A 45,794-nucleotide genomic window follows, 5' to 3' on the forward strand; every position below is an offset into this window, starting at 1 on the left:
TGACCAGCCACAACGGCAGGGTGCGTTCGTGGCCGGCGGTGAAGGTGGTGACGATGATCTCGTCGAATGACAGCGCGAACGCCAGCATGCCGCCGGCCAGCAACGCCGAGCCTAAGTTCGGCAGGATGATGTAGCGGAAGGTCTGCCAGCCATCGGCGCCGAGGTCCATCGAGGCTTCGATCAAGCTATGGGAGGTGCGGCGCAAGCGGGCGATGACGTTGTTGTAGACGATCACCACGCAGAAGGTCGCGTGGCCGACGATGATGGTGAACATCCCCGGTTCGATGCCCAGTGTCTTGAAGGTCGCCAGCAGCGCGATCCCGGTGATGATCCCCGGCAGGGCGATCGGCAGGATCAGCATCAGCGAGATGCCTTGCTTGCCGAAGAAATCCCGTCGGTACAACGCCGCCGACGCCAGTGTGCCAAGCACCATGGCGATCAGCGTGGCAATCGAGGCGATCTGCAGCGACAGCTTGATCGCTTCCAGCACGTCGGGCCGCGAGAACGCCACGCCGATCCACTTCAGGGTGAATCCCTTGGGCGGGAAGCTGAACGCCGCGTCTTCGGTGTTGAAGGCGTACAGGAAGATGATCAGGATCGGGAAGTGCAGAAACACCAGTCCGCCCCAGGCTGCTATGCGCAGGCCTAATGAAGCCTTTTCAGAGTGCATCGAAGGCCCCCAGTCGTTTGACGATGGACAGGTAGATGGCGATCAGCACGATCGGCACCAGGGTGAAGGCTGCAGCCATCGGCATGTTCCCGATCGCACCTTGTTGGGCATACACCATGCTGCCGACGAAGTACCCCGGCGGGCCGACCAGTTGCGGCACGATGAAATCGCCCAGGGTCAGCGAGAAGGTGAAGATGGAGCCTGCGGCAATCCCCGGAATCGACAGCGGCAAAATCACCTGCATGAAGGTCTGGCGTGGCTTGGCACCGAGGTCGGCGGAGGCTTGCAGCAGCGACGGCGGCAAGCGCTCCAGCGACGCCTGGATCGGCAGGATCATGAAGGGCAGCCAGATGTAGACGAATACCATGAAGCGCCCCAGGTGCGAGGTCGACAAGGTACTGCCGCCGACCCCCGGAATGCCCAGTACGAACTGCAACAAGGGTTCCAGCCCCAGGTTCTGCACGAACCACTGCGCCACGCCGCCCTTGGCCAGCAGCAGGGTCCAGGCGTACGCCTTGACGATGTAGCTGGCCCACATCGGCATCATCACCGCGATGTAGAAAAATGCCTTGGTTTTACCCGTGGTGTAACGCGCCATGTAGTAGGCAATCGGGAACGCGACGATGGCGCTGGCGATGGACACCACGATGGCCATGCTCAGGGTGCGCAGGATGATGTCGAAGTTCGATGGCTGGAACAGCGCGGCGAAGTTCGCCAGGGTCAGGTCGGGAGTGACCGCCATGGTGAAGTCGTCGAAGGTGTAGAAGCCCTGCCACAGCAACGTCAGCAACGAGCCCAGGTAGATCGCGCCGAACCACAGCAGCGGCGGTACCAGCAGCATCGACAGGTACAGGTTCGGCCGGCGATACAGCAGGTTGGAAAACCTGCGCAACGCCGAGCCTCCCGACGAGGTTTGGGAAACAGCCAGGGTGCTCATGTCACATCCCGCCTGTCAGGGTGTCGTGCAGCGGGATCATCGCTTCGCGGGCCCAGCGGGCGCTGAGGCGTTGGCCGGTCTGGTGCTGGGCGCTGGTATCGAGCCATTGATTGTTGGCCTGGCTGATGTTCAGGGTCTGGCCGTTTTCCAGCTTCAGTTCGTAGCGGGTGGCGCTGCCCTGGTACTGGATGTCGTGCAGCAGGCCGCTGACTTCGATCTCGTGGCTGGCCAGTGGACCTTCGGCGAAACGCACGTGTTCCGGGCGAATCGAAAAGGGCTGCGGATTGCCGCTCAACTGCCGCGCCAGGTCGCCGCGGATCACGTTGGAGGTGCCGACGAATTCGGCGACGAAGGTGGTCGCCGGTTTCATGTACAGGTTGCGCGGCGAGTCGACCTGTTCGATGCGACCCTTGTTGAACACGGCGACGCGGTCGGACATCGACAGCGCTTCGGTCTGGTCGTGGGTGACGAAGATGAAGGTGATGCCGAGCTGGCGTTGCAGCTTCTTCAGTTCGCCCTGCATTTGCTCGCGCAGCTTCAAATCCAGCGCACCCAGCGGTTCGTCGAGCAACAGCACCCGTGGGCGATTGACCAGGGCGCGGGCCAGGGCCACACGCTGGCGCTGGCCGCCGGAGAGCTGCACCGGCTTGCGCTCGCCGTAGCCGCCGAGGGCGACCATGTCGAGGGCTTCCTCGGCACGCTTGAGACGTTCGGCCTTGGCGACGCCTTTGACTTTCAAGCCGTAGGCGACGTTGTCGCGAACGTTCATGTGCGGGAACAGCGCGTAATCCTGGAACACGGTGTTCACGTCACGCTGGTACGGCGGCAGGCCGGCGGCCTCCTCGCCATGAATACGAATGGAACCCGTGCTCGGTTGTTCAAAACCGGCGATCAGGCGCAGGCAGGTGGTTTTGCCCGAGCCGGAAGGCCCCAGCATGGAGAAAAACTCGCCGTCCTGGATGTCGATGGAAACCCGGTCAACGGCTTTCACTTCGCCGAACTGACGGGAAACGTTGGTGAACTGGACTGCAAGCGTCATGGTGCGGTGCTCCAAAAAGACGAAGGCCGTCGCAGCGGCCCTGCCTGGACTTCTGAAAAAACGGGTAACGATCAACTACAGCCGGATGCCTTGCTCGGCAGTGGCAACAGATGTGATCAACTGTGGGAGCTGGCTTGCCAGCGATGGCGTCAGCACAGTCAATATTGTGTCGCCTGACACTCCGCCATCGCGGGCAAGCCCGCTCCCACAGGGATCTACTTCACTTCAAGGATCAGCGACCGCCCATGATCGCGATGTAGTCCTGGGTCCAGCGGCTGTACGGCACGAACTTGCCGCCTTCGGCCTGCGGGGTTTTCCAGAAGGCGATCTTGTCGAAGTTGTCGAAACCGTTGGTCTTGCAGCCCTTGGCACCCAGCAGTTCACTTTCCTTGCACGCTGCCGGTACCGCTGGCAACGAACCGAACCACGCCGCCACGTCACCCTGGACTTTCGGTTGCAGCGACCAGTCCATCCACTTGTACGCACAGTTCGGGTGCTTGGCCTCGGTGTGCAGCATGGTGGTGTCGGCCCACCCGGTGGCGCCTTCTTTCGGGATGGTCGAGGCGATTGGCTGTTTCTCGTTGACCAGGCCGTTGACCTGATACGGCCAGGCCCCGGACGCCACCACGCCTTCGTTCTTGAAATCACTCATTTGTACGGTGGTGTCGTGCCAGTAGCGGTGGATCAACGGCTGTTGCGCGCGCAACAGATCGAGCACGGCCTTGTACTGCGCTTCGGTCAGTTCGTAGGGGTTCTGGATGCCCAGTTCCGGCTTGGCGGATTTCAGGTACAGCGCCGCGTCGGCGATGTAGATCGGGCCGTCATAGGCCTGCACGCGACCCTTGTTCGGCTTGCCGTCCGGCAGGTTCTCCGCGTTGAACAGCACGCCCCAGCTGTCGGGCGCGGTCTTGAATACGTTGGTGTTGTACATCAACACGTTTGGCCCCCACTGGTACGGAGTGCCGTAGGTCTGCTTGTTGACCACGTACCACGGCGCATCCTTGAGGCGCGGGTCGAGGTTCTTCCAGTTCGGGATCAACGCCGTATTGATCGGCTGCACGCGCTTGCCGACAATCAGCCGCAGGGAGGCGTCGCCGGACGCCGTCACCAGGTCATAACCACCCTTGGCCATCAGGCTGACCATCTCATCGGAGGTCGCAGCGGTTTTCACGTTGACCTTGCAGCCGGTTTCCTTCTCGAAACCGGTCACCCAGTCGTAGGCCTTGTCGCTTTCACCACGTTCGATGTAGCCGGGCCACGCCACGATATCCAGCTGGCCTTCGCCGGCACCGACAGCCTTCAACGGCTCGGCGGCGTGGACACTGACACTGGCCAGCAGCGCGGTGGTGATTGCACTGAGCAGTGCGGTCTTGTGCACGAACATGGGATTTCCCTCTTCTTCAAATTATGGTCGGGGCAGTAGTGAACGTGGTGAAGCATGCCGTTGGCGGCTTGTTATTAGCGTAGTCAGAGATGCTGCCCGTGGCGGGCCATGATGTGCCGCACCACGCTGTAGTCCTGGAGCGAGTCGCTGGACAGGTCCTTGCCGTAACCCGAACGCTTGAGCCCGCCGTGGGGCATCTCGCTGACCAGCATGAAATGGCTGTTGATCCAGGTGCAGCCATACTGCAACCGCGCGGCAACCTGCATCGCCTTGTCGAGGTTCTGCGTCCAGACCGACGAGGCCAGGCCGTATTCCGAGTCGTTGGCCCAATCCACCGCCTGTTCCAGTTGATCGAATCGGGTCACGGTGACCACCGGCCCGAACACTTCGCGTTGGACGATTTCATCGCCTTGCTTGCAACCGGCGAGCAACGTCGGCTGGTAATAGAAGCCGGCTCCGGAATGCACCGCCGCACCGGTCACCCGTTCGATATGTGGCTGGCCGAGGGCGCGCTCGACAAAACTGGCCACGCGGTCGCGCTGGCGGGTGCTGATCAGCGGGCCAATCTCGTTGTCGGCATCGCGTTTACCGGCGAAACGCAGGCTGCTGACCGCCGCGCCGAGTTCGGCCACCAGGCGGTCGTGAATGCCGGCCTGGGCATACACCCGGCACGCGGCGGTGCAGTCCTGGCCGGCGTTGTAATAGCCGTAGGTGCGCACGCCTTCGACCACCGCTTGAATGTCGGCATCGTTGCAGACGATCACCGGCGCCTTGCCGCCCAGTTCGAGGTGCGTGCGCTTGAGGGTCTTGGCCGCGGCCTGGAGGATTTTCTGCCCGGTGACGATATCGCCGGTCAGCGACACCATGCGCACCTTGGGATGGCTGACCAGATGACTGCCGACGCCTTCACCGCCACCGCAAACAATGTTGATCACGCCGGGCGGCAGGATTTCCGCCAGCGCCGGGGCCAACGCCAGGATCGACAGGGGCGTGTGCTCCGAGGGCTTGAACACCAGGGTGTTGCCGGCGGCCAGGGCCGGGGCGATTTTCCACGCCGCCATCATGATCGGGTAATTCCACGGTGCAATCGATGCGACCACGCCAATCGGATCGCGCCGCACCATGCTGGTGTAGCCCGGCAGGTATTCACCGCTGAGCTGGCCGGTCTGGCAGCGCACGGCACCCGCGAAAAAGCGGAACACATCGACCGTGGCGCTCAGGTCGTCCTGGCGGGCCAGGTGCAACGGCTTGCCGCAGTTCAAGGATTCGAGACGGGCAAGCAGGTCGGCGTTTTTTTCGATGGCGTTGGCGATATCGAGCAACAGGTTCGAGCGCTGCTGCGGCGTGGTCCGCGACCAGCCGGCAAAGGCGCGGTGCGCGGCGAGGATGGCGGCTTCGACTTGTTCGGTGCTGGCTTCGGCGATGTGCGTCAACACTTCGCCTGTGGCCGGGTTGAGGATTGCCTCGACACGGCCTTGCCCTGCGACTAATTCACCTTCGATCAACAATGCGGTGAACAATGGGGTCTGTGCGCCAGCCATTCTTCGGGTTCTCTTTTCTTGTGTGGCCATGCTGCTCCCTGTGACCGGGGCTGGCCGTCTTATATAGATACGACAAGACTAGTGCGCAGACCCGAGGTCGACAAATTCTAAATACTGAAGGTGGCGTTCGATTAAATAGATGGCTTGCGCCCGCCGTGGGGCTGCTCGCGGGCGACGGTCAGGAACGGGTCGACCAGTGCCGGACGCGCCGTACCGCGGCGCCAGGCCAGGCCGACATCGAGGGTTTGGCTCAGGTCGGCAATCGGCCGCGCTTCGATGATGTCGCCCTCCAGTGACCAGGGGCGATATGTCATGTCGGGCTGGATCGACACGCCCAGGCCGGCCGCCACCAGGCTGCGCACCGCTTCGGTCGAGGCGGTGCGCAAAGTGATGCGAGGTTGCAGGGAGGCAGCCGTCCACATGCGCTGGGCGTTGCGATCCATTTCATCGACGATCAATTGAATCAGTGGTTCACGGGCCACGTCGGCGAGGTTGATGCTGTCGTGTTCCAGCAGCGGATGCTGGGCCGGCAGCCACAGTCGATGGGGTGAATGGGTCAGCACTTCAGTCTGCAGGGCGTGGCGGTCTTCGAGGTTGGAGAGGATCAACACGCCGACATCGATCTCGCCGCTGACCAGCAAGTGTTCGATGTAAGGGCGTTCGTCTTCCATCACACGGATTTCGACGTTGGGGTAGGCGCGCTGGAAGCGCGTGAGCAGGTCCGCCAGGTAATAACCGGCCACCAGGCTGGTCACCCCGACGATCAATTGCCCGGCCACCTGGTCGGTGCTTTGTTGCAGGCTGCGCTTGGCGTTGTCCACGGTGGCCAGGATCAAATGCGCCTGGCGCAGGAACTGATGCCCCTGATGGGTCAGGGTCATGCCCTTGGCGTGGCGATTGAACAGGCCGACGCCGATTTCCTGTTCGAGCTGCTGGATCGCCAGGGTCAGGGTGGATTGGGAAATGAATGCGGTTTGCGCGGCGGCGGAGATCGAGCCGGTCTCGGCCACCGCAATGAAATGACGGATTTGACGCAGGGTCATCATGAGGCCGTACCGGGTGGGCGGTTTTATAGATTTTTTTGAGTGTATATCTTTTTTTTCGATGGGATGCCTGAGCCGTAGTGTTGGGCAAGCTAATCATTTGCGGTTTTTTGCCGACTACTCTTGGGACTTCACAATCTTTGAACTGGGAGGGGCGGGATGAGTATCAGGAAAATGTCTATGGCATTGGGACTGTCGCTTGGCCTGGCAGGAAGTTGCCTTGCGTCTGCGCCGATCATCCATTTCCAGGGGGCAATCGTGGAGGCACCATGCAAAGTCTCTGTTACCGGCCGGGGGCTTGCGTTGCGTGGCTGTCCGGGGAGCGCGCAAGGAGACCCGGTCAGTGCCCGAAGCATGGAGCCAGTGTTGACTGTCAGTTCGCTCGACTCACCACCCGTCCCGGCGCGATTGCTGATCAATGACGGGCAGTACATGTTGGTGGACGCCGCATCCAGACCGATCACTTCGGGCAACTATCGGATAACCCTGGCCTATCCCTGAGCATCACCGCCCCGGGGACTCTGCCGCCCCAGTAACATCTGGAAGCAAACCCGCAGGGAGTCGTCGGGCACTTTCGATCTAGTCTGATGGCCTTAGTGTGCGGTTGAACCCTTTTGTGGAGGCGGAAAATGATCACCCGTGGATTGCTCGACCAGCTGCTCAAGTCGGGCCAGGATTTGTTGCAAAAAAACACCGGCGCGACGCAGGGCAAGGGGTCGAACAGTGGCATCGGCAGCCTGCTCTCCGGTGCGGGCGGCGGGGCCCTGGCGGCCGGGGCCATGGGCCTGCTGCTGGGTAACAAGAAAGCGCGCAAGGTCGGGGGCAAGGTCGCGGTGTATGGCGGCCTCGCCGCATTGGGCGTGCTGGCCTACAAGGCCTACGGCAACTGGCAGGCCCAGCAGGGCACAGCCCCGAGGACCGAGCCGCAAACCCTGGATCGCTTGTCGACAGCGCAAGTCGAGCAGCACAGCCAGGCGATTCTCAAGGCCCTGGTGGCCGCGGCCAAAGCTGACGGTCATATCGACGCGCGCGAACGCGAGCTGATCGAAGGCGAGTTCAGCAAGCTCGACAACGATCAGGAACTGCGACACTGGCTGCATGCCGAACTGAACAAGCCGCTGGACCCGAGCGAGGTCGCCCGCGCCGCCAGCACCCCGGAAATGGCTGCCGAAATGTATATCGCCAGTGTGATGCTGGTGGATGAGGAGAGCTTCATGGAGAAGTCCTACCTCGATGAACTGGCGCGGCAACTCAAGCTGGAACCGGGGTTGAAGGCCGAGCTGGAGAAGCAGGTTCGCCAAGCTTCGATGTAAGGTTTCAGGCCAGGCTCGCTTCCACAGGTTGTGCGCGGTCAATGTGGGAGCGAGCCTGCTCGCGATAGCAATTTCAGTCGCACCCAATCCCTCAATGGCCAATCCACGGTCCCTTTCCTGCGAAATGCCACTGGCACACTTCCCGAGCAATATCGGAAAATCCCCACCCAAAAGCCCATCCTGGCTTTTTCCGCGGGATGAGAAGTGGTGCGCAACCGTCTTATAAATGAAACAGCGCCCTCGGCTATACTCCCCGCATTTCGAAATGCCCCCGAGGACTGACTGTGAAGAACTGGACGTTGCGCCAACGCATTTTGGCGAGCTTTGCGGTAATTATCGCCATCATGTTGCTGATGGTAGTCGTCTCGTATTCGCGGTTGTTGAAGATCGAGACCAGCGAAGCCAGCGTGCGTGATGACGCGCTGCCAGGCTTGTATTACAGCTCGATGGTTCGCGGCGCCTGGTCCGACAGTTATCTGCGGATGCTGGAAATGCTGGGGCTGGAACAGGGGCAGGGCTTCACCGCCAAGGATGCGGCGGACTTCAATGGCTTCTCCGCGCGCCTGCAAGAGCAGATGGAGCTTTATCGGGCGACGATCACGACGGATGAAGACAAGGCCGAGTATGCCGCTTTTGAAAAATTCCATGCGGACTACCACCGGATCCTGCTCGCCGTTACCGACTTGCATAAACGCAATCAGGACGCCGACGCCATCAGGATGTTCAACGAGGAGCTGACCCCGGTCTGGACAGCGGGTCGAATGAAGCTCAGTGATATTCTGCGCCATAACAAGGCAGTGGCAGACCAGGCTGTGGCGGCCATCGACGATGCGGTGCTCACCGCCAAGATCATCATGGGCATTTCCCTGGTGTTCGCCGTATTGGCCGCCGGCCTTTGCGGCCTGCTGCTGATGCGCGCCATCATGGCGCCGATGAATCGTATCGTTAATATCCTCGAAATCATGCGCACGGGCGACCTGAGCTCGCGTCTCAATCTTGAGCGCAAGGACGAATTCGGTGCCGTGGAAACCGGCTTCAACGACATGATGACCGAGCTGACCTCCCTGGTGTCCCAGGCCCAGCGCTCGTCGGTGCAAGTGACCACATCGGTCACCGAGATCGCCGCGACGTCCAAGCAACAGCAGGCCACCGCCACCGAAACGGCGGCCACCACCACTGAAATCGGTGCGACTTCCCGGGAAATCGCCGCCACCTCCCGTGACCTGGTACGCACCATGACCGAAGTGTCCACCGCCGCCGACCAGGCCTCGGTGGCTGCCGGTTCCGGGCAACAGGGCCTGGCGCGCATGGAAGAGACCATGCATTCGGTGATGGGCGCGGCCGACCTGGTCAACGCCAAGCTGGCGATCCTCAACGAGAAGGCCGGTAACATCAACCAGGTGGTGGTGACCATCGTCAAGGTTGCCGACCAGACCAACCTGTTGTCGCTCAACGCGGCGATCGAAGCCGAGAAGGCCGGCGAATACGGTCGCGGTTTTGCCGTGGTCGCCACCGAAGTCCGGCGCCTGGCAGACCAGACCGCCGTCGCCACCTACGACATCGAACAGATGGTGCGCGAGATTCAATCGGCGGTGTCGGCCGGTGTGATGGGCATGGACAAGTTCTCCGAGGAAGTGCGCCGCGGCATGTTCGAGGTGCAGCAGGTCGGCGAACAGTTGTCGCAGATCATCCATCAGGTCCAGGCGCTGGCGCCGCGGGTGTTGATGGTCAACGAAGGCATGCAGGCCCAGGCCACCGGTGCCGAGCAGATCAACCACGCGCTGGTGCAGTTGGGTGATGCCAGCAGCCAGACCGTCGAATCCCTGCGCCAGGCCAGTTTTGCCATCGACGAGCTGAGCCAGGTGGCCGTAGGGCTGCGCAGCGGCGTCTCGCGATTCAAAGTCTGATGAGCGAACTCACGGCCAAGCGCACTGCCGTGAAGCAGGCGGCGCATGCGTTGTTCCTGGTGTTTCGCATCGGTCACGAGCGGTATGCCTTGCAGGCGATCGAGGTGGCGGAAGTGCTACCGCGCCTGCCATTGAAGCCGATTGCCCAGGCGCCGCACTGGGTCGCCGGGGTATTGGCCTATCGCGGCGCGGTGGTGCCGGTCATCGACCTCAGCGCATTGACCTTTGGCACGCCCGCGCAGGCGCGCACCAGTACGCGCCTGGTGCTGGTGCATTACCGCCCGGATGCAACCGCCCCGGCGCAATTGCTCGGGTTGATCCTGGAACGGGCTACCGACACCTTGCGTTGCAATCCGGCGGATTTCCAGCCCTATGGCCTGGACAATCCCCAGGCGCCATACCTGGGGCCCGTGCGTGAAGATGCCCAGGGTTTGTTGCAATGGGTGCGGGTGGCCGATCTGCTGGACGATCAGGTGCGGGCGCTGTTGTACCCCACGCCACCCCTGGACCCGGCATCGCTGGAGCAGTGGCAATGAGCAGCGACCAGCGCTTTTTCGATTTCCTCAAGGAGCGCATCGGCCTCGACGTGACGTCTGTCGGCCCGGCGATCATCGAGCGTGCAGTGCGTCAGCGCAGTGCCGCGTCCCAGGCGCAGACGGCCGACGAGTACTGGCGCACCTTGCAGTGTTCAAGCGACGAGCAGCAGGCGCTGATCGAAGCGGTGATCGTCCCCGAGACCTGGTTTTTCCGTTACCCGGAATCCTTCGCCACCCTGGCGAAACTGGCGACCAGGCGCCTGGCTGAGCTCAACAACATGCGCGCCCTGCGAATCCTGAGCCTGCCGTGCTCCACCGGCGAAGAACCTTATTCGATTGCCATGGCGCTGCTGGATGCCGGGTTCAAGCCGCACCAGTTCAAGGTCGAAGGCATGGACGTCAGCCCGTTGTCGGTGGAAAAAGCCCGGCGAGCGCTGTACGGCAGGAATTCGTTTCGCGGTCAGGACATTGCGTTTCGCGAGCGCCATTTCACCGCCGAAGATGACGGCTATCGACTCAGTCCCCGGGTGCTGGAACAGGTGCACCTGCAGGTCGGCAATCTGCTCGATCCAGCCTTGCTCGCCAACGAGCCGCCCTATGACTTCGTGTTCTGCCGCAATCTGCTGATCTACTTCGACCTGGCGACGCAAAAACAGGTTTTCGAGGTGCTCAAGCGCTTGACCCATGTTGATGGGGTACTGTTTATCGGCCCGGCGGAGGGTAGCCTGCTGGGGCGCCTGGGCATGCGCTCGATTGGAATACCGCAATCCTTTGCCTTCAGTCGCCATAGCGCACCAGAGCCCGAGCCTCTACCGACATTCGTACCCATACCGTTGCCGGTGCCGCAACCCGTGCGCAGGATCGCCCCGGTGCCGACTCCACGCCGCCCGTTCGCCAGCGTTACGCCGACATCGCACTCGGCTGCACCGAGCAAATCCGACGCCGCCGCGCTGCTGGCCAACGTCGCCGCGCTGGCCAACGAAGGCCGAAGCGCCGAAGCCCGTGCCGCCTGCGATAACTATCTACGCCACCATGAACCGGTGGCCCAGGTGTTTTATTGGCTGGGACTGCTCAGCGATGTCGCCGGCAGCGTCCTCGAAGCCCAGGGTTTTTATCGCAAGGCGTTGTACCTTGAACCGCAACATGCCGACGCGTTGATGCACCTGGCTGCCTTGCTGCAATCACAGGGCGATACGGCAGGCGCCAGACGATTGCAGGATCGCGCCGCCCGCAGCGAGCGCGCCGCAGACAGTGAGCGTAAACGATGATCGCCTCCGACTCCTTGAGCGTCACCCATGACGATGCCCAGGCCATCGACGACTGCTGGAACCGCATTGGTATTCACGGCGACAAGTCCTGCCCTCTGCTGATCGAACACATTCATTGCCGCAATTGCGCGGTGTATTCGGCGGCCGCCACGCGCCTGCTGGATCGCTACGCGTTGCAGCAGGAAGACCGCGCGTCAGCGTCCGTTGCCGTCGAGAGCGAGGTGAAAACCCGTTCGCTGCTGATGTTCCGTCTCGGCGAAGAATGGCTGGGCCTGGCCACTCGCAGCCTGGTGGAAGTGGCGCCGTTGCAAACCATTCACTCGTTGCCGCATCAACGCTCCCGGGCCTTGCTCGGGGTGGCGAATGTGCGGGGTGCGTTGGTGGCGTGCCTGTCTCTGGTTGAGTTGCTGGGGCTCGATAGCAACAGCAGCGTGGCCGCAGGCGTACGGGTCATGCCGCGTATGCTGATCATCGCCGCCCACGGCGGTCCCGTAGTGGTACCGGTAGACGAAGTGGACGGGATTCATGCCATCGACGAACGCATCCTCGAGGCAGCGTCCCGCTCTGGCGCACAGGCCAGTGCCAAGTACACCCGTGGCGTGCTGCAGTTCAAAGGTCGCAGCCTGCGCTGGCTGGATGAAGAGCAGTTGATGTCCGCCGTGACCCGGAGCCTCACATGACCCCCGAGCAAATGCGCGACTCCTCTTTGCTGGAGCTGTTCAGCCTGGAAGCCGAGGCCCAGACCCAGGTGCTCAGCACAGGCCTGTTGGCGCTGGAGCGTGATCCGACCCAGGCGGACCATCTCGAATCGTGCATGCGCGCGGCGCATTCGCTCAAAGGCGCGGCCCGGATCGTCGGCGTCGATGCCGGCGTCAGCGTCGCCCATGTCATGGAAGATTGCCTGGTCAGTGCCCAGGAAGGGCGCCTGTACCTGCGCCCGGAACACGTTGATGCATTGCTGCAAGGCACCGACCTGCTGATGCGCATCGCGACACCGAACAGTGCGCCGGGGCCTGCGGACATCGAAGCGTATGTCGCATTGATGGGGCGCTTGCTCGATCCGATGGCGGCCGCGGTACCGAGCATGGCACCCGCCGAGCCGGTGATGGCAGCGCTGCAAATCGAAGCACCCGCACCCGTGATCGAAGAGCCTGCGGCCCCCGTCGAACCGCTGGCGGTGTCTCCGAAAAAGGCCAGGCGCACCACCGAAAACGGCGAACGGGTGCTGAGGGTCACCGCTGAACGCTTGAACAGTCTGCTCGATCTGTCGAGTAAGTCCCTGGTGGAAACCCTGCGGCTCAAACCGCACCTGGCCACCATGCAGCGGCTCAAGCGCATGCAGGGCAACAGCCTGCGGGCGCTGGAAAATCTCAACGTGCATCTCAAGGAGCAAGCGCTGAGCCTCGAAGCCCGGGAAGCCCTCGAGGATGCACGCCGGCTCCTGGCGGAGTCCCAGCAGTTGCTGGTGGAAAAAAACGCCGAACTGGATGAATTCGCCTGGCAGGCCAGCCAGCGCGCGCAGGTGTTGTACGACACCGCCCTGGCGTGTCGCATGCGGCCGTTCGCCGATGTGTTGACGGGGCAGGTACGGATGGTCCGCGACCTCGGTCGTAGCCTCGGCAAGCAAGTGCGGCTGGAGGTCGAGGGCGAGAAGACCCAGGTCGATCGCGACGTGTTGGAAAAGCTTGAGGCGCCACTGACGCACCTGCTGCGCAATGCCGTCGATCATGGTATCGAAACCCCGGAACAACGGCTGTTGGCGGGTAAACCGGCGGAGGGCCTGATCCGGCTGCGCGCGTCCCATCAGGCCGGATTGCTGGTGCTGCAGCTGAGCGATGACGGTAACGGTGTCGATCTGGAAAAGGTCCGTCGCAGCATCGTCGAACGCCAATTGTCCCCGGCCGATACCGCCGCGCAATTGAGCGAAGAGGAACTGCTGACCTTCCTGTTCCTGCCCGGCTTCAGCCTGCGCGATACGGTCACCGAAGTTTCCGGGCGCGGCGTCGGCCTGGATGCGGTGCAGCACATGGTCCGCCAGTTGCGTGGCGCGGTGGTGCTGGAGCAGACGACGGGCGAGGGCAGTCGCTTTCATCTCGAGGTGCCACTGACCCTTTCGGTGGTGCGCAGCCTGGTGGTGGACGTCGGCGGCGAGGCCTATGCCTTCCCGTTGGCCCATATCGAACGCATGTGCGATCTGGAGCCGGCGGATATCGTGCAGGTCGAGGGCCGTCAGCATTTCTGGCATGAAGGCCGGCATGTCGGGCTGGTCGCCGCCAGCCAATTGCTGCAGCGTCCGGCGAGCCAAGGCAGCCAGCAAACCCTGAAAGTCGTGGTGATCCGTGAGCGCGACGCGATTTATGGCGTTGCGGTCGAGCGCTTCATCGGTGAACGCACCCTGGTCGTGTTGCCCCTGGATGAACGCCTGGGCAAGGTCCAGGACATCTCCGCCGGCGCCTTGCTCGACGACGGCTCGGTGGTGTTGATCGTCGACGTCGAAGACATGTTGCGTTCGGTGGAAAAATTACTCAACACCGGGCGCCTGGAGCGCATTGCGCGCCACGCCAATCAGGCCGTCGAAGCGCCCCGCAAGCGGGTCCTGGTGGTCGACGACTCCCTGACCGTGCGTGAGCTGCAGCGCAAGTTGTTGCTCAATCGGGGTTATGACGTGGCCGTCGCGGTCGATGGCATGGATGGCTGGAATGCCTTGCGTTCGGAGGATTTCGACCTGCTGATCACCGACATCGACATGCCGCGCATGGACGGCATCGAGCTGGTGTCGTTGTTGCGCCGGGACAATCGCCTGCAATCGCTGCCGGTGATGGTGGTGTCCTACAAGGATCGTGAAGAAGACCGTCGTCGTGGACTGGACGCCGGGGCCGACTATTATCTAGCCAAAGCCAGTTTTCACGACGACGCCCTGCTCGATGCAGTGGTTGAGCTCATTGGAGGAGCACGGGCATGAAGATAGCAATCGTCAACGACATGCCAATGGCTGTGGAGGCCTTGCGCCGGGCATTGGCTTTCGAGCCGGCACACCAGGTGATCTGGGTCGCGGGCAATGGTCGGGAGGCGGTACAAAAGTGTGCCGAACAGACACCAGACCTGATCCTGATGGATTTGATCATGCCAGTGATGGACGGTGTCGAAGCCACCCGGCGCATCATGGCTGAAACGCCCTGCGCGATCGTGATCGTTACTGTCGATCGCCAGCAGAACGTGCATCGGGTGTTCGAGGCCATGGGCCATGGCGCCCTGGATGTGGTCGACACGCCGGCCCTCGGCGCGGGCAATGCCCAGGAAGCGGCGGCACCGCTGTTACGCAAGATCATGAACATTGGCTGGCTGATTGGCGATAAGGGCAATCGGGAGCGGTCCGCAGCGAGTCCGACGCGCAGCTCGGGCTCACGCCAGAGCCTGATCGCCATCGGTTCGTCGGCTGGCGGGCCGGCAGCGCTGGAACTCCTGCTCAAAGGGCTGCCCCGGGACTTTTCCCCGGCCATCGTGCTGGTGCAACACGTTGACCAGGTATTCGCCGCCGGCATGGCCGAATGGCTCGGCAGCGCCAGCGGCCTGAACGTGCGCCTGGCCCAGGAGGGCGAGCCGCCGCAAAGCGGCACCGTGCTGCTGGCGGGCACCAACCACCATATTCGTTTGTTGAAAAACGGCACGCTGGCCTACACGGCCGAACCGGTCAACGAGATCTACAGGCCCTCTATCGATGTGTTTTTCGAGAGCGTGGCCAGTTACTGGAATGGCGATGCGGTCGGCGTTTTGCTGACCGGCATGGGGCGTGATGGGGCACAAGGGCTTAAACTCTTGCGCCAGCAGGGCTACCTGACCATCGCACAGGACCAGCAGAGCAGTGCGGTGTACGGCATGCCGAAGGCGGCAGCGGCCATCGATGCCGCCGTGGAAATACGCCCGCTGGAAAAGATAGCGCCACGATTGCTGGAGATTTTCCCCAAATGACCCTCTCAACCGCAATCCTGGCCCAAGTAGTATTCAGGTGAACGCACATGACTGATTTACAGCTCGACGACTTCAAGACTGACGAAAACGCCGCCATGGTGCTGTTGGTGGACGATCAGGCCATGATCGGCGAGGCAGTACGACGTGGTTTGTCGAACGAAGACAACATCGACTTCCACTTTTGCGCCGACCCGCACCAGGCCATTGCCCATGCGGTGCGCATCAAGCCGACGGTGATCCTGCAGGACCTGGTCATGCCCGGCCTGGACGGCCTGAGCCTGGTGCGCGAATACCGCAATCACCCGGCGACCAAGGACATCCCGATCATCGTCCTGTCGACCAAGGAAGACCCGCTGATCAAGAGCGCGGCGTTCGCGGCCGGGGCCAATGATTACCTGGTCAAGCTGCCGGACAACATCGAGCTGGTGGCGCGCATTCGCTATCACTCGCGCTCCTACATGACGTTGCTGCAGCGTGATGCGGCCTACCGCGCCTTGCGGGTCAGCCAGCAGCAGTTGCTCGACACCAACCTGGTGCTGCAACGCCTGATGAACTCCGACGGCCTGACCGGGCTGTCGAACCGTCGGCATTTCGATGAATACCTGGAGCTTGAATGGCGCCGCTCGCTGCGTGAGCAGAGCCAATTGTCGTTGCTGATGATCGATGTCGACTACTTCAAGACCTACAACGACACCTTCGGCCACCTGGAAGGCGACGAAGCCCTGCGCCAGGTCGCTGCGGCGATCCGCGACGCCAGCTCCCGGCCTTCCGACCTGCCGGCCCGCTACGGCGGCGAAGAATTTGCCCTGGTACTGCCCAACACCTCACAGGGCGGTGCGCGGCTGGTGGCGGAAAAGCTGCGCATGACCGTGGCGGCGCTGAAGATCCCGCATATTGCCCCGACCGAAGGATCGAGCCTGACCATCAGCATCGGCCTGTCGACCGTCATCCCGACAGCCGGCAGCAGTTGCCGTGAATTGATCTCTGCAGCGGACAAGGGGTTGTACCTGGCGAAGAACAATGGGCGCAATCAGGTGGGCATCGCGTAGGCAGGCCTTTTCGGCCAAGCGGACTGCCGTTCCAGGCCGTTTGCCGTTATACTCGCCGGCTTTCAAAAGTTCGCCAACGAGTGCTGCCCGCCATGGAAATCAACCCGATCCTTAACACCATCAAGGACCTGTCCGAGCGCTCCGAAACTATTCGGGGGTATCTTTGACTACGATCAAAAGCATGAGCGCCTGACCGAAGTCAATCGCGAGCTTGAAGATCCGAGTGTCTGGAACAAGCCTGAATACGCCCAGGAACTGGGCCGCGAGCGCTCTGCGCTGGCGCAGATCGTCGAGACTCTCGACGAACTGAACACCGGTCTGGCCGATTGCCGCGACCTGCTGGACATGGCCGTCGAAGAAAACGACGAAGGCGCAGTGGGCGATGTCGTCGCCGAGCTGGCCCGTCTTGAGGAAAACCTCGCCAAACTTGAATTCCGCCGCATGTTCAGCCACGAAATGGACCCGAACAACGCCTACCTGGACATCCAGGCCGGTTCCGGTGGCACCGAGGCCCAGGACTGGGCCAACATCTTGTTGCGGATGTACCTGCGCTGGGCTGACAAACGTGGCTTCGACGCCACCATCATGGAACTGTCGGCCGGTGAAGTCGCCGGTATCAAGGGCGCGACCGTGCACATCAAGGGCGAATACGCCTTTGGCTGGCTGCGTACCGAAATCGGCGTACACCGCCTGGTGCGCAAGAGCCCGTTCGACTCCGGTAACCGCCGTCACACTTCGTTCTCCGCGGTTTTCGTCTCGCCAGAGATCGACGACAAGGTGGAAATCGAGATCAACCCGGCCGACCTGCGAATCGACACCTATCGTTCCTCCGGTGCCGGTGGCCAGCACGTAAACACCACCGACTCGGCCGTACGTATCACCCACGTACCGACCAACACCGTGGTCAGCTGCCAGAACGAACGTTCCCAGCACGCCAACAAAGACACCGCCATGAAAATGCTGCGGGCCAAGTTGTACGAGCAGGAAATGCAGAAACGCAACGCCGCGTCGCAAGCGCTGGAAGACACCAAGTCCGACATCGGCTGGGGTCACCAGATTCGCTCGTACGTGCTCGATGCGTCGCGGATCAAGGATCTGCGCACCAACATCGAACGCAGCGACTGCGACAAGGTGCTCGATGGCGACATCGACGAATACCTGGAAGCCAGCCTGAAATCCGGGCTGTAAAAGACGCAATACAGCATCGGCTGATTCAACCCGATCCCTGTAGGAGCCAGCCCTGCTGGCGATCCTCGGGCCGTAAGGCCCGGGGGCAACGAACCTGATGGAATATTTAAAGACATGAGCGACCTAGAACTCGACCCGCAAGCCCTGCAACAGGAAGAAAACTCCCTGATCGCCCTGCGCAAGGAAAAGCTTGCTGCCGAGCGCGCCAAGGGCAATGCCTTCCCTAACGACTTCCGCCGCGAAAACTACTGCCAGGACTTGCAGAAGCAATACGCGGACAAGACCAAGGAAGAGCTGGCAGAGGCTGCAATCCCGGTCAAGGTTGCCGGTCGCATCATGCTCAACCGTGGCTCGTTCATGGTGATCCAGGACATGACCGGACGCATCCAGGTCTACGTCAATCGCAAGACCCTGTCCGAAGACACCCTGGCCGCAGTGAAAACCTGGGACATGGGCGACATCATTGCCGCCGAAGGCACCCTGGCCCGTTCCGGTAAAGGCGACCTGTACGTTGAAATGACCAACGTGCGCCTGCTGACCAAATCCCTGCGCCCGCTGCCGGACAAGCACCACGGCCTGACCGACACCGAGCAGCGCTATCGCCAGCGCTACGTTGACCTGATCGTCAACGAAGATGTGCGCCAGACGTTCCGCGTGCGTTCGCAAGTCATCGCCCACATCCGCAGCTTCCTGATGAAGCGTGACTTCCTGGAAGTGGAAACGCCGATGCTGCAGACCATTCCAGGCGGCGCGGCAGCCAAGCCGTTCGAAACCCACCACAACGCGCTGGACATGGAAATGTTCCTGCGTATCGCGCCTGAGCTGTACCTCAAGCGCCTCGTTGTTGGCGGCTTCGAGAAAGTGTTCGAGATCAACCGCAACTTCCGTAACGAAGGCGTCTCGACTCGTCACAACCCTGAATTCACCATGTTGGAGTTCTACCAGGCCTACGCCGACTACGAAGACAACATGGACCTGACCGAAGAACTGTTCCGCGAGCTGGCACAGCTGGTCCTGGGCAGCACCGACGTGCCGTACGGCGACAAGGTGTTCCACTTCGGCGAGCCGTTCGTGCGTCTGTCGGTGTTCGACTCGATCCTCAAGTACAACCCTGAGCTGAGCGCTGACGACCTGAACGACATCGACAAGGCCCGCGACATCGCCAAGAAAGCCGGCGCCAAGGTGCTGGGCTTCGAAGGCCTGGGCAAGCTGCAGGTGATGATTTTCGAAGAGCTGGTCGAGCACAAGCTGGAACAGCCGCACTTCATCACCCAGTACCCGTTCGAAGTGTCGCCGCTGGCCCGTCGCAACGACGAGAACCCGAACGTCACCGACCGTTTCGAGCTGTTCATCGGTGGTCGTGAAATCGCCAACGCCTACTCCGAGTTGAACGACGCGGAAGACCAGGCCGAGCGTTTCATGGCCCAGGTGGCCGACAAGGACGCCGGCGACGACGAAGCCATGCACTACGACGCCGACTTCGTTCGCGCGCTGGAGTACGGCATGCCGCCGACGGCGGGTGAAGGCATCGGCATCGACCGCCTGGTGATGTTGCTGACCAACTCACCGTCGATCCGCGACGTGATCCTGTTCCCGCACATGCGGCCGCAAGCGTAAGTGTTTTAATTAAAAAGCCGCCTTTTCAGGCGGCTTTTTATTGCCTGTCTGGTACAAACGTATCAACTTGTTAGTTTCATCTGAGAGGAAAGACCTGTCGTGAATCGTGCAATGGCTCAAGAAGGTGCAGCGGGTATCGCCACTGCGGTCGCTGAAAGTGTTCAGTACCAGGGCCGCAAGGCCAGCCGGCAGGGCAGCGAGCAACGTCGACAGGACATTCTCGATGCCGCGATGCGCATCGTCGTGCGTGATGGCGTACGGGCGGTGCGGCACCGTGCGGTGGCTGCCGAGGCGCAAGTGCCGTTATCGGCGACCACTTACTATTTCAAGGATATCGATGACCTGCTCACCGATACCTTCGCCCAATACGTGGAGCGCAGCGCGGCCTACATGGCCAAGCTATGGGTGAACAACGAGGGCCTGCTGCGCGACATGATCGCCAGTGGCGATGGCAGTGCGCAGGCTCGATCAAAACTGGCGGACGACATTGCGCGGTTGATGACCGACTACGTTCACCGGCAACTGATCACCCGTCGTGAGCACCTGATGGCCGAGCAGGCGTTCCGCCAGGAAGCGCTGTTGAACCCGCGTCTGGCCGAACTGGTGCGCTCCCATCAACAAATCCTGCTGCAGGGCTCCTGCCAGCTTTTCCAGGTGCTGGGCTCTCGCGAGCCACAACAGGATGCCAAAGTGTTGACGGCGATAATCGGACGGATGGAATATCAGGGCCTGCTCAACGACGCCGAGCCGGACGCCGAAGAGGAAATGCTCGGCATACTGAAGCGTTACATGCACTTGGTGCTGGCTTCGGTTTAATCCCCTGGGGTGTATGCATAACCCCTGTGGGAGCGAGCCTGCTCGCGAATACGGTCTGACATTCAACATCTTTGTTGCCTGACACTCCGCCTTCGTCGGAACGCCGCCCGGAGCAGGCTCGCTCCCACAGTGGCCGGTGATCACTTTGGGTGAGGTGTATTCATAGGGAGTGTTGAATGAGAGTCTGGCGTGCCGTAGTGATCGCCTTGTCGTTCCTGCTACTCAGTGGCTGCCTGGTGACCTTCAAGGAGCCGCTGCCCACCAATGAGCCCGCACCTAAAGGGTTGCTCGGCAAGTGGAGCAGCACCAACGCCTGGGGTGAACCGCTGAACCTGGAGTTGACGCGTGTCGGCGACAATCGCTATCAGGCGGTGAGCTACTTCAAGGCCAGGCCCAGGGAGCGCGAAGCCTACCCCTTCACCCTGTCTCACCACGGTAGCCGCTGGTATTTCTCGGCGAAAGTGCCGGCCCAATTCGGCGGGCATTTCACCATTGCCGGGTTCGAGCTCACCGACAAGCGTGAACTGGTGGTGTACAACCTCGACCTCGAGCAGATCAAGCAGGCGCTTGGGCAGAAAGTTCTCAGTGGCGAAGGCTTCCAGACCGACGACGGCGAGGGTGTGTTGATCGACAGCAACATGGACCAGGTATCGGCCTACCTCGACGATCCCGCCAACTCCGATGTGTTCGTCGAAGCGGTCCGCTACCAGCGCCAGGCCAAGGCCCAATAATCAACAGGTTTCAACAGGAGTTCCGGGTGGACGATTACCAGCAGTCGATACGCATTTTGTCCGATCGCATTGTGCTGGCGCAGACGCCGATTCGCGTCCTCGATGCGGTGAAGTGGGACGACAACATCCGCAAGGGTTTCCTCAAGGCCAAGGGCAAGGAAATGCCGGCGGTGGACCGTGACTACTACCTCAACCGTCCGCTGGCCTTCGATTCCAGCAAGGTCAAGCTGGAATTCCAGAACATCGAACGCGACATCACCCGCCAGCTTGGCCAGTTCAACCCGGTCGGGCAGATCATGCGCCGCATGTGCAAGGAATACCGGATGGTGGTGCGCATGCTCGAAGCGCGCGGCACCGAGGATTTCGGCCTGATTTCCCAGGAGCTCTATGGCGCCGCCTCCGACGCCTTCCATGCCGGCGACCCGACCCTGTCCGACCTGGGCATGATGCTGTCCGAATACCTGAACAACATCGACGGTCGTGGCGACCTCAAGGATGAGCCCAAGACGTTGACCGCCAAGGATGCCGTCAGCCTGCTGCAACACCGCCTGAACAAGGTGTTCGGCGAAGCCGAGGAAACCATTCGGGTGTTCGAGTCTGACGGCATCGTCGCCGATGCGGCGGCGGGCGCCGACTACATCAAGATCCGCGCCGACGCGATGTTCAACGATCGTGACGTGCGGGCGCTGGAAGTCCATGAAGGCCTGGTGCACGTCGGCACCACCCTAAACGGTTTGAACCAGCCGATCTGCACCTTCCTGTCCAAGGGGCCGCCCTCGTCCACGGTGACCCAGGAAGGCCTGGCAATCCTGATGGAAATCATCACCTTTGCCTCCTACCCGAGCCGCCTGCGCAAACTGACCAACCGCACGCGGGCCATTCACATGGTCGAGGAGGGCGCGGATTTCCTGCAGGTGTTCGAGTTCTTCCGCGAGCAAGGCTTCGAAATGCCCGAGAGCTACAGCAACGCCAGTCGCGTGTTCCGCGGCTCGGTGCCGACAGGTCTGCCATTTACCAAAGACTTGTCCTACCTCAAGGGCTTCATCATGATTTACAACTACATTCAGTTGGCGGTGCGCAAAGGCAAGCTGGAGCAGATCCCGCTGTTGTTCTGCGGCAAGACCACCCTGGAAGACATGCGCACCTTGCGCCAGTTGGTGGATGAAGGCCTGGTGGTACCGCCCAAGTACCTGCCGGAACAGTTCCGTGACATGAACGCGTTGTCGGCGTGGATGTGCTTCTCCAACTTCCTCAACCACCTGAGCCTGGACCGGATCGAGGCGGATTACTCCAACATCCTGTAGGAGCAAAGCTTGCTCGCGATGGCGGTATCACATTCAACATGTATATCACCCGGCACACCGCCATCGCGAGCAAGCTTTGCTCCTACAGGGACAGCGTTTCACCCCCTATTTCGCGAGGTTTCACCGGATGAAACTCCTCGGCATCCTCTGTCTTCTCCTGGCCTTGAACGGTTGCAGTTCACTGCTGTTCTACCCCGAACCTGGCCAATTGTTCACTCCGGAAAAAGCCAAGCTCGAATACCGCGATATCACCCTGACCACCACCGATGGCCTCAAGCTGCACGCTTGGTGGCTGCCGGCGAAAAAAGGCGTCGAGGTCAAAGGCACGGTGCTGCACCTGCACGGCAACGGCGGCAACCTTCCCATGCACCTGGGCGGGAGTTGGTGGCTGCCTAAACAGGGTTACCAGGTGCTGCTGGTGGATTATCGCGGCTACGGTTTGTCCGAGGGCGAGCCGAGCTTGCCGGCGATCTACCAGGACATCGACGCCGCGTTCAAATGGCTCGACCAGGCCCCCGAGGTCAAGGGCAAGCCGCTGATCCTGCTGGGTCAGAGCCTGGGCGGGTCGATGGCGGTTCACTACCTCGTGCAACACCCCGAGCGGCAAAAACAGCTCAAGGCGGTTGTGCTCGACGGTGTACCTGCCAGTTACCGCAGTGTCGGTCGCTATGCGCTGAGCAATTCATGGGTGTTCTGGGCATTCCAGGTGCCGCTGTCCTGGCTGGTGCCCGATGGCGACAGTGCGATCAACTCCATGGCTCAACTCAATGGCGTGCCAAAACTGATCTACCACAGCATCGACGATCCGCTCGTGCCTCTTTCCAACGGCATCCGTCTGTATCAAGCTGCGCCGCCGCCCAGAGTGCTGCAACTGACCCGTGGCGGTCACGTGCAGACATTCGCCGACCCGGTCTGGCGCAAAGTCATGCTGCGTTATCTCGATGACCCGCAGCATTTCAACGGCCTGCGCCGCCTGGGTGAAATCCCCAATTACCCGGCGCCCGAACCTTCTGAAGAAGAACCACCAGAGAGCCCGCAATGAGTGAAGAACGTAACGCCATCCCGCTGATCATCACCGGTATCTGCAGCATCCTCGGCACCGTCGGAGCCCTGTGGTGGTACGGCTACCTGCACTTCGCCAAGCCAGAGGATGCGTTGCTGCTCAACGAATTCACCATGCTCAAGACCGTGCCGGGCGAAGACTACAAAGTCTCCCTGGAGCCGGCGGCGCAAGTGGCGCAGTGCATTGATGGCGTGTTGGTGCTGTTTGATACCGAACAGAAAGGCCTGACGGGCGTGCTGGTCAACAGCAAGAAAAAAGCCGTGCGTTGCATGGGCCAGGAAACGCCGCAGAAGCTTGAGCAATAAACCGAATTCAACTGTGGAATTCAACTGTGGGAGCCAGCCTGCTGGCGATGGCGGTTGAACATTCAACATTGATGTTGATTGATACACCGCTATCGCCAGCAGGCTGGCTCCCACAGGTTTTTGTGCAACGACGGCTTACTGTGTATTGGAGCTGACAGCCGAACGCGGAATCACCGGCTGGTTGTCATTGGAAATGGTCACTTCCACCCGACGGTTCTGGGCCCGCCCCGAAACGCTGGTGTTGTCCGCTACCGGATACTCCTTGCCATAACCCTGGGCAACGATGCGCGTTGGATCGACGCCCATTTTCACCAGTGCCGTGCGCACGGAGGTGGCGCGACGTTCCGACAACGACTGGTTGTGCGACGCGGTACCGGTGCTGTCGGTGTAACCCTCGACAATCACTTTGCGGTCCGGGTTTTCCTGGAGGTACTGCGCCAGTTTGTTGATGTTCATCAGGCCGTTGGATTTCAGCTCGGCCTTGTCGGTGGCGAACAGCACATCACCGAAGGTCACCAGCGTACCGCGATCGGTTTGCCTGGCGTTGAGGCTGTCCTGCAACTGTTTGATCTGCTGGTCGCGCGCGTCCAGACGCGCCTGGGCCCGTTGTGCGGAAGCGTTTTTCAGGTTGGCTTCGGCGGTGCGCAGGGCGATGGTCTGTTTCGCCACTTCCACACGCTGGTTGGTCAGGTAGGCCAACTGATCGACCTTGGCCGGGTCCTCTTTATCCAGATAAGCCTTGTCGGCCTTGTCCAGGTACTCACTGGCTTCCTTGGTTTCCAGCGCCGCGACTTTGCTCGCCTGTGGGTTGGCTTGCAGGCCGGAGTAATTGGTGCGGGCTTGTTCCAGGTTGGCGTTCGGTGGCGTGGAGCATGCGGCCAAAGCAACGCTGGCGGCCAGCAGGGCAGGGATCATCACTTGTTTGTAATTCATGGTTTCGTCCTTTTAATAGAGTAAGAAATACGTCATGCCGCGCCGTTACTGAACGGTGCGCTGGCTTTCCTGACGCAGTTCTTGAACCCCTTTCTGAGAGTCCTTCACAGACTGTTCGGCTTTCATCGCCTGGGCTTTGCGCTCGGCCACGCGAGCGTCCCACTCCGCCTGTTCGGCCAGGGTTTTGGCTTGATCGTACTTTTTGTCGTGCATGGCGATTTCGGCTTGCTTGAGCTTGTCCTGCGCAGCCTTCATTTCCACCGCGGCGAATTCGGTACCACCGGCGCTGACGGCGTTGTTGACCGCTGACTCGGTGACGGCGAATTGCTCGGTGGGCGGGTTGCTGGCGCAACCGGCGAGCACGAGGCCGGAGCCGATGGCCAGGGCCGTCATTTTCAAGCCGTGCAGGGAAGAGGATTTGCCAGTTCGGGTTTTCATCGTTTTCAACTCCATTGGGCTAACTCCTGAGCAACGTGAACATCCATCCTGGGCAAAGCGCCGAAACCGTATTTCACAAGGCGTTTTGAAACGGCCGTCCCAGGCGTGGTTACTGGGTTGACCCGAGGCTTTTTTTGAAAGTTCAGAGAAATTAGCCTGCTACCGAAAAAACTTGGATGCAGTGAACTGGGGGGCGCTAGAGCGAGGAATTGGCCATTGTGGGAGCGAGCCGGCTCCGTGCGGCGTTCCGACGATGGTCGTCAACGGAAGCGCGTTACTGCTGAATAAACGCGGCGTCTTGAAGTCCATCGCGAGCAGGCTCGCTCCTACAGGGGATCGCAGGGGATCAGGGGAGAAATCAGTGTTTCTGCTTATCGTCAGCCGCCGACAAGTCGTGCAAGTGACGACGGGACAAGGCAAGAAAACGTGGGGTAGGGCCGATGTCTTCGTACAGCGGATCACCTTCCTCGTCAGTGGCCACTACGGTCGTACCTTTTACATAGGGGAAGCTTTTTTCCAGTTCTTCCAGGGCGGCCCCGATCAGTTCGCCCAGCAGTTCTTCGGGATGCCGCTTGGGGTACATCTCGATTATCGCCGCAAGCCGTGCGGCAGCCTCCACGTCCAGATGAATCGAATAGCCTGTGTCGGTCAGGCGACCTTTGGCATTTTCTTCCCAGTGGTTGGCAAGCTCGCGGATTTTCATAATAACCTCATTGCGCTCCTGCTCCTGGCAGGCGGGGAATGTCCGGCAGGTGCCGGCGACAGCCGTTGGACGGCTTATTGATGAGACTAGCTTCAACGGCAAAGGTTTAAAGTCCCTTCGTCGTCTTGCTTGTAAGAACCGGTCTGGAGCGGCACTCTTAAGGCTCCTGGTCGACCGGATTTTTCGCTGGAGAACTGTTGATGACCGATATTGATGCACGCTTGCGCGAAGACGTTCACCTGCTCGGTGAGTTGTTGGGCAACACCATTCGTGAACAGTACGGGGACGGCTTTCTCGACAAGATCGAGCAGATCCGCAAGGGCGCCAAGGCGGACCGTCGCGGCTCCATGGACGCCGAGCTGAGCGCCAGCCTCAACCAGTTGACGGAGGACGAACTGCTGCCGGTGGCGCGGGCGTTCAACCAGTTTCTCAATCTGGCCAACATCGCCGAGCAATACCAGCTGATTCACCGTCGCGAAGAATCCCAGGCCGCGCCATTCGAGGCACGGGTGCTGCCGGAGTTGCTCGCTCGCCTACGCGGCGAAGGTCATGGCGCCGAGTCCCTGGCCCGTCAGCTGGGACGGCTGGAAATCGAGCTGGTGCTGACGGCGCACCCGACCGAAGTCGCGCGCCGCACGCTGATCCAGAAATACGACGCCATCGCCGCCCAACTGGCGGCCCAGGACCATCGCGACCTGACCGGCGCCGAGCGCGAGCAGATCAAGTCGACGTTGCAACGCCTGATCGCCGAAGCCTGGCACACCGAAGAAATCCGCCGCACACGCCCGACGCCGGTCGACGAAGCCAAATGGGGCTTCGCGGTGATCGAGCATTCGCTGTGGCAAGCGATCCCCAATTACCTGCGCAAGGCCGATCAGGCCCTGCACGCCGCGACCGGTCTGCGTTTGCCACTGCAGGCAGCACCCATCCGCTTTGCCTCGTGGATGGGCGGCGACCGTGACGGCAACCCGAACGTGACGGCCGCGGTGACCCGCGAAGTGCTGCTGCTGGCGCGCTGGATGGCGGCCGATTTGTACCTGCGCGATGTCGATCACCTCGCTGCCGAGTTGTCGATGCAGCAGGCCAGTGAGGCGTTGAAGGCCAAGGCTGGCGACAGCGCCGAACCCTATCGCGCGGTGCTCAAGCAGCTGCGCGAACGCCTGCGCGCGACAAGAAACTGGGCGCACACCGCGTTGTCGACGCCAACGCCTGCATCGGTCGATGTGCTGCAAAACAACCGCGAACTGCTCGACCCGCTGGAGCTGTGCTACCACTCGCTGCATGAGTGCGGCATGGGCGTGATCGCCGACGGTCCGTTGCTCGATTGCCTGCGCCGGGCCGTGACGTTCGGCCTGTTCCTGGTGCGTCTCGATGTGCGTCAGGACTCGTCACGCCATACCGCGGCCATGACCGAAATCACCGATTACCTCGGCCTGGGTCGCTATGAGGACTGGAGCGAAGAAGAGCGGATCGCCTTCCTGACGCGCGAACAGAATAACCGTCGGCCATTGCTGCCACCCCACTACAAGCCCTCGGCCGACACCGCCGAAGTGCTGGCGACCTGCCGGGAAATCGCTGCCGCGCCAGGCGCGTCGCTGGGCTCATACGTGATCTCCATGGCCGGCGCCGCGTCCGATGTGCTGGCCGTGCAGCTGTTGCTCAAGGAGTCCGGGGTATTGCGGCCGATGCGCGTGGTGCCGCTGTTCGAAACCCTCGCCGACCTCGACAACGCCGGCCCGGTGATCGAGAAGCTCTTGTTGCTGCCGGGCTATCGCTCGCGCCTGCAAGGCCCGCAGGAGGTCATGATCGGTTATTCCGACTCCGCCAAGGACGCAGGCACCACGGCCGCCGCCTGGGCCCAGTACCGGGCGCAGGAACAGTTGGTGGATATCTGCCGCTCACATGACGTGGAACTGCTGTTGTTCCACGGTCGCGGTGGCACCGTGGGGCGGGGTGGTGGCCCGGCTCACGCGGCGATTCTGTCGCAGCCGCCGGGTTCGGTCGCCGGACGATTCCGCACCACCGAACAGGGTGAAATGATTCGTTTCAAATTCGGCCTGCCGGACATCGCCGAGCAAAACCTCAATCTTTACCTGGCTGCGGTGCTCGAAGCGACCCTGCTGCCACCACCACCACCCACGCCTGAGTGGCGCCACCTGATGGACGAACTGGCCGCCGATGGGGTCAGCGCCTACCGTGCCGTGGTGCGGGAGAATCCACAGTTCGTGGAGTATTTCCGCCAGTCCACCCCGGAACAAGAGCTAGGCCGCCTGCCGCTGGGCAGTCGCCCGGCCAAGCGACGCGCCGGCGGGATCGAAAGCCTGCGGGCCATCCCGTGGATCTTCGGCTGGACCCAGACACGGCTGATGCTGCCCGCCTGGCTGGGCTGGGAAGCGGCCCTGAGCAAGGCGCTGGAGCGCGGTGAAGGTGAACTGCTGCAGCAGATGCGCGAGCAATGGCCGTTTTTCCGCACCCGCATCGACATGCTGGAGATGGTCCTGGCCAAGGCCGACGCGGATATTGCCCGGTCCTACGACGAGCGTCTGGTCGAACCGGACTTGCTGCCATTGGGTGCGGACTTACGCGACCTATTGTCGCAGGCATGTGCCATCGTTCTCGGGCTGACCGGTCAGTCACAGCTACTGGCACATAGCCCGGCCACCCTTGAATTCATCCGCTTGCGCAACACTTACCTCGACCCGCTTCATCTATTGCAGGCCGAGTTGCTGGCACGATCGCGGCAGCCGGATGTGGCACAGGATAGCCCGGTAGAACAGGCGTTGCTGGTGTCTGTAGCGGGGATTGCCGCCGGTTTGCGCAACACCGGCTGAGGATTTTTGTCGTGCTTTTGGGCATCCGGCGCGGGCGCCGGATGCGGTTCAATGGCGACTGTAAAAGTGCTGCCAGGCGACAGTTAATGTAGGGGTTGCGACTTGGGGAACCGGGTTGCGCGGTCATCACAGGCAGCGGTTTCTCCGACTTTTGGCGGCTTGTGTGGGCGCAGCCTGCTGTGTATCTTGAGCAGCCTTTGGCCGTTTGGGCGGTCACGACCCTATTTTTGAGATTGGCCCCACGAGGCGAATCTGACGTTATCCATATAAAAATTGAGGAGCACATCGATGCGCGTCATTCTGCTGGGAGCTCCCGGGGCCGGTAAAGGTACTCAGGCTAAGTTCATCACCGAAAAATTCGGCATTCCGCAAATCTCCACCGGCGACATGCTGCGTGCCGCGGTCAAGGCCGGCACCGAGCTGGGCATCAAGGCCAAGAGCATCATGGATGCCGGCGGCCTGGTCTCCGATGACCTGATCATCGCCCTGGTCAAGGACCGTATCGCCCAGTCCGACTGCGCCAACGGTTTCCTGTTCGACGGTTTCCCGCGCACCATTCCCCAGGCTGAAGCCCTGGTGACTGCCGGCGTCGAGCTGGATGCCGTGGTTGAAATCGCCGTTGAAGACGAAGAGATCGTGCAGCGTATCGCCGGTCGCCGTGTTCACGAGGCCAGCGGCCGCGTTTACCACATCGTCTACAACCCGCCGAAAATCGCTGGCAAAGACGACATCACCGGCGAAGAGCTGGTACAGCGCAAGGACGACACCGAAGAAACCGTGCGTCATCGCCTGTCGGTCTACCACTCGCAGACCAAGCCGCTGGTGGACTTCTACCAGAAGCTGTCGGCCGCCAACGGCAAACCGAAGTACAGCCATATCGAAGGCGTTGGTTCGGTTGAAGCGATCACCACCAAGGTGATGGCTGCCCTGAGCTGAAAACAGCTTGATCTTCTACGGCCCGCTTGCGGGCCGTAGTTGTTTATACTGACGGACTTTTTTCTGATCTCTCTTGTGGAAACATCGATGAGCACCTTGCTGGCCCTGGACACCGCGACTGAAGCTTGCTCCGTTGCCTTGCTGCATGACGGCAAAGTGACGAGCCATTACGAGGTGATTCCGCGCCTGCATGCACAGAAGCTGCTGCCGATGATCCAGCAGCTGCTCGCCGATGCCGGCACCACCCTGCAAGCGGTCGACGCCATCGCCTTCGGTCGCGGGCCGGGTGCGTTCACCGGTGTGCGGATTGCCATCGGCGTGGTGCAAGGCCTGGCGTTTGCACTCGATCGCCCGGTATTGCCGGTATCGAACCTGGCGGTGCTGGCCCAACGCGCCTATCGCGAACACGGCGCCCGTCAAGTCGCGGCGGCCATCGATGCGCGGATGGACGAGGTGTATTGGGGCTGCTACCGCGAAACGGCAGGGGAGATGCGTCTGGTCGGTGCTGAAGCAGTGTTGCCACCGGAAGTCGCCGCACTGCCGGCCGATGCCAGTGGTGAATGGTTCGGCGCGGGCACCGGTTGGGGCTATGCCGAGCGCATCGGCGTCAGCCTGTGCGGGCAGGACGCGGGCATGTTGCCTCACGCTGAAGACCTGCTGACCCTGGCGCGGTTTGCCTGGGAGCGTGGCGAGGCGATTGTGGCGGATGAGGCGCAGCCGGTTTATCTGCGCGATAAAGTGGCGACGCCGAAGGCGCGTTAATTTCCGAGATCGAGTTGTCCCCTTCGCGGGCAAGTCGGATCGCCGCCCGCACGCTCCTACAAACACACCGCTGTGCATGTAGGAGCGTGGCTTGCCCGCGAAGACAATTCATCTGATGAAGCCAATCGTCAGTTTGTAACCCCAGCTTTTAAACCTTTTCCCTTTTATGTGTTCTAGTTATCACTCGGCAGTTTGCGATGTGGGATATGTGCCACTAGACTGCCATTACTGATACCGAGCATGCACCTATGCGTATAGACGGCGTTTCCTCTCAGTCCTATCCCATCAAGCGCAAGCCTCGCAACGGCCAGCGGGTGGAAGACGAGCCCGTCGATATCGAAGGCGAGCTAGAATTTGCGACCGAAGAACAACTGGCTGCCCGTGCCGCCAAAGCCGCTGCGCAAAAGCTGAGCAATCTTCCCGCCCGTCAGCAGGACATGCTTTATCACCGCGCAATGAGCAAAAGCGTGGCAATGGCGCTGGCCAGTTACCTGAGCACCGCCAGCTTCGTCGATTGGGATACGCAAGTGCTGGGCCTCGACCTGTACATCTGATGTTGCCTTACTACCTCGGTTGCCCTTCCTGGAGCGAAAACGCCTGGCGTGATTACCTCTACCCGCCAGCGGCCAAGCCTGCCGATTTTCTGAGTCTCTATTCCCAAGTGTTCAACGCCGTGGAAGGCAATACGACCTTCTACGCCAGTCCCGCTGCCAGTACCGTGCAGCGTTGGGCCGAGGTCATGCCTGCACACTTTCGTTTCACCGCCAAGTTTCCCCGCGAGATCAGCCACGGCGGTGACCTGCGCGAACAACTGACCGCCGCTGACACCTTCACCCGATTGCTCAGCCCGCTGGGCGAGCGGGTAGCGCCTTTGTGGCTACAGTTATCCAAGGGGTTCACGCCACAACGCTTGCCCGAACTAGCCGGCTTCATCGATGCACTGCAGCGGCCACTGGCGGTGGAAGTGCGGCATGACGACTTCTTCGCCAAGGGCGAGAACGAGCGGATGCTCAATCGCCTGTTGCTCGATCGGGGTGTCGAGCGCATCTGTCTTGATCCCCGTGCCTTGTTCAGCTGTACCTCGACCGAGCCCTCGGTGCTGCACGCCCAATCGAAGAAACCCCGCGTGCCGCCGCGCCCGGCTGCGTTCACGCAGTTCCCGCAGGTGCGTTTCATCGGCCATCCGCAGCTTGAGGCCAATGAACCGTTTCTGTTGCCGTGGGTGGAGAAAATCGCCCTGTGGATCGAAGAGGGCCGTACGCCCTACATCTTCCTGCACACCGCCGACAATGTGCTCGCGGCGAAGCTGGCACAGCGTTTTCACGCGCGCCTGATGCTGCGTCTGCCTGGCTTGCCGGCGCTGCCTGAGCTATACAGAGAGCCCGCGGCGGAGCAACTTGGCTTGCTCTGAAGCGACTCGTTTCCCTTCAGAGGAGCCTGCCAATGGCTGCGCAAACCCTTCGAGCCCAAGCGTTCAGAGCCTTGCACGAACGTGACGGGGCCTTTGTGATTCCCAATCCGTGGGATGCCGGTTCGGCAAAGATGCTCGCCAGCCTGGGTTTCGAGGCGCTGGCGACCACCAGCGCCGGTTACGCGTTTTCCCAGGGACGCCCCGATGGCGGCCTGACGCTGGATGACACCCTGGCCAACGTCCGGGCGATTGTCGCCGCCACCGACCTGCCGGTAGCGGTCGACCTGGAAAACGGCTTTGCCGATGATCCCGCCGAATGCGCGCAAAGCATTCGGGCGGCCGTTGCCGCCGGTGCCGTTGGCGGTTCGATCGAAGACTTCACGGGCCGCCCGGGCGCTCCGATTTATTGCTTCGAACATGCTGTGGCGCGTATCGAGGCCGCCGTCGCTGCCGCCCGCAGTTTGCCTTTCGCGTTCACGCTGACTGCCCGGGCCGAGAACTATCTGCATGGCAATCCGGATCTGGCCGACACGATCCGTCGCTTGCAGGCGTTCGCCGAAGCCGGTGCCGACGTGTTGTATGCGCCAGGGTTGCGCAGTGCTGAAGAGGTATTGGCCGTGGTTCGCGCCGTGGCGCCGAAGCCGGTCAACGTGTTGATGTCCGGCGGCTTGAAGCTGACGGTCGAGCAACTGAGCGAAATGGGTGTCAAGCGCATCAGTGTCGGCTCGGCGCTGGCCTTGGCGGCGCTAGGCGAGTTCTACCGCGCCGCCGAGGAGATCAGGACGGCGGGCACGTTCGGTTTCACATCGCGCTCCATGCCGTACGCCCAGGCCAATCAGTTGTTCAAAGGCTGACGGTGCGGTTTCGCGGGTGGCTGCTGCTGATGCTGTTGATCATCACGGCAGCTGGAGTGGGCGTCTGGCGTGGCTGGATTTCGCTGCCGCCGCAGTGGAATCCTTGGGCGCCGCTGGACGTCAAGGCCGAACCCAACCTGCTGACCCGCTACAAACTGATGCGACTGCGCGCCGATCCGCAGCTGTGCGACCAGGCCTTGAGCAGCTCCGGGTTGCGCGTGAGCCGTCAGGCCGACAGCCCGGACGCCAAATGCCCGCTGACCAATGCCCTGCGTGTGCAGGGCAGTGACGTGGCCCTGAGCAGCAGTTTCCTCGCCAGCTGCCGACTGGCGGTGTCATTTGCCCTGTTCGAGCATCACGCGCTGCAACCGGCGGCGCAGGCGGTGTACGGGCAAGCGGTCACGCGGGTCGATCACCTCGGCAGCTTTGCCTGCCGCAATGTCTACGGTCGCGAGAATGGCAGGCTTAGCCAGCATGCGTCGGCCGATGCGCTGGATATCGCCGGTTTTCGCCTGGCTGACGGCCAAACCATCAGCGTGCTCAAGGATTGGCCGAAGGATAATCAGGATGCCAGGTTTTTACGGCAGGTCCGCGATGGCGCCTGCGGCCTGTTCAGCGTGGTGTTGAGCCCCGATTACAACGCCGCCCATCGCAATCACTTTCATCTGGATGTCGGGCCGTGGTGGGTCTGTCGCTGAGTTTTATGCGGCGAGGCGCAGGTTCTGCAGGATGATCGGGCGTGCCCAACCGTTATCGAAATCGAGTTGTTTCTGTTGTTCCACCAATTCTTCAGGCGAGAACGGTGGGAACGGCTTGTCCAGCAGGTCGAGTTCGAACTCGGCGATCGGCAAGCGCAGCGGACGCGGTTGTGGCGCCGGTCCGGCCTCTGGCAACGGCTGACCGGCGGTGAGCACGATCGGACGCACCCAGCCGCTCTCGAAGTTCTGCTGGCGCTGCTGGGCAACGATTTCTTCGGCGGGAAACGGTGGGAATGGTTTGTCGGCCAGGTCCATTTCGAACTCGGCAATCGGCAGGAACAGCGGCTCGGGTGGGCGAACTTCGTTGTCCTTCACGTCGCATTCGCGCTGGGAAACGATGTGCGCCAGCAGGTCACTGCCAACAGTGGGTTCAACCGGGCCTTGCAGGTCGACCGGTGGAAAGTTCAGCGATTGCGGCAGCACGTCACCCGACTGTTCGGCCAGTGCACGGGCAAAGAAATCCTGCCAGATGTGACTGACGCCGCTCAGGGCCTGGGTGTTTCGCAGGTTGTAATCGCCGTAGGGCGAGATAAAACCTGTGATTGTGGGTTGAATGTCTGACATTTCTCTCGGTCGACGCTCAGCTCTGGCAAAATGCTCGATAGTTTTGTTATCGGCCGTTTTTGCCGATCATTAATTTTTTGAGCGTGTTTTCCGATGATTGATCAACCTGCGGCCTGCCGCATCCATGTCGAGGCGCTGAGCGCGGCCTTCGAGCCCCAGGCCGAGCAATGGGCCGAGCGTCTGGGCCTGCCGCTGCAAGTGGCGGATGGCGAGTTCGCGTTGCAGGTGGGTGACCAGGGTTTGCAGTTGCAACAGCTGGGGCCGGATGCGCCCGGCCCGGTGCGGGTCGATTTCGTCGAGGGTGGCGCGGCGCATCGCCGGTTGTACGGTGGCGGCAGCGGGCAGATGATCGCCAAGGCCGTCGGCATCGCCCAAGGCGTGCGCCCGCGTGTGCTGGATGCCACCGCGGGGTTGGGCAAGGATGCGTTCGTGCTGGCTAGCCTCGGCTGCGAGATGAGCTTGATCGAGCGTCAGCCCTTGATTGGTGCCCTGCTTGAGGATGGCCTGGCCCGGGGCGCGGAAGATTTCGACGTAGCGCCCATCGTGGCGCGCATGCGCCTGCTCAAGGGCAACTCGATCGAGGTGATGCGCAATTGGGAGGGGGAGCCGCCGCAGGTGATCTACCTCGACCCGATGTTCCCTCATCGTGAGAAAACTGCGTTGGTGAAGAAGGAAATGCGCCTGTTCCGCCCGCTGGTGGGGGATGATCCCGATGCGCCGGCATTGCTCGCCGCGGCATTGGCTTTGGCCAGCCACCGGGTGGTGGTCAAGCGTCCGCGCAAGGCGCCGTGCATTGAGGGGCCCAAGCCCAGTCATGCGCTGGATGGCAAATCCAGTCGGTATGACATTTATCCGAAGAAGGCGCTCAAGCCGTAGGACCGAGTCGCCTGCATCGCGGGCAAGCCACGCTCCCACAGGATTTGTGTTGAACACCATTTCTGAGAGCACCCCGGACACTGTGGGAGCGGGCTTGCCCGCGATAGCGTCAGATCAGCCAACCAATATCTGTCAGACCTGCTCCGGCCGATAAGCCCGCATAAACAACCCCACAACCTCCCGCACATGGCTCTCCGCCGCATCCCCGGTCAATGGCTCGCCGCAGCCATACAACAACCGAAAGTTCGCCGCGCCCTTGAGCAGGCAGAAAAAGTGTTCCGCCGCATTACGCGGTTTGTCGATACACAACACGCCACTCTGATCGACCTTGGCCAGCAACCGCTCCATGCCGTGCAGCATGCGCTGTGGCCCGGCTTCGAAGAAGATCAGCGAGAGTTTCGGGTCCTGGCTGCCCAGGGCCATGATCAATCGGTGCAGGTTCACCGACTCGTCACTGTTGATCAACTGGTGAAAGCCGCGGGCGATGTTCAGCAGCACGGTTTCCACCGCCACGCCTTCCGGCAATTCAAAGAACAGCGACGGCAATTGCTCCTCGCACTTGGCCACCACGGCAGCGGAGAACAGCGTCTCCTTGTCGTTGAAGTGGCTGTAGACCGTGAGCTTCGATACGCCGGCCTGCGCGGCGACAGCATCCATGCTGGTGTTGGCATATCCCTTGGTCAGAAACAGCGTTTTCGCTGCATCGAGGATCGCCTGGCGCTTGGCCAGATCCTTGGGGCGGCCCGGGCCATTGGGTGCTGAAAGATTGTTCGGCATATTCGCTTTTATTACTGGACTGGTGAGTTTGCTATTAATAACATACTCGTCAGTATAATTATTCCAAGCACCATTGGCGAAAGGTCCTTCACCATGTTCCGCTATGCCTTGCCCCTCGCGTTGCCAGTCACCCTGGCGTTTTTATTGACCGCGTGCGGTCACGAAGAGGCGCCTGTCGTCAGCATTCGACCGGCCATGGTGGTCCAGCCAGAGCCTTCGACCCAGGCGATGGAAAGTTACCCCGGTGAAGTTCGCGCCCGCTTTGAACCGGACCTGGCGTTCCGCATTGGTGGGAAAGTCAGCCGACGACTGGTCGATGAAGGGCAACGGGTCAAGGCCGATCAACCACTGGCGGAACTCGATCCCCAGGACGTGCGCCTGCAGCTGGAGGCCACCCGCGCCCAGGTCGCGGCCGCCGAAGCCAATCTGAACATGGTGCGTGCCGAGCGTGATCGCTATAAAACGCTGATGGAGCGTCAGCTGGTCAGCCGCTCGCAGTACGACAATCACGAAAACCTGTACCGGTCCGGTGAAGCGCGTCTTAAACAGATCAAGGCCGAGTTCAATGTCTCGACCAATCAGGCCAGTTACGCGGTGCTGCGGGCGCCGCAGGATGGCGTAGTCGCCAAGCGAGCAGTGGAAGTCGGGCAAGTGGTCGCGGCCGGGCAAACAGTGTTTACCCTGGCCACCGATGGCGAGCGTGAAGTGTTGATCAGCCTGCCGGAAGCGAGCTTCGGCCGCTTCAAGGTCGGCCAACCGGTTTCGGTAGAGCTCTGGACACAACCGGATCAGCGCTTCGCCGGACACATCCGCGAGCTGTCGCCGGCCGCCGATCCAAAGTCGCGCACCTTCGCTGCGCGTATCGCCTTCAATGCGGGCAAGGTGCCGGCCGAACTCGGCCAGAGTGCCCGCGTCTTCGTGCAGACCGCCGAAGCCGTTCCGTTGTCAGTGCCACTGTCGGCGCTGACCGCGGAAAACGGCGTGACCTACGTCTGGGTGGTCAGCGCCAACAACACCTTGAAGAAGACCCCGGTACGGGTCGGCGCCTTCGGTGAGAAAACCGTGCCGGTCCTCGAAGGCCTCAATGCCAGCGACTGGGTGGTGGCCGCCGGTGTCCATGTGCTTCTCGACGGGCAGCCCGTGCGCCCGGTGGATCGCTCCAACCGCGTGGTCAATCTGGCGGACAAGGAGTAATCCCCGATGGGTTTCAATCTTTCCGCCTGGGCTCTGCGCAATCGCCAGATCGTCCTGTTCCTGATGCTCTTGCTGGCGATCGTCGGCGCACTGTCCTACACCAAGCTGGGTCAAAGCGAAGACCCGCCGTTCACCTTCAAGGCCATGGTGATCCGCACCAACTGGCCGGGGGCGACCGCACAGGAAGTTTCGCGCCAGGTCACCGAGCGCATTGAAAAAAAGCTGATGGAAACCGGCGAGTACGAGCGCATCGTGTCGTTTTCCCGCCCGGGTGAATCACAGGTGACGTTCATCGCCCGAGATTCCATGCACTCGGTGGATATACCGGAGCTCTGGTATCAGGTGCGCAAGAAGGTCAGCGACATCCGCCACACCTTGCCGCCGGGTATTCAGGGGCCGTTCTTCAACGATGAATTCGGCACCACCTTCGGCAATATCTACGCATTGACCGGCGAGGGTTTCGACTACGCCGTGCTCAAGGACTACGCCGATCGCATCCAGATCCAGCTGCAGCGGGTCAAGGACGTGGGCAAGGTCGACCTGCTCGGTTTGCAGGACGAAAAGATCTGGATCGAGCTGTCCAACGTCAAGCTCGCCACCCTCGGGTTGCCGTTGGCCGCGGTGCAACAAGCCCTTGAAGAACAGAATGCGGTGTCCACCGCGGGCTTCTTTGAAACCACCAGCGAGCGATTGCAGCTACGGGTCTCGGGGAATTTTCAGACAGTCGAAGAGATCAAGAACTTCCCGATTCGCGTCGGCGATCGTACGTTCCGCATCTCCGATGTCGCGAATGTGCGCCGCGGTTTCAACGATCCACCGGCACCGCGCATGCGCTTCATGGGTGAAGACGCCATCGGCCTGGCCGTGGCCATGAAGGACGGCGGCGACATTCTGGTGCTGGGCAAGGCCCTGGAAATCGAGTTCGCCCGCATCCAGAAGAATCTCCCGGCCGGCATGCAGCTGCGCAAGGTCTCCGACCAACCGGCCGCCGTGAAAACCGGGGTTGGCGAGTTCGTCCAGGTGTTGGTCGAAGCGCTGGCCATCGTGCTGTTGGTGAGTTTTTTCTCCCTCGGTGTGCGCACCGGCATGGTGGTGGCCCTGGCCATTCCACTGGTGCTGGCGATGACGTTCGCCTGCATGTATTACCTGGGGATAGGCCTGCACAAGATCTCCCTCGGCGCCCTGGTTTTGGCGCTCGGCTTGCTGGTGGACGACGCCATCATCGCCGTGGAAATGATGGCGATCAAAATGGAGCAGGGCTTCGACCGCATCAAGGCGGCGAGCTATGCCTGGACCAGCACCGCCTTCCCGATGCTCACCGGCACGCTGATCACCGCCGCCGGTTTCCTGCCGATCGCTACCGCACAATCGGGCACCGGTGAATACACCCGTTCGATCTTCGAAGTGGTGACCATTGCGCTGCTGGCGTCCTGGGTGGCGGCGGTGCTCTTCGTGCCTTATCTAGGGGAAAAACTCCTGCCGGACCTGGCGAAAATTCACGCGGCCAAACATGGCGCAGATCAACCCGACCCCTATGGCACGCCGTTTTACCAGCGCGTCCGGCGTCTGGTGGAGTGGTGTGTGCGCTGGCGCAAAACCGTGATCACGGCGACGGTGGTGCTGTTCATAGCGTCCATCGTGCTGTTCCGTTTTGTGCCCCAGCAATTTTTTCCGGCATCGGGCCGGCTGGAGTTGATGGTCGACCTGAAGCTGGCCGAAGGCGCGTCCCTGAGCAACACGGCCGAGGAGGTCAAGCGCCTCGAAGCGTTGCTCAAGGGCAAAGCCGGGATCGACAACTACGTGGCCTACGTCGGTACCGGCTCGCCGCGTTTTTACCTGCCCCTGGATCAACAATTGCCGGCGGCGAGCTTCGCCCAGTTCGTCGTCCTGGCGAAAACCATAGAAGAGCGCGAGTCCCTGCGCACCTGGTTGATCACCACCCTCAACGAACAATTCCCGGCCTTGCGCTCGCGGGTCACGCGTCTGGAAAACGGCCCGCCGGTAGGCTATCCGGTGCAGTTCCGGGTGACCGGCGAGCACATTGAGGAAGTGCGCGCACTGGCCCGCAAAGTCGCGGCCAAGGTTCGCGAAAACCCCCATGTGGTCAATGTCCACCTGGATTGGGAGGAACCGAGCAAGGTCGTCTATCTGAACATCGATCAGGACCGTGCGCGGGCGCTAGGTGTGAGCACGGCGAACCTGTCGAAGTTTTTGCAGAGCTCGCTGACCGGTTCCAGCGTCAGCCAGTACCGCGAAGACAACGAGTTGATCGAGATCCTGTTGCGCGGCACCTTGCATGAGCGCACCGAACTGTCGCTGCTGCCAAGCCTGGCGGTGCCGACCGACAACGGTCGCAGCGTCGCCCTGTCGCAGATCGCGACCCTGGAATACGGCTTTGAAGAAGGTGTGATCTGGCACCGCAATCGCCTGCCCAACGTGACGGTTCGCGCCGACATCTATGGCAAGGAACAACCGGCGACCCTGGTGGCGCAGATCATGCCGACCCTTGATCCGATCCGCGCTGAACTGCCTGACGGCTATTTGCTGGATGTCGGCGGTACGGTCGAGGATTCGGCGCGCGGGCAGAACTCGGTGAAGGCTGGCGTGCCGTTGTTCATCGTGGTGGTGTTGACGTTGCTGATGCTGCAGTTGCGCAGCTTCTCGCGCACGGCGATGGTGTTCCTGACGGCGCCCTTGGGGTTGATCGGGGTGACGCTGTTCCTGATGGTGTTCCGCCAGCCATTCGGCTTTGTCGCCATGCTGGGGACCATCGCGTTGTCGGGGATGATCATGCGCAACTCGGTGATCCTGGTGGATCAGATCGAGCAGGATATCGCGGCCGGATTGAAACCCTGGCAGGCCATCATCGAGGCCACGGTGCGACGGTTCCGGCCGATTGTGTTGACGGCGCTGGCGGCGGTGCTGGCGATGATTCCGTTGTCGCGCAGTGTGTTTTTCGGGCCGATGGCGGTGGCGATCATGGGGGGGCTGATTGTGGCGACGGCGTTGACGCTGTTGTTCCTGCCTGCGTTGTATGCGGCTTGGTTCCGGGTCAAGAAAGAATCCGTTTGAGTCGTTGGACTTGGCGGCCTTTGGGCCGACCAGGTTCTTGGTTGATTGAGTACATATCCGTTGCTGCGGTAACGGCGGCTGGCGGTTTCGCCCTTACGGCGACTCACTTTTTTTACAAGCGCCAAAAAAAAGTAAGCAAAAAAACGCTCGCCCCAGCGTCCGGCCCCTCGCTAAGGCTCGGCGTTCCTTCGCTCCGGTATCCATCCGGGGACACTGCCCTCCGGTTGGCTTCGCTGCACCTACATGCAGCGTGTTCGACTGCGTCGAACGGCGCTACGCGCCAATCCCCGGATGAACACCTCCACTCAGCCTCCCGAAGGGGCGGGCAGATCAAGATCAAAAGCTGAAGGCGAGCTAACGCTCGGCCTGATGAGTGGTGAAGAGCGAGTGGATGTACGCCGATCACTGTAGGAGCGAGCCTGCTCGCGAAGGCTGCTCAACAGTCATCAATGTTCATCGTCAAAGCCAACCTTTCGGATCCTTCTGCCGTAAGTTCCTACAACTATCTCAGAACCGTCCGATATTGAGACTCGGGGGGCCGGATGTTGTACTCGAAACCCGGTTTTACGAGTTTTCGAGACAGCGCCAATGAAAAAGCCACCCATGCTGAAGGGGAGTTCAGACCCGGTTTTCGATTTACTGACGAAATCGCCACACAAGGAACGCCTCTCGCAATACCTCTCCTTGCTCAAGCCCCTGGACGAGCAAGGGTGCTATCTGCCGTTCGACGAATTGCGCTATCGCTGGGCGTCGGGCCTGGATCCGAATCTGTGCTGGGCCTTGGTCAAGAAAGCTCGAACCGCGCAATACGTCAGTCTGCTGCCATTGGGTGAGCCAATGCAGTGGGGCAATTTCGTGCTGACACCGATGGCACAAAAAGCGATTTCTGCTGTGGACCGTCAAACGACGACGGCCGCGTTGGAGTACATGACCAGCCAAATCGGCGAGAGTGCGCATTTCAGCTACCTGCTCAACGACCTGATCGAAGACGAAGCCATCAGCAGCAGTCAGCTTGAGGGTGCAGCGACCACCACTCGGGTGGCCAAGGACATGCTCAAGCGCCATCGCCTGCCGCGTACGCCGGATGAGCGAATGGTGATCGGCAATTTCAAGATGATGAATCTTGCCTGGGAGAAACGTTACGAACCCTTGAGTGTCGAGCTGATCACGGCACTGCATCGCGTTGGCGTATCGGGTATCGATGACGCGCAATACTCGCCGGGGGATCTGCGGGTCAATGATGAAGTGGTTGTGCAGGACGGCCAGGGCAATACGGTTCATGTACCGCCACCCGCCGCGGGGCTCGCTGCTCGATTGCGGGTGCTGTCGAAGTGGATCAATCAATCCCATGACGATCCCCACCGGGTGGATTATCTGCACCCGTTGATCAAAGGGATCGCGCTGCATTTCGCGCTGGGTTATGAGCATCCCTTTCGCGATGGCAATGGCCGCGTTGCGCGGGCGTTGTTCTACTGGTTCATGTTCAAGAATGATTTCTCGGCGTTTCGTTACATCGCGATCAGCGTCTTGCTGCGCAATGCGCCGGTGAAATACGGACGCTCCTATCTCAATACCGAAGCGGATGATCTAGACCTGACGTACTTCATCGATTTCCAGTGTTGGGTGGTGCTGCGTGCTGTCAGCAGCTTTACCAAGGCTTACAGGAAAAGTCTTGTGAATGCCGAGTGTTTTGATCGTTGGTTGTCGGAGTCCGGTTTTTTCGAGCGGCTGAGTGGGAAGCAGCGGGCGGTGTATCAGGTGGCCAGGAGTGGGATGGCGAAAGAGTTTACGGCGGCCAATGTGAGGGAGAACCTGGGGTGCTCGTACAACACGGCGTCGGCCACGTTGAATGGATTGGTGGATCTGGAATTGTTCGAGAAGCGCAAGCTGGGGCGAGAGTGGGTGTTTTTTCTGCGGGTTAAAGCCAGCTGATTTGATTTTGATCGTTCCCACGCAGGGCGTGGGAACGATCAGGGTTGTGGCTTAGAGCGTGCCGAAGACCTTCTTCGCCAAACTGGTCGCCGCCGCCGCCGGATTCTGGCGGATGGTTTCTTCCTGTTTGCCGATCATCTCGAACAAGCCGTTCAATGCCTGTTCGGTCACATAGTTTTCGACGTTGGCACTCTTCGCATCGATCACGCCCATGGTCGCCGCTTGCCCGGCGAACGAGTTGTACTGCTGGGCCAGGCCGACCTGGTCGGTGGCTTGCTTGACGATTGGCAGGAACTTGGCGCGGATCTGTTCGCGGCTGGTCTTGTTCAGGTACTGGGTGGCCGAGTCATTGCCGCCACTGAGGATGCCCTTGGCATCGTCGACCGTCATCTTCTTCACGGCGTCGACGAGGATCGGCTGGGCCTGGACCACGGCGGTTTCCGCCGCTTTGTTCATGCTGGCTTCCAGTTGATCGACCTGATCACCCATGCCGAACTGTTTCATCTTGCTGGCCACTTTGCCCAGTTTGCCCGGCAGTTCGATCTTCACGTCCGGGTTGTTGCTGAAGCCGCCCGGGGTGCCGAGTTGTTTCACGGCCAGTTGCGCGCCTTGGGTCAGGGCGTCCTTGAGACCGCCGGTGGCGTCTTTCTGCGACAGGTCGCTGAGGGACAGTGCCAGGGCGCTGGCAGAGATCATCAAGCCTGCGCACAGGCCGGCAAAACGTAGAGTAGGGCGGAGCATGGCAAATCCTTTTTCAAAAAGACTTAACGGGCCGCGTCAACGCGGACCTTCACGGGCTGTGGATCGGAGCCGTCCAGGCGCACGGCGTGATTCTCGGTGGTGATGAACAGCAGTTTGCCATCGACTTCGATGCGTGCGTTGATCGAGTAACGGTGATTGGGCTCGATTTTCAGCGGGTCGTAGCTCAGGTGGAACGGCAGAGGCACCTGGCCTTTGACCGGGCCACGTTGTTCGTCAATGACCTTGGCCGGGGCGTCGGCGAGTGAGATGTCTTGCAGGCTGACGCTGAGGATTGCCGTCGGTGGCAGCGCGATGCGTTGCAGGTAGAACACTTCGCCATCGAGGGATGCCTTGGGCGCCGGCGTCGGGTGCTGGCAGGCTGTCAGCAGTACGGCGGCAGCGATCAGGGATAGTTTTTTCATCGGGAGATCTCCGTATCGACGGCGCCAGAACCGACTGGCGCCTTGATCAATCTAGACGGTTTGTTCGGGCGTTGCGGGTTGGTCGGCGGCATCTTCACTGCGGTGCAACGCCACCTGGCGGATCGACAGGCGAATCTCCGCCGGCAACACCCGCTTGGCCGCACCTTCCGCCAGTTCGCCGAGCAGTTCGTGGTAGCCCAGCTTGCCGGCCTCATCGCGCTTGAGCACTTCAAGGTCGAGCAGGGTCTGGATAAAGTGGCGGAACAGGCTCTTGTCGAAAAATTCCGGGGCGTTCAGGCCATGCAGGATCGACAGGCGCTGGGCCATGACCGTGCACAGGTCTTCCAGTTCTTCGGCGCTGATGCTGTTCTGGCCGCTGTTGAGCAGCAGGGAAACGGTCATGTAGAAGCGCTGCAGGGTCTGGGCGATGCTTTTCGACAGTAGCGTTAGCAGCACGAAATGCCGTGAGCTCGGCGCCGGACGCAGGTAGACGTCATTCTCGAAACGCAGCAGGCCTTGCTCGACGAACGCTTGCAGCCATTGGTCGATCACCGCGTCCAGTTCGTCCATCGACCAGCGAATGAACAGTTCCGCTTGCAGGTAGGGGTACAACGCGCGGGTGTAGCGCAGGATCTGTTCGCGGCTCATGCGCGAGGCGCTCTGGAAGAAACTCGCCAGCAGCGCCGGCAGGGCGAAGATGTGCAGCACGTTGTTGCGGTAGTAGGTCATCAGGACCGCGTTCTGCTCGTCCAGATACAGGATCTTGCCCAACGCATCGCTCTGTTCGGACAGCAGGTCCATGTCCTTCACATGCTCGATCAGCGCGCGACCGTCACCCTCGGGAAGGGTGGTGTGCGGCGAGTACGGCACTTTGCGTAGCAGCGCCAGATACAGATCAAGTACCCGCGCCATGGCGCGATCGTCCAGGGCCAGGCGGCTGGTGGACAGCAGCGCAAGCGCGACCAGATTGACCGGGTTGATCGCCGCTGCTTCGTTCAGATGTTGCGCGACTTTCTCGCCGAGACGGTTGGTGGTTTCGTTGAGCCAGGCCGGTTTGAACTGCGGCCCCAGCTCCTGTTCGCGCCAGTCCGGCTGCTCGCTGTCGAGGAATTGCGCCAGCTTGATCGGCTCACCGAAGTTCACGGCGACTTGACCGAAGCGCTGCTTGAGCGCACCGATGACCTTGAAGATGTCGAAGATCGATTCTTTCTTCTTGCTCGCGCCACGCAGCTCGCCCAGGTAGGTCCGGCCTTCCAGCACGCGCTCGTAGCCGATGTACACCGGCACGAAGACGATGGGCACGCGCGACGAACGCAGGAAGCTGCGCAAGGTGATCGCCAGCATCCCGGTCTTTGGTTGCAGCATGCGCCCGGTGCGCGAACGGCCGCCTTCGACGAAGTACTCCACCGGGAAGCCCTTGGTGAACAGGGTGTGCAGGTATTCGTTGAACACCGAGGTGTACAGCGGGTTGCCCTTGAACGTACGGCGCATGAAAAACGCGCCGCCGCGCCGCAGCAGGCCGCCGATCCCGGGCATGTTGAGGTTGATCCCGGCGGCGATGTGCGGCGGGGTCAGGCCGTTGCGGAACAGCAGGTAGGACAGCAGCAGGTAGTCAATGTGGCTGCGGTGGCAGGGTACGTAGATCACTTCGTAACCCGGGGCGACCTTCTGCACGCCTTCGATGTTGTTGACCTTGATACCGTCGTAGATCTTGTTCCAGAACCAGCTCAGCACCACTTCCATGAAGCGGATCGCGGTGTAGGTGTAGTCCGAGGCGATCTCGTTGCCGTAGCGCAGGGCCTGGGCCTTGGCTTTTTCCGGGGAGATGTTCTCGCGCTCGGCTTCGTCGAGGATCGCTTGCTTGACCAGCGGCTGGTTGACCAGGCCCTTGACCAGGTTGCGCCGGTGGGAAATGTCCGGGCCAATCACCGCCGCCTTCAGGTTGCGGAAGTGCACCCGCAGGATGCGTTGGGCCATGCGCACGGTGCGCTCGTGACCCTTGTTGTGTTCGATCAGTTCACGCAGGTGGATGGGCGCGGAGAACTGCACGCGGGTCTTGCGCCCCAGCACTATGATGCTTAGCAGGCGGCGCAGACGTCCGGTGACTGCCCAGCTATCGGCGAACAAAAGTTTCCACGGGCTGTTTTCGCTGTCCGGCGACTGGCCCCAGAACACGCTGACCGGGATGATCTGCGCGTCTTCGGCGGCGTTCTGACTCAGGGCGCTGACCAGGCGGGTCAGGGTTGGCGGTGCGCCGCGCTTGTCTTGGCGACCGAGCCAGTCCGGATCCGGTGTCAGGTAGAAGAACGCGGCTGGCTCCAGCAGGTTGCCCACCGAGACGGGCAGCACCGGACGCGGCAGGCCGGCCTTGGTGCATTCGGTGTCGACCACGGCGAGGTCGGTCAGCGAAGGATTTTGCAGGACGTAGAACACCGGACGACTGCGGTCGAGGTTAAGGGTGAACGACGACTGGTTGATCGTCTCCGAGCGAACCCAGAGGTACAACAGTCGGCGCAGGGTGCCAAACACAAGACGGCGGAACGGGGAGCGGGTCATACGGCATCTGCGTGAGTGAATAAAACCGAGCGTTTGCTCGGGAGTGGGACAGTGTGCCGGATTCGTCGAAAATCGGCAAAAAAGCAGTCAACCAATCTGTAGTTGAGTGTTTCTGTGTCTGTCATATACTCGGCCGCTCAAAATAAAAACAAGGGGGTACTGAGATGGCAACGCGCGAAACCGGCAATGTGAAGTGGTTCAACGACGCCAAGGGCTACGGCTTCATTCAACGCGAGGACGGGGTGGATGTGTTCGTGCATTACCGCGCGATTCGCGGCGAGGGGCACCGCTCGCTGACCGAAGGCCAGCAGGTCGAGTACGGCGTGGTGACCGGCGAGAAGGGTTTGCAGGCTG

The 45,794-nt window shown here is 61.3% G+C and carries 42 protein-coding genes; 28 read left to right on the forward strand and 14 right to left on the reverse strand.

Annotated features, from left to right (window positions below):
- The 6 genes from PMI35_RS18640 to PMI35_RS18615 form a co-directional block, all read right to left on the reverse strand.
- Positions 1-670: ABC transporter permease (locus tag PMI35_RS18640; RefSeq protein WP_008058702.1), on the reverse strand; the 670-nt coding region annotated here is incomplete at its 3' end.
- The gene (locus PMI35_RS18635) at positions 660-1,607 is read right to left on the reverse strand and encodes an ABC transporter permease (protein ID WP_008058704.1); all 948 of its coding nucleotides are present in this window, start codon (positions 1,605-1,607) and stop codon (positions 660-662) included. The genes PMI35_RS18640 and PMI35_RS18635, both read right to left, overlap by 11 nt.
- A 1-nt stretch (position 1,608) precedes the next feature.
- Positions 1,609-2,646: an ABC transporter ATP-binding protein gene (locus PMI35_RS18630; RefSeq protein WP_008058705.1), complete on the reverse strand. Its 1,038-nt coding sequence runs from the start codon at positions 2,644-2,646 to the stop codon at positions 1,609-1,611.
- A 232-nt stretch (positions 2,647-2,878) separates the two neighbouring features.
- Entirely contained in the window at positions 2,879-4,030 is a 1,152-nt protein-coding gene (gene ydcS, locus PMI35_RS18625) for a putative ABC transporter substrate-binding protein YdcS (protein ID WP_008058706.1), read from the reverse strand.
- An 83-nt stretch (positions 4,031-4,113) separates the two neighbouring features.
- Positions 4,114-5,571 carry a gamma-aminobutyraldehyde dehydrogenase gene (locus PMI35_RS18620; RefSeq protein ID WP_008058707.1) on the reverse strand — a complete coding sequence of 486 codons (1,458 nt, stop codon included), beginning with the start codon at positions 5,569-5,571 and terminating at the stop codon, positions 4,114-4,116.
- Positions 5,572-5,702: 131 nt separating this feature from the next.
- Positions 5,703-6,617, reverse strand: a complete 915-nt coding sequence (locus PMI35_RS18615) for a LysR family transcriptional regulator (protein ID WP_008058709.1) — start codon at positions 6,615-6,617, stop codon at positions 5,703-5,705.
- A 363-nt stretch (positions 6,618-6,980) separates the two neighbouring features.
- Here PMI35_RS18615 and PMI35_RS35640 point away from each other — a divergent pair, with 363 nt between their 5' ends.
- From PMI35_RS35640 to PMI35_RS18535, 16 genes are all read left to right on the forward strand, one after another.
- Positions 6,981-7,115: a hypothetical protein gene (locus PMI35_RS35640; RefSeq protein ID WP_274517853.1), complete on the forward strand. Its 135-nt coding sequence runs from the start codon at positions 6,981-6,983 to the stop codon at positions 7,113-7,115.
- Positions 7,116-7,243: 128 nt separating this feature from the next.
- Positions 7,244-7,927 (forward strand): tellurite resistance TerB family protein, encoded by a 684-nt coding sequence (locus PMI35_RS18605; protein WP_008058712.1) that lies wholly within the window; start codon positions 7,244-7,246, stop codon positions 7,925-7,927.
- 284 nt (positions 7,928-8,211) lie between these two features.
- Entirely contained in the window at positions 8,212-9,834 is a 1,623-nt protein-coding gene (locus tag PMI35_RS18600) for a methyl-accepting chemotaxis protein (RefSeq protein WP_008058715.1), read from the forward strand.
- A complete protein-coding gene (locus tag PMI35_RS18595; RefSeq protein ID WP_008058716.1) occupies positions 9,834-10,370 on the forward strand; it encodes a chemotaxis protein CheW in 537 nt (178 codons plus the stop codon). The genes PMI35_RS18600 and PMI35_RS18595 overlap by 1 nt, the downstream gene beginning before the upstream one ends.
- Positions 10,367-11,638, forward strand: a complete 1,272-nt coding sequence (locus PMI35_RS18590) for a CheR family methyltransferase (RefSeq protein ID WP_008058728.1) — start codon at positions 10,367-10,369, stop codon at positions 11,636-11,638. Before PMI35_RS18595 ends, PMI35_RS18590 begins: the two co-directional genes overlap by 4 nt.
- Positions 11,635-12,318: a chemotaxis protein CheW gene (locus tag PMI35_RS18585; RefSeq protein ID WP_008058730.1), complete on the forward strand. Its 684-nt coding sequence runs from the start codon at positions 11,635-11,637 to the stop codon at positions 12,316-12,318. Before PMI35_RS18590 ends, PMI35_RS18585 begins: the two co-directional genes overlap by 4 nt.
- The gene (locus PMI35_RS18580) at positions 12,315-14,600 is read left to right on the forward strand and encodes a hybrid sensor histidine kinase/response regulator (RefSeq protein ID WP_008058732.1); all 2,286 of its coding nucleotides are present in this window, start codon (positions 12,315-12,317) and stop codon (positions 14,598-14,600) included. Before PMI35_RS18585 ends, PMI35_RS18580 begins: the two co-directional genes overlap by 4 nt.
- Positions 14,597-15,607 carry a chemotaxis response regulator protein-glutamate methylesterase gene (locus PMI35_RS18575; protein WP_008058734.1) on the forward strand — a complete coding sequence of 337 codons (1,011 nt, stop codon included), beginning with the start codon at positions 14,597-14,599 and terminating at the stop codon, positions 15,605-15,607. Before PMI35_RS18580 ends, PMI35_RS18575 begins: the two co-directional genes overlap by 4 nt.
- Before the next feature lie 47 nt (positions 15,608-15,654).
- The gene (locus PMI35_RS18570) at positions 15,655-16,656 is read left to right on the forward strand and encodes a response regulator (RefSeq protein WP_008058736.1); all 1,002 of its coding nucleotides are present in this window, start codon (positions 15,655-15,657) and stop codon (positions 16,654-16,656) included.
- A 92-nt stretch (positions 16,657-16,748) separates the two neighbouring features.
- A protein-coding gene (gene prfB, locus PMI35_RS18565; RefSeq protein ID WP_157295629.1) for a peptide chain release factor 2 occupies positions 16,749-17,844 on the forward strand; the annotation gives its coding sequence in 2 pieces (ribosomal slippage) (positions 16,749-16,820 and positions 16,822-17,844; 1,095 coding nt in all).
- Between the two features lie 114 nt (positions 17,845-17,958).
- Positions 17,959-19,461, forward strand: a complete 1,503-nt coding sequence (gene lysS / locus PMI35_RS18560; protein ID WP_008058740.1) for a lysine--tRNA ligase — start codon at positions 17,959-17,961, stop codon at positions 19,459-19,461.
- 99 nt (positions 19,462-19,560) lie between these two features.
- Entirely contained in the window at positions 19,561-20,277 is a 717-nt protein-coding gene (locus PMI35_RS18555) for a TetR/AcrR family transcriptional regulator (RefSeq protein ID WP_008058741.1), read from the forward strand.
- Positions 20,278-20,453: 176 nt separating this feature from the next.
- The gene (locus tag PMI35_RS18550) at positions 20,454-21,008 is read left to right on the forward strand and encodes a hypothetical protein (RefSeq protein WP_008058743.1); all 555 of its coding nucleotides are present in this window, start codon (positions 20,454-20,456) and stop codon (positions 21,006-21,008) included.
- Between the two features lie 26 nt (positions 21,009-21,034).
- Positions 21,035-22,312 (forward strand): flavohemoglobin expression-modulating QEGLA motif protein, encoded by a 1,278-nt coding sequence (locus PMI35_RS18545; RefSeq protein ID WP_008058745.1) that lies wholly within the window; start codon positions 21,035-21,037, stop codon positions 22,310-22,312.
- Between the two features lie 127 nt (positions 22,313-22,439).
- Positions 22,440-23,354, forward strand: coding sequence for an alpha/beta hydrolase (locus PMI35_RS18540; protein WP_008058746.1), 915 nt, complete (start codon positions 22,440-22,442; stop codon positions 23,352-23,354).
- The gene (locus PMI35_RS18535; RefSeq protein WP_008058748.1) at positions 23,351-23,680 is read left to right on the forward strand and encodes a hypothetical protein; all 330 of its coding nucleotides are present in this window, start codon (positions 23,351-23,353) and stop codon (positions 23,678-23,680) included. Before PMI35_RS18540 ends, PMI35_RS18535 begins: the two co-directional genes overlap by 4 nt.
- A gap of 135 nt (positions 23,681-23,815) precedes the next feature.
- Here the strand turns inward: PMI35_RS18535 and PMI35_RS18530 are convergent, their stop codons facing one another.
- From PMI35_RS18530 to PMI35_RS18520, 3 genes are all read right to left on the reverse strand, one after another.
- Positions 23,816-24,613 carry an OmpA family protein gene (locus tag PMI35_RS18530; protein ID WP_008058749.1) on the reverse strand — a complete coding sequence of 266 codons (798 nt, stop codon included), beginning with the start codon at positions 24,611-24,613 and terminating at the stop codon, positions 23,816-23,818.
- Between the two features lie 45 nt (positions 24,614-24,658).
- Positions 24,659-25,066, reverse strand: coding sequence for a DUF4398 domain-containing protein (locus PMI35_RS18525; RefSeq protein ID WP_008058750.1), 408 nt, complete (start codon positions 25,064-25,066; stop codon positions 24,659-24,661).
- A gap of 343 nt (positions 25,067-25,409) precedes the next feature.
- Positions 25,410-25,754, reverse strand: coding sequence for a hypothetical protein (locus PMI35_RS18520; protein WP_008058751.1), 345 nt, complete (start codon positions 25,752-25,754; stop codon positions 25,410-25,412).
- Positions 25,755-25,954: 200 nt separating this feature from the next.
- Between PMI35_RS18520 and ppc the strand changes: the two genes are divergently transcribed.
- The 7 genes from ppc (at position 25,955) to PMI35_RS18485 (ending at position 33,246) form a co-directional block, all read left to right on the forward strand.
- Positions 25,955-28,585: a phosphoenolpyruvate carboxylase gene (gene ppc / locus PMI35_RS18515; protein WP_008058752.1), complete on the forward strand. Its 2,631-nt coding sequence runs from the start codon at positions 25,955-25,957 to the stop codon at positions 28,583-28,585.
- A gap of 288 nt (positions 28,586-28,873) precedes the next feature.
- Positions 28,874-29,521 (forward strand): adenylate kinase, encoded by a 648-nt coding sequence (gene adk / locus PMI35_RS18510; RefSeq protein ID WP_008058753.1) that lies wholly within the window; start codon positions 28,874-28,876, stop codon positions 29,519-29,521.
- 87 nt (positions 29,522-29,608) lie between these two features.
- Positions 29,609-30,283: a tRNA (adenosine(37)-N6)-threonylcarbamoyltransferase complex dimerization subunit type 1 TsaB gene (gene tsaB / locus PMI35_RS18505; RefSeq protein ID WP_008058754.1), complete on the forward strand. Its 675-nt coding sequence runs from the start codon at positions 29,609-29,611 to the stop codon at positions 30,281-30,283.
- A 248-nt stretch (positions 30,284-30,531) separates the two neighbouring features.
- Entirely contained in the window at positions 30,532-30,837 is a 306-nt protein-coding gene (locus PMI35_RS18500; RefSeq protein WP_008058755.1) for a hypothetical protein, read from the forward strand.
- Complete coding sequence (locus PMI35_RS18495; RefSeq protein ID WP_177325072.1) at positions 30,834-31,694, forward strand: DUF72 domain-containing protein; 861 nt, start codon at positions 30,834-30,836, stop codon at positions 31,692-31,694. Before PMI35_RS18500 ends, PMI35_RS18495 begins: the two co-directional genes overlap by 4 nt.
- A 32-nt stretch (positions 31,695-31,726) precedes the next feature.
- Complete coding sequence (locus PMI35_RS18490) at positions 31,727-32,548, forward strand: isocitrate lyase/PEP mutase family protein (RefSeq protein WP_008058759.1); 822 nt, start codon at positions 31,727-31,729, stop codon at positions 32,546-32,548.
- Positions 32,549-32,577: 29 nt separating this feature from the next.
- Positions 32,578-33,246, forward strand: a complete 669-nt coding sequence (locus PMI35_RS18485; protein WP_032831551.1) for an extensin family protein — start codon at positions 32,578-32,580, stop codon at positions 33,244-33,246.
- A 3-nt stretch (positions 33,247-33,249) separates the two neighbouring features.
- Here the strand turns inward: PMI35_RS18485 and PMI35_RS18480 are convergent, their stop codons facing one another.
- Positions 33,250-33,870 carry a hypothetical protein gene (locus tag PMI35_RS18480; RefSeq protein WP_008058763.1) on the reverse strand — a complete coding sequence of 207 codons (621 nt, stop codon included), beginning with the start codon at positions 33,868-33,870 and terminating at the stop codon, positions 33,250-33,252.
- Positions 33,871-33,963: 93 nt separating this feature from the next.
- Between PMI35_RS18480 and PMI35_RS18475 the strand changes: the two genes are divergently transcribed.
- Positions 33,964-34,746 carry a class I SAM-dependent methyltransferase gene (locus tag PMI35_RS18475; RefSeq protein WP_008058766.1) on the forward strand — a complete coding sequence of 261 codons (783 nt, stop codon included), beginning with the start codon at positions 33,964-33,966 and terminating at the stop codon, positions 34,744-34,746.
- Between the two features lie 132 nt (positions 34,747-34,878).
- Here PMI35_RS18475 and PMI35_RS18470 read toward each other — a convergent pair whose 3' ends face one another.
- Positions 34,879-35,523 (reverse strand): TetR/AcrR family transcriptional regulator, encoded by a 645-nt coding sequence (locus PMI35_RS18470; protein WP_008058768.1) that lies wholly within the window; start codon positions 35,521-35,523, stop codon positions 34,879-34,881.
- A 93-nt stretch (positions 35,524-35,616) separates the two neighbouring features.
- Between PMI35_RS18470 and PMI35_RS18465 the strand changes: the two genes are divergently transcribed.
- The 3 genes from PMI35_RS18465 to PMI35_RS18455 all read left to right on the forward strand — a co-directional run bounded on the left by PMI35_RS18465 (position 35,617) and on the right by PMI35_RS18455 (position 41,721).
- The gene (locus tag PMI35_RS18465; RefSeq protein WP_008058771.1) at positions 35,617-36,717 is read left to right on the forward strand and encodes an efflux RND transporter periplasmic adaptor subunit; all 1,101 of its coding nucleotides are present in this window, start codon (positions 35,617-35,619) and stop codon (positions 36,715-36,717) included.
- Positions 36,718-36,723: 6 nt separating this feature from the next.
- On the forward strand, positions 36,724-39,789 hold the full coding sequence (locus PMI35_RS18460; protein WP_008058773.1) for an efflux RND transporter permease subunit: 3,066 nt from the start codon (positions 36,724-36,726) through the stop codon (positions 39,787-39,789).
- A 588-nt stretch (positions 39,790-40,377) separates the two neighbouring features.
- Entirely contained in the window at positions 40,378-41,721 is a 1,344-nt protein-coding gene (locus PMI35_RS18455) for a Fic family protein (protein ID WP_008058774.1), read from the forward strand.
- A gap of 51 nt (positions 41,722-41,772) precedes the next feature.
- On the opposite strand, the gene PMI35_RS18450 is transcribed toward PMI35_RS18455, so the two are convergent.
- The 3 genes from PMI35_RS18450 to plsB are packed head-to-tail and all read right to left on the reverse strand — an operon-like array spanning position 41,773 to position 45,440.
- Positions 41,773-42,462 (reverse strand): DUF4197 domain-containing protein, encoded by a 690-nt coding sequence (locus PMI35_RS18450; protein WP_008058776.1) that lies wholly within the window; start codon positions 42,460-42,462, stop codon positions 41,773-41,775.
- A 23-nt stretch (positions 42,463-42,485) separates the two neighbouring features.
- Positions 42,486-42,884: a YbaY family lipoprotein gene (locus tag PMI35_RS18445; RefSeq protein ID WP_008058778.1), complete on the reverse strand. Its 399-nt coding sequence runs from the start codon at positions 42,882-42,884 to the stop codon at positions 42,486-42,488.
- Between the two features lie 51 nt (positions 42,885-42,935).
- Complete coding sequence (gene plsB, locus PMI35_RS18440) at positions 42,936-45,440, reverse strand: glycerol-3-phosphate 1-O-acyltransferase PlsB (protein ID WP_008058781.1); 2,505 nt, start codon at positions 45,438-45,440, stop codon at positions 42,936-42,938.
- 164 nt (positions 45,441-45,604) lie between these two features.
- On the opposite strand from plsB, the gene PMI35_RS18435 reads away from it, so the two are divergent.
- Positions 45,605-45,794 (forward strand): cold-shock protein (locus PMI35_RS18435; protein WP_008058789.1); only part of this gene is annotated, 190 nt, incomplete at its 3' end.

It is taken from the genome of Pseudomonas sp. GM78 (genome assembly GCF_000282475.1).
Taxonomy (GTDB): Bacteria; Pseudomonadota; Gammaproteobacteria; order Pseudomonadales; family Pseudomonadaceae; genus Aquipseudomonas.

Excerpts from the sequence above, each read along its gene's own strand:
- PMI35_RS18635 (WP_008058704.1), bottom strand. The coding sequence starts at position 1,607 with ATGAGCACCCTGGCTGTTTCCCAAACCTCGTCGGGAGGCTCGGCGTTG.
- PMI35_RS18630 (WP_008058705.1), bottom strand. The coding sequence starts at position 2,646 with ATGACGCTTGCAGTCCAGTTCACCAACGTTTCCCGTCAGTTCGGCGAA.
- ydcS (WP_008058706.1), bottom strand. The coding sequence starts at position 4,030 with ATGTTCGTGCACAAGACCGCACTGCTCAGTGCAATCACCACCGCGCTG.
- PMI35_RS18620 (WP_008058707.1), bottom strand. The coding sequence starts at position 5,571 with ATGGCTGGCGCACAGACCCCATTGTTCACCGCATTGTTGATCGAAGGT.
- PMI35_RS18615 (WP_008058709.1), bottom strand. The coding sequence starts at position 6,617 with ATGATGACCCTGCGTCAAATCCGTCATTTCATTGCGGTGGCCGAGACC.
- PMI35_RS18605 (WP_008058712.1), top strand. The coding sequence starts at position 7,244 with ATGATCACCCGTGGATTGCTCGACCAGCTGCTCAAGTCGGGCCAGGAT.
- PMI35_RS18595 (WP_008058716.1), top strand. The coding sequence starts at position 9,834 with ATGAGCGAACTCACGGCCAAGCGCACTGCCGTGAAGCAGGCGGCGCAT.
- PMI35_RS18590 (WP_008058728.1), top strand. The coding sequence starts at position 10,367 with ATGAGCAGCGACCAGCGCTTTTTCGATTTCCTCAAGGAGCGCATCGGC.
- PMI35_RS18585 (WP_008058730.1), top strand. The coding sequence starts at position 11,635 with ATGATCGCCTCCGACTCCTTGAGCGTCACCCATGACGATGCCCAGGCC.
- PMI35_RS18580 (WP_008058732.1), top strand. The coding sequence starts at position 12,315 with ATGACCCCCGAGCAAATGCGCGACTCCTCTTTGCTGGAGCTGTTCAGC.
- PMI35_RS18575 (WP_008058734.1), top strand. The coding sequence starts at position 14,597 with ATGAAGATAGCAATCGTCAACGACATGCCAATGGCTGTGGAGGCCTTG.
- PMI35_RS18570 (WP_008058736.1), top strand. The coding sequence starts at position 15,655 with ATGACTGATTTACAGCTCGACGACTTCAAGACTGACGAAAACGCCGCC.
- lysS (WP_008058740.1), top strand. The coding sequence starts at position 17,959 with ATGAGCGACCTAGAACTCGACCCGCAAGCCCTGCAACAGGAAGAAAAC.
- PMI35_RS18550 (WP_008058743.1), top strand. The coding sequence starts at position 20,454 with ATGAGAGTCTGGCGTGCCGTAGTGATCGCCTTGTCGTTCCTGCTACTC.
- PMI35_RS18540 (WP_008058746.1), top strand. The coding sequence starts at position 22,440 with ATGAAACTCCTCGGCATCCTCTGTCTTCTCCTGGCCTTGAACGGTTGC.
- PMI35_RS18535 (WP_008058748.1), top strand. The coding sequence starts at position 23,351 with ATGAGTGAAGAACGTAACGCCATCCCGCTGATCATCACCGGTATCTGC.
- PMI35_RS18530 (WP_008058749.1), bottom strand. The coding sequence starts at position 24,613 with ATGAATTACAAACAAGTGATGATCCCTGCCCTGCTGGCCGCCAGCGTT.
- PMI35_RS18525 (WP_008058750.1), bottom strand. The coding sequence starts at position 25,066 with ATGGAGTTGAAAACGATGAAAACCCGAACTGGCAAATCCTCTTCCCTG.
- PMI35_RS18520 (WP_008058751.1), bottom strand. The coding sequence starts at position 25,754 with ATGAAAATCCGCGAGCTTGCCAACCACTGGGAAGAAAATGCCAAAGGT.
- ppc (WP_008058752.1), top strand. The coding sequence starts at position 25,955 with ATGACCGATATTGATGCACGCTTGCGCGAAGACGTTCACCTGCTCGGT.
- adk (WP_008058753.1), top strand. The coding sequence starts at position 28,874 with ATGCGCGTCATTCTGCTGGGAGCTCCCGGGGCCGGTAAAGGTACTCAG.
- tsaB (WP_008058754.1), top strand. The coding sequence starts at position 29,609 with ATGAGCACCTTGCTGGCCCTGGACACCGCGACTGAAGCTTGCTCCGTT.
- PMI35_RS18500 (WP_008058755.1), top strand. The coding sequence starts at position 30,532 with ATGCGTATAGACGGCGTTTCCTCTCAGTCCTATCCCATCAAGCGCAAG.
- PMI35_RS18490 (WP_008058759.1), top strand. The coding sequence starts at position 31,727 with ATGGCTGCGCAAACCCTTCGAGCCCAAGCGTTCAGAGCCTTGCACGAA.
- PMI35_RS18485 (WP_032831551.1), top strand. The coding sequence starts at position 32,578 with ATGCTGTTGATCATCACGGCAGCTGGAGTGGGCGTCTGGCGTGGCTGG.
- PMI35_RS18480 (WP_008058763.1), bottom strand. The coding sequence starts at position 33,870 with ATGTCAGACATTCAACCCACAATCACAGGTTTTATCTCGCCCTACGGC.
- PMI35_RS18475 (WP_008058766.1), top strand. The coding sequence starts at position 33,964 with ATGATTGATCAACCTGCGGCCTGCCGCATCCATGTCGAGGCGCTGAGC.
- PMI35_RS18470 (WP_008058768.1), bottom strand. The coding sequence starts at position 35,523 with ATGCCGAACAATCTTTCAGCACCCAATGGCCCGGGCCGCCCCAAGGAT.
- PMI35_RS18465 (WP_008058771.1), top strand. The coding sequence starts at position 35,617 with ATGTTCCGCTATGCCTTGCCCCTCGCGTTGCCAGTCACCCTGGCGTTT.
- PMI35_RS18460 (WP_008058773.1), top strand. The coding sequence starts at position 36,724 with ATGGGTTTCAATCTTTCCGCCTGGGCTCTGCGCAATCGCCAGATCGTC.
- PMI35_RS18455 (WP_008058774.1), top strand. The coding sequence starts at position 40,378 with ATGAAAAAGCCACCCATGCTGAAGGGGAGTTCAGACCCGGTTTTCGAT.
- PMI35_RS18450 (WP_008058776.1), bottom strand. The coding sequence starts at position 42,462 with ATGCTCCGCCCTACTCTACGTTTTGCCGGCCTGTGCGCAGGCTTGATG.
- PMI35_RS18445 (WP_008058778.1), bottom strand. The coding sequence starts at position 42,884 with ATGAAAAAACTATCCCTGATCGCTGCCGCCGTACTGCTGACAGCCTGC.
- plsB (WP_008058781.1), bottom strand. The coding sequence starts at position 45,440 with ATGACCCGCTCCCCGTTCCGCCGTCTTGTGTTTGGCACCCTGCGCCGA.